Raw genomic sequence first — 41,679 nt, 5'->3', positions numbered from 1 at the left:
ATCGGCAGTGCATTACAATATCGAATTAAAATTCCGGATAAGAAGAAGTTCGGTTTCGTGTTCTTTGTCTATCAAACATATTCCGCGATGGATATGTGTTTGCTCTGGCTTCCTTATCCTTTGATGCTTTTAAACAGAGGAATTTGCGGCTTTCTCGGGAGTAACAGCGCCATCATAAGAGATGCAGCAGTACAGAGGTATATTCCGGAGAGACTCCGGTCTCGGGTCAATGCTTTCCAGGGGGTTCTGGTTACAGCCGGCTGCAGTGCATTTTCTTTGGTGATGGGCTTTCTCGGAGAGATTCTGGATTATCGGTGGTGTATTACGATTGGCGGAACGTTCACCTTACTGGCCGGTTTTGTTCTGATTTTAGTCAGGCAAAAAGAGGTTCGCAGGCTCTATGAGTCGGATATCAGTGAGGGGACTGGAAATTAGGGACGTTTTAAATTCGGCCCAAAGCTATTTCCAATAAGGCTACAAATTGTATTTTCAAGTGCTATTCTTGGAGAATTTAGGTAAAGAATCTGATATATTGTCAGGTTCTTTTTTATATGGAAAATCTAACTCTTTTTTGAGTCCGTTCAATTGGACAATAAAGCAATTATATTGAAAGAAATATAGAAGCTTTCCAAGAGAGGGGGCAAAGAAATGTTTGTTGCATGCAAAAAAGGCAGTTCAAAGATACTGCATAATCAGCAGTGCTTCTATGGAAAACGAATTCGACCGGAAGACCAACAGCTGTTTTATACTGTGGAAGAAGGAGAAAAAGCGGGATATCGCAGCTGTAAGTATTGTTCTGCTATAGGCCGGCATTATCGAAAAGAGGCGACAAAGATAAAGCAATTTTGCGAAGAGAATAAGATGCTTTTGCAACATGACAGTAAAGAAATTCATGTACAGATGCCGCTAAGTCATTGGAAGATTGTGTGGAATGGAAAGAAGGGTCGCATTTTTCTGTATCATAAGAATGTATTTCGTCGATTTATGGAGGAAAAGGAAGAAGTACCGGGCTATCATAGGCAGCCTGTTACAAAGGGGAGCATTTATGGCTACTTAAAGTACATTGTTATGCATGATCAGTGGATTTTTCATCATGGATATGAGGAGAAGCCTCGTCCTGAGGAAAAACACTACCCAAAGAGAGGCAAAAAGTATCGTAATCATGCTCGGATGATGAAAAAGAAGGAAAGAAGAAGCAGTATCAGGCGAGTCTATAATCTTCTGGAACAGTTGGAAAATTATCGTAAGATGAAAGGAGAGAAGATTAAGCAGTAGCTTGTAAGCCGGTAATAAATAACAGGCAAATCATGGTTTAATCATAGAGAAATCATAAAGAAAGAGGATGCCCTTTGTTTTTCCCAAAATGAAGGAAGCGGTCCTCTTTTGCTTTTTTCTTCTTTTTCAGCTTCATTTCAGTTTTTTCTCCTATACTCCAGCCATGAAAGGAATTGAAGCAAGTGCTTCCAACTTTCCTTTTAGGAAACGAAAGCAGACAAGGAGGGATAAGCATGAAAAAGAGGATTGCCTTAATACCGGCTTATAAACCAAATATACAGTTATTGGAATTTGTAAAAGGGATTGAAGAACATGGAATGGATTGCCTGATTGTAAATGACGGTTCGGGAGAGGAGTATTTGTCTCTCTTCCATAAGATAGAAAGGGAGACGGAGGCCAGAGTGCTGTCCTTCCCGGAAAATAGAGGAAAGGGTGCCGCTTTAAAGGCGGGGCTGGAATATTTGCAGAAGGAAAATGCGGGGCTGCAAAGGGATTTCACTATTATTACTTTAGATGCGGACGGACAGCATTTGCTGAAGGACGCTCTCAACTTACTTTCTGTAGCAGAGGAGAAAAAAGATACTCTGATTCTTGGTAGCAGAACCCAGTCCAAGGATTCTCCTCTTCGCTCCAGAATCGGAAACGGCATTACCAAGGAGGTGTTTAATCTTTGCACCGGCGTGGAAGTGAAGGATACCCAGACAGGGATGAGGGCATTTTCCGGAAAGATGATTCCGAAAATGCTGACGATTCCGGGAGAGCGTTACGAATACGAAATGAATGTGCTTTTGTTTTTGGCAAAGGAAGGAGTGCCTATGGAAGAGGTGCCTATTGAAACGGTATATATCAATGACAATGCGGAAAGCCATTTTGATACGGTGAAGGATTCTTATCGGATTTACAAGCAGATTTTGAAGTTCTCTGCCAGCTCCTTATTATCCTTCCTGGCGGATTTTCTGCTTTACAGTTTCTTCTTCCTGATTACAGGAGGGCTGTTTGTATCGAATTTCCTGGCAAGAGTGATTTCTTTACACCTGAATTTCTTCTTAAACAAGACTATGGTGTTCTCCGGAGAGGAAAGAAAGGAAGATATTGAAGAACCCAATAAGAGAATAGAAAACGATAAAGTACAGAAGGGAACTAAGTGGAATCTATCCGCACTAAAGAGCTTTAAGAAGGAAGAGTACTTCTCTTATCTTGGATTGGCGGCATTTATCTTCTTAATTAACAGCTTTCTCTTATCGGGAATTGTAGGAAGCTTGGGAATGAATCCCTACCTGGCGAAGATTTTAACGGAAGGCTTGTTGTTCTGCCTGTCCTACTTCGTGCAAAAGAAATGGATTTTTGAAAAGAATAGCAGCAAGAAAGTAGCAGCTAAGCAGGAAGAGCTTAGGAAGCCCTATGGCGCAACAAAGATAGAAGCATCTAAGGCATTTTCCGGAAAAAAGGATGAAGAGTTAGCGACGTTTGAAGAGGCCTTACAAGAGAAAAAAAGCCGGATGATACAGGCGCAAGTATAAGGAAAGGATAGAATTATGAGAAAGTTTAATGGAAAGAAAGCAGGAATTATTTGTGGTGTGGCATTGGCGTCATTTACCTCCTATGCGCTTTTGGATACCTTCGTTATCCCCCACCCCATGCAGACGGTGTCGGGACAGAACTTAGATTCCAACGGGCTGTCTATAAATGAAGAGGAGAGTTCTGAGGTGGAAAATGCCTATGGGGATAATGAGGGCTTTGGCGGAAATGGTGGATTCTATAATGGACAGGGCTTCGGCGGCCCCGGCAATGGCGGTCCGGGAGGACATGGTCAAGGTGGTCCGGGACGGGGAGGACAGGGTAGACCCGGTGGCGGAAACAAAAAATCCGGCAATAGCTCAAATTCCGCTTCTACCGGCAATTCCGGCACAAAATCCGGGACAACAAACTCCGGCAGTACCGGTTCCAACAGCACCGGATCCGAAACGAAATCCACTACGAAATCCACTACGAATTCCTCCGGTAGCTCCGGTAGTACAAGCAGCACAAGTTCCGGAACGGTAATCGGCACGTACTCTGATAGTAAGAGCAAAATTACCGTAACCCAGTACAGAGCTTACGACAGTAATATCTATGTGGCGGATGTGGAGGTCACAGACGGAACAAGCATTCTTTCCGCATTTGCAAAGAATACCTATGGAAGAAACATTACCGACACTACTTCCGATATGGCGGAGGAAAACAATGCGGTTTTAGCGATTAACGGAGATTATTACGGGGCAAGACAAAGTGGCTATGTCATTCGAAACGGTGTGGTATACAGAAACCAGGGAAGTAACGGAGAAGATATGGTGATTTCTAAGGATGGAACCCTTTCCTTCATTTCCGAATCTGACACCACTACAGACTCTCTGCTTCAGAAGCAGGCTTGGCAGGTTCTTTCCTTTGGACCGGTTTTGGTAGAGAACGGACAGGTAGCCGTTTCGGAAAATGATGAGGTAGGTATGGCGATGGCCAGCAACCCAAGAACAGCCATCGGCACTGTAGCAAAGAATCATTATCTCTTTGTGGTGTCTGATGGAAGAACTTCTGAAAGTGCGGGATTAAGCCTTTACGAGTTGGCAAACTTTATGAAGTCTTTAGGGGCGACCAATGTTTATAACCTGGATGGCGGCGGATCCTCCACCATGGTGTTCCAGGGAGAGGTGGTCAATAATCCCACCACCAACGGAAATAAGATTTCCGAGAGAGCAGTCAGCGATATCTTATATATCGGAAAGAGCTTGTAAGATAGGGAATTCTACGAAAATCAATTTAAAGAGATAAAAATCAATTTAAAGTTATAAAAGCGATCAAGATACGAAATGGAGTATAAAATACGAAAATCAGTAAAAATACGAAATGTAATCTAAAGATATGGAAATCAGTATAAAGATATGAAATTTAGTATAGAGGAGGCATCAAATGGAAAAGAATCAAGTTATTTATTATCATTCGGCGAGCTGTCAGGACAATGCTGAAGAAAGGATGGAGAATATGCAGGGCAGGCAGAATATTTCTGATAATAAAACGAGTCAGTTATCTTGGAAATCGCTTCTTCCCATTACTTTAACCACGGTTTTTGTCTTTGTCTTCGCAAAGATTTATGGGATTTTCTCCCATGGAGTCAGCTCGGTTTTTATGAGCTATGCCTTTTTACTGCCCTTAAGTCTCATTTTCCTTCCAAAGCTCTTGAATCTTTGTACAGGGAATCGTCTTTGGAATGGTTCTTTGGATACAGAGGAGGAAGAAGGAAAAAAGCTATTCCTCTCTTCCCTGGCTTCCTTCCTTTGGAAAAGCGGTGTGGCCGTTCTTACGGTAGGTTCCCTTTATAAAGGGGTATTGGACATATATGGAACCAGCGGAAGCTTTGAATGGGTTTATCTGGTAGTAGGAGTTTTGACATTAGTATCCGGAGGGATCAGTGCTTTACTGGCGAAGAAAGCATGGTGATTCTATTTATAAGCTTACGTAATAAAGCTAAGAATTTATTGCAAAATTCAATTTCTCTCCCGTAACCCTCTGGCGTATACTCTTCCTCGTTACAGTTTAAAAGAGTGGCTTAAGGAGGAAAAAATGAAAAAAAGCTTAAAGGTCATGTTACTCTTGGGAACAGTAGGAATGCTTATGGCTGCCTGCGGAAATAAGGCGGTAAGCAATGTAGAAACAAGTGCAAAGGGCACAGAGAAGAGCACAGAATCTGTTGCTGCAACGGAGAAGAGCTCTGAGAAAGAGACGGAAAAGGCAGAAGCTTCCGAAAAGAAGGTAGTCGAGGGGGCGGTGAACAATACCGTTGACTTATCCAAGTATGAAAAAGGAAAGAAGGTTCGCCTTTGGATTCCTGTTCCTCAAAGCAGTGAGTATCAGACTGTTGAGGATGTAAAGTATGATGCCGGAAATGCTAAGGCGGAAATGAACACGGACGACTGGGGCAATAAGATGCTCTATGTGGAATGGGATGAAAATGCCGAGCCTGCCGACAGAGTGGTAAAGCTGGATTTACAGGTAAAGAGAGAAGAAATCGTCAGTCCTGAGTTAAAGGAGGATGATAAGGCGGAGATTCCTGCAGATGTGAAGAAGTATCTGGAGCCTTCCAAGAACCTTCCCTTAAATGATCAGGTGAAGAATAAGGCCGCAGAAGTAACCGAAGGAAAGACCACAGATTTAGAGAAGGCAAGAGCAATCTATGACTGGGTTATTGCCAATATGAATCGTGATGAAAGTGTAAAAGGCTGCGGTGAGGGAGATGTTTGTGCTCTTTTAGATACCACCATGACCGGAAAATGTACCGACATTAACTCTATGTTTGTGGCTCTTTGTCGTGCATCCGGAATTCCTGCCAGAGAGCATTTCGGAATCCGTATCAATGCAGAGGATATCACCAAGAATCAGCACTGCTGGGCAGAGTTTTATTTAAAGGGAACCGGTTGGGTTTCCGCAGATCCCGCCGATGTGTTAAAGGCTGTTTTAAAGAATAATTGGACAAAGGACCAGACAGAAACCAAGGAAAAGCAGGAATACTACTTTGGTAATTGCGATGCAGAGCGTATGATTTTATCTGATGGAAGAGACCTTACCTTGAATCCTGCACAGGATGGAGAGGCTTTAAATGATTTCGGTTATCCTTACGCAGAGGTTGACGGAGTAAAGCTTGATAACTACACTCCGGATCAATTCGTTTATACCTACAGCTTTGCAAAGAAGGCTTAATGTAGTAAAGAAGAGCGTACAAATCTGAATGCTTCTATTAAAGAGCTTCTACTGAAAAGCTTCTATCGAAACGCGCTACTGAAAAGTACTAAAAATATGTAAAAAAAGCATTTCCATTTTCTCTCCGTACAGAGATTTTGGAAGTGCTTTTTTCTTTTTCCCAAAAGCTTTGAAAGAGATGCCATTCATTTGAAAAGTGAATATTTCTAGGTCTTTTTTCCTCTACGATAGAGTGTTATACTAATGTCAATATTCCAAAGGGGGACGACAAAATGAATACAGCGCTTTCTGCAAAGGTGAAGGATATTATCATGGTAAATGTGGGCATAGTGATTGTGGCTGCTGCCGTTTTTTTCTTTCAGGTGCCCAGTCATGTGGCGGTATCTTCGATTTCCGGTCTGGCCATTGTGTTGCATCATTTTCTGCCCTTTTCCGTGGCTACTTTAGTAATGGCTTTAAATATCATCCTGTTGATCATGTCTTATTTTTTTGTGAGTCACGCATTTGCCTATAAAACTGCCTATGGCACCATTATGCTACCGGCGGTATTGCTTTTATTTGAAAAGCTTTTTCCCAATAATCAATCCTTAACCGGGGACGCCTTCTTAGACGTGGTAGCGTATATTTTCTTCGTCAGCATCGGCCTTTCTATTTTGTTTAATCGAAATACCTGTTCAGGAGGCTTGGATGTTGTGGCTAAAATGATGCAGAAGTATCTCCATATGGAGCTGGGGCAAGCCCTGGCTCTTTCCGGACTTTGCATTTCCGCCCTATCTATTTTTGCCTTTGATGCTAAAACGGTGATTTTATCGGTGCTGGGAACCTATTTTAATGGCATTATTTTGGATCATTTTATCTTCGGACAGACCATTAAAAAGAGAGTTTGTGTGATTACCACCGAGGAAAAGGCAGCTATTCTTACGGAGTTTATTTTGAACCGCATCCATAGCGGTATGAGCATCTATGACATTATGGGGGCTTACAGCCATGAGATGAAGAAGGAAATCGTGGCGGTGGTGGATCGGCAGGAATATCAGAAGCTGATGGCCTTTTTGGAGAAGGAAGATCCCAAGGCGTTTATTACCGTTTATAATGTGGCGGAGATTCATTATACGCCGAAGAAGTGGTAGGAGAAAAAGCCAATGCTTAAAATCTGTTTCGTCTGCCATGGCAGGACATCCTAAGAAGATTTATACTATTGCTGAACTTGGCCGGATAAGGCCAAAATTTTGTGGGTGTGAAAGAAAAGAACTACTGTTTTACTACGAATCAGAAAAGAGAGAAGTGTGTTCTAGGGTTTGATTTATTTACCTTGACTTATCAGGTACAAATCCTAAGACTTTACAATATTTCATTAGGTATTCTGATATAGCGGTAACATTCAATGTTTATACGTACATCGGATTGGGTGATGCAACGGAAGAAAGAAAACTGGAAGAAGTGGAAAATGCCTGTAGGAAACAGGAATAGCGGTAGGAGAAATCAGTAAGCCAGAAGATGTTCAAAGCGATTCGGAAAATATCAAATGTAGCCTAAGTCAGAAATTGCTTTAGCGTGTTTGAGGTTATATAAAAAATGAGGTGAAATAATGTCGGATAAAATCAATTCAGTTAAAGAAAAATTGATTAATGATTATATAAGGAAAATTGATACAGCAGTTGAAAATTACAATTCGGCAATAGAAACAGATGGGGAAATATTTGAGCTTGTTTTCGAAATAGCAAATGTTTTTGAAAACGATGTTCCAAACTTATCAGGAAGTTTACTATTAAGGACAGGATCTGAATTAAGAGATGCCAGTACCACAAGAGCTATGTTGATCATGCATTTGGCTAATAGTGGTATAGAATATAAAGGAAAACGTGTCGAAGAAAATGTAAATGAAAAAAGATTTTGGAATTCATTTATTCATTGGTTTGAAACAGAGTTACCAAGTATGGAGTTGTTGAACACGAGATATTTACACTGGGATCATTGGGATGGGGGAACGTGGATTTTAGGATTGGATTATGATCATGAGTTTACCTTGTATAGAGGTACAGCTTATCCGGATTCATTGAGAAATAATACAGGTGATTTTTCGGAGATAAAGGCATTTATAGAAATGGCATATAAGTATTGGGTTATTAACTCCGGAGAGTGTCATTACAAATTCACCATAGAGGTTAATGATAGATTTAAAATATTCAAATTGCCATACCGATTACAAAGTGGAATTGTAATAAAGCAAGGGTATAAAACAACCTTCCCTATTGATAAAATTATCAATTATAGGATGTTCGAACGGAAGATACAGTTTTCGGAGGATATGATTAGTAGTAAAGATTTGATGGAAAAGAAAAGTGCGCTAGATTTTATTATAGATGCACTTCAATATCTTATATCTACTCAAGGTGATAGCAGAAATGAACAGTATAGAATGCTGTCGTTGAGTGTAAACGATAATATGGAAGGAAAAGTTTATGCTGTTGTAAAAAAGGAATTAGATGAGTTAATGAAATTTTCCAATGAATATTTTGATATCAGGCATAATGATTATCTGAATGGTGCTAAGGAAAAAAGGGAGGCATTGAATGATTCGCAGTTTATAGAGTATTTATATAATCGTGCGTATGCAATGTTGTATTTACTTAGATTAAAACATAAAGATATAAAAGAGCGTGAATAGTATTTACAAATAATTGGAGATGAAGTATAGATGTAAAAGTACAATGAGCCGCAAATTTATGTCATCAATAATGAAGAAATAACGGAAAAATGAGCAAGAGTTCTGATGTAGCAATTGGTGATTTAGGTGTGACCAAAATTGTAGAATATGAAGAATATGTGAATAAAAAACATGTTGACTTGGAATATAGTATGATAAGCAATTTGTACGGATATAGTGTGGTTATAATTGATTTGCAAAATCCAAATGAAACAAGACATTATATAGAAAATGATGAGCCGGATGATATATCGTATTTATTTGAATTGAATTTTCCTCAAAAAGAATTTTACCTATCTCACTGATATTGAGTATGATGATAAGTAGTTAAGAACACAAGTCATAAAAACATTTTTGCAGGAAAAAGTTATTCGGAAAAATATAATATAACCAAGGTGCTTCTACAAAATAAATATTGCTATTCAGATGAAAAAGTACACAGTATATATGATATAATTCATGCTAATTCAACATCGGAGTTTGGAAAGAAAATTGTGACAGAGAATAATTTTGCAAACACAATAGGAAAGTATGTAATAGGGTACAGTACTGTTTTTGAGTTACCCCCAAAATGGGATAAAGATTCTCAAATTTCACCCAGGACTTCGTATTTCAGAGTTTTGCAGGTTAATATTAAAGGATATTGACCTTGAGCGTAATACTTTGAAAATAGACCATCAGTTATAGAGAACCGTGGACATGAGGTATATTATAGAAACTTATAAAGTACAGATGCCAAATAGCGCACCTCATGTATGCGGGCATAGGTTGAAAAGAAGAATGAAAAACTGATGCCGTAGAAAATGTTTAAGGCAATATAACATAGAAGATTTGTGACGCTCTGGATTTTGTTGGACGTTATTTTTGTGGAAACAACACGAATCTACGGATACATTATATCGTAGGAAAGTGAAGCACTGGAGGTGTGTAAAATGAATAATGAATATCAATTATTATTAGATGAAGTACGACAAAATTATTCAAGTGTTGTATGGACTCACAAAATACAAGAAAAACAAGCTGATATATACCATGAAAAATATGCGAAGTTAGAAGCGGCAAATATACTGGTTGCTTCTGCGACTTCTTGTGGAATTGTAAGTACTATATTTTGTGATAACATATGGGCAAAAATAATAGCAGCAGCTCTTTCGTTTGTCACAATAACGATTACAGCATATTTTAAGAGTTTTGACATAAAAGAAATGGAAAAGCAAAACAAAAAGTATGCTAATAAGTTTTTGGTTATAAGAAACCGTTTGTTACATATTATATGTGATATTCATATGAAGAAAAGAAATGTAGATGAGATTAATTTAGAGTACATTTCAATTATGGATGATTTGAACGAATTGTATACTGATGCTCCATCCACAACTCAAGATGCAGTTGATAGAGCTTTTGAAGCATTGAAGGTTAATAAAGAATATACGATTTCGGATGAAGAAATAGACAATTTCTTACCGCCGACACTTAGAGGAAAGGTTGAGTAGTGAGTGGGATTACTAAATGATTTTGATACTTTTTGTAGCAATATAAAGCTAGATAATCTAGCTGATATGAAAAAGACTACAGAAGAGATTGCGAAAAAGCTTAATACGAGTTATTACGATTTGGATAATGAAACTGAATTACACATGTACATAGTGGGGTCGGTTGGTCGAAATACTGCGATTAGTGGAAGTAGCGACTTAGATATTTTATTTGATTTACCAGTAAACGTTTACAGGCAATATAATGCGTTTTCTTATAATGGACAATCTGCATTGGTACAAGCTGTAAAGAAAGTACTTAAAGAGAAATATACAAGTACAAATATTCGTGGTGATGGGCAGGTGGTGGTAATCGCTTTTGATAAGTATACTATTGAGCTTGTTCCTGGATTCAAACAAGTGGATAATAGATTTAAGTATCCAGATACACATGATGGTGGTTCATGGAAATACACAGATCCATTAAGTGAGCAAAGTGCATGTGCTGATTGTGAAACAAAGTCAGAAGGCAAGTACTTTGATTTCTGCCACATTATCAGAAGTTGGAAAAACAATATTGGCTTTAAGATGGGTGGATTGTTGATAGATACCTTAGTATATGATTTTTTTGATATAAATGAATGTTTTGCTGGTTCTCCTCAAAAAAATTACTTGGAAATATTACAAGCGTTGTTTGAGTATCTAAAAAATCAAGATAAAGACAGAAGCCACTGGTATGCTATGGGTAGTCACCAACGAGTGTATAATTCTGAAAAAGGCAAATATATTGGAAAGGCAAAGGAAGCATATGATAAGATTAAGGATTTAACAATCGGATCAGATAATGCCAATAAGATACTTCGACAAGTATTAGGAAATTCATTTCCTAAAGTGCAAGGAAAAACAGAGAGGTCTGCGCAGTATGTTCATATTAAAGAATGTTATGATTGTGATTCAGCGTCTGAAGAATTTATTGAAGAAAAGTTTTTTGTTGATATAAGGTATGATGTTGATATTGACTGTAATGTTACTCAGGCTGGTTGGAGACCGTTTTTATTAAGAAAATTTCTGGGAGAAGGTTCGACTTATTTGAGAAAGAATAAAAAACTAGCTTTCTTTATAGAAGGTACGGATTGTCCAAAACCTTATGATGTATATTGGAAGGTTAGAAATGTCGGTGCGGAAGCAATTAGGCGTGATATGGTAAGAGGAAATATTGTTAAAGAAAGCGGATTGCACCATATAGAAAATACTGTATTTGAGGGAGAACACTATGTGGAGTGTTTTTTAGTTAAAAACAATGTTTGTGTGGCAAGGGATAGAATTGAAGTGCCGATAGGTACATTATAATGTTAGTAGTTATATTTTTCGTTTTACTACTAACAGGTAGAATAACTTGCTAAATTACACTCTGATTTGCCACATTCCGTCATTTCAGAGTATCTCAAAATAACACCGAAACCCCTTGTAAAACATGGTAATCCACGGCATTTTAGGAGGAAAAACACTATGCAAAAAATCTGTTTCGTCTGCCACGGTAACATCTGCCGCAGTCCTATGGCGGAATTTCTGTTTAAAAAAATCCTGGAGGAAAATGGAAGGGTAGAAGACTTTGAGGTATCTTCCAAAGCTACCTCCACAGAAGAAATCTATCGTGGGCAGGGGAATCCGGTCTATCCTCCGGTACGGGAAATTTTGGAAGGGCTGGGAATTGATTGCAGTAAAAAAAGAGCCTGCCAATTGCAAAAAGAAGACTATGAAAGTTACGATTATTTCATCGGGATGGATGAAAGAAATCGGGAGAATATGAGGCGGATTTTAGGCGCAGACCCCAAAAGCAAGGTTTCCCTCCTTGGAGATTATACCGACCATCCTCATCCCATTGCCGACCCTTGGTATAGCGGGGAATTTCAAGCCTGTTATGAAGATATCCTAGAGGGATGTAGGGGACTATGGGAACAGATTAAAGAGAAGTAAAAGAAGCCGGTGCTGTAGAAATACAGTACCGACTTTTTTTATATTTTGTTTAAACCTGTGCGGAATGTGTTTGTTTGTGTGTTTTGCCTAAAATACATGGCAATATTTTGTGTTTTTGCTTATTGATAACTTACATAAGTAGGGTATAATGCAGATAGTTATTTGTTCAGAATATACAAGAAAGATGGGAGGAAAGCTATGAAAAAAAGAATTTTATCCGCAGTATTGGCCCTTTCTTTAGGGGCATCTTTACTGGCTTGCGGAGCAAAGAGCGAAGGAAATGCAGGTGGAGATGCTTCTGCTAAGGCAGAGGAAGGAAAGTCCGATGGGGCTTCCGGGGACAAGGCAAAGGGTAATGGAGAAACCTTGACTGTCCTTTATATGTCCGGCGTTTATGCGGATGCTGCAAAGTCCATGGTGGATGAGTTTGAAGAGAAAACCGGCGCCAAGGTAGAGGTCATTGATATGCCATACACCGAGCTTCACCAGAAAATGCTTTTGGACTTCACCAGTGGAGCAGGAACCTATGATGTGATTGATGTAGCCAGCCAGTGGGATGGAGAATTTGCTCCTTACCTTACGGACTTACAGCCTTATATGGAGAAGGACGATGTAAAGGCGGAGGACTTCATTGACAATGTTATTGCAAACTCCGGAAAGTGGCAGGATAAGTACATCGGAATCCCCAATGCTTCCACACCACAGCTTTTTGCTTACCGTACCGACATTTTCCCGAACGGACTTCCGGATACTTGGGAAGAGTACAGAGAAGAGTTAAAGAAGGTAACCAAAAAGGATGAAGGCTTCTATGGTGCTTCCATTTCCGGTATCACCGGACAGCTGGGCGGCGTGTTTGACTATGTACTTTGGTCTAACGGTGGTGCATGGGCGGATGAGGATTGGAAGGTTACCATTGATTCTCCCGAAACCAGAAAGTCCTTAGAGCATTTGAATGCTTTACAGGAGTCCCTGGATCCTAACTGGCTAAACTGGGGAACCGATCAGTCTATTCAGGCTTTCTTAAACGGAGATGCAGCGGTTTGTGAGACCTGGCCTACATTGGGCTTGGTACAGGATGCTGACAACCCTGAAAAGTCTAAAGTAGTTGGAAAATGGGCATTGTCCGTAATTCCAAAGGAGAAGACCGGAATCACTCTGCTTTCCGCATGGGACTGCGCAATTCCGGAAGGCTCCAAGAACAAGGATCTGGCTTGGGAGTGGATCAAGATGTATACCAGCCTGGATAAGCAGAAGGAATTCTATGACAACCATGGCATTCTCTCTCCGAGAAAGGCTTTCTGGGAAGAGGATGGCATTAAGGGTACATACATGGATACCGTTCGTGAGGCACTGGACACCGCAAATATGTGGTGGAGAGTAGCAGCTTCCACACAGGTAGACACCAGCTTTAACACCTTGATTTCCGCATATCTTTCCGGACAAAGTGACTTGGATACTACCGTGAAGGAAATGCAGGCAGCAGTGGAAGAAGCCTTGCAGCAGGCTCCTCCTGAAGAGGGAACCAAGAACTATAATCATTAATCTATTTTGTAGAGAAGTATCTTTTGCTTGTCTCAAAAAAACAGTTTTAAAAAGAATATGCTAGAAAGTTAGAGGAATACAGTATGAATGGCACAGAAATAAGAAAAGGAAATAGGGGTAAAGGAGAAAGGCTGTGGTCTTGGCTTTTCCTGCTTCCTACCATTTTATTCTTAGGCTTTACGGCCTTGTTACCCCTACTGTATTCCCTCTATCTCAGTTTATTTCAATACAAAATTAATCTTCCCAATGCCGTTCCCAAGTTCATCGGCATTGGGAATTATCTTCGGATGCTTCAAGACAAAAACTTGGGGGTAAGTGTGGGGAACACCGTCCTTTTTGCAGTGGTTTCCGTATCTTTAGAGTTGGTTTTAGGGCTTTTGGCGGCTATGATGCTTTGCGGCACCAAAAGAATTTACCGCATTTTTACTTCTTTGCTTTTGATTCCTATGATAATGGCTCCGGTGGCCATTGGTACGCTGTTTCGTATGATGTTGGACGGCAGTACGGGAATCATCAATTACCTCTTGCATTTTGTGGGTGTACCCCAAATGAACTGGCTGAGCAATCCCAAAACGGCTATGCCGGCAGTGATTTTTGTCAATGTCTGGCAATTAATTCCCTGGGTATGCATCATTACCATGGCAGGGCTTAAGTCCCTTCCGCAGGATGCGCTGGAAGCGGCCCGGGTGGATGGGGCGAAGAATCGCCACATCTTTTTCCAAATCGTGCTTCCTATGATTAGTCCTTTACTGATTATTGTTCTAATGCTTCGCTTCGTAGATGCCTTTAAGGTGTTTGACACCATCTATACTATGACCAATGGCGGTCCGGGAAATGCCACGGAAATGCTGCCGAACTACATTTACAAGCAAGGCTTAAAGTTCTTTGATGCCGGCTATACGGCGGCTCTGGCTATGGCCTTCGTTTTCTCTATGACCATTATCAGTTTCCTTTTCCTTCGTTGGAGAAGACATGTGGAAGAGAAAGTTTTGTAATCTGAGAAGTAGAAAGGAAGAAGATTATGGCTAGAAAGCAAAGAATGGATGCAAATGATTCTATGGTGCATGAAATATTGGGAAATGTGTGGGGAAGGCCTTTTCGTATAGTGTTTACCGCTGTGCTGATGTTGCTGGTTTTGTTTCCCTTATACTGGCTTTTTTCCAGTGCTTTTAAGATTCGGGCAGAGTATTTGGCGAATCCTCCTCTTTTGATTCCCCATGTTTTCACCATGGAAAATATCAAAACGGTGTTGTCCATGAACGGTCTTGGACGGCAGTTTATGAATTCCATGATTGTAAGTCTTAGTTCCACCGCCATTTCCCTGCTTTTTGGCTCCATGGCGGCATACAGTTTGGTGCGAGGAAAATTTTCCAACCTTACCAGACAGATTTTCGGTCTATGGTTTATGATTCAGAAAATGTATCCGGCTATTGCTACAGCAATTCCCATCTACCTTGTGATGCGAAAGCTACAGCTTATTGATACCCTGCCGGCTTTGATTATTATGAATACCAGCTTTAACCTGCCATTGGTTATCTGGCTGATGATGGGCTTCTTCGCCCAGGTTCCGATTGAAATGGAGGAATCTGCCAGAATTGACGGATGCCATTTCCTAAGTCGTTTCTTCTATGTGGTTTTTCCGGTAACAAAGTCCGGCATTGTGGCGGCAGGAATCCTGGCCTTTGTGGGAGCGTGGAATGAATTCCTCTTTGCGGTTATTTTAAGTATCAATAAGTCTAAGACATTGCCCGTAGTTATCGCCGGCTTCATCACCGATAAGGGACTGGATTGGGGACCTATGGCGGCGACTTCTTTGATTAGTTTGTTACCGGTTTTGGTACTGGTATACCTTTGCCAGAAGCAGTTCGTGGAAGGATTGGCAATGGGAGCGGTGAAGGGGTAGAAGAAGGCGCATAATAATACGACTGGGCAATAAGGTGGATATTCTTTATGAGAACTAATAGTCGAAAAGTTATGATCAAATATTTGTGTGCATTAATGATCTTGACTATTTTATTTCTTTATCTTATTTGCCACCGATTTTCTGTACAAATGCCTTACTCACAAAAAGTCATTGTCCTCCTCTCCGGTTCTGAGGAGGATATGAGCTGGAACAAGGCAAATATTGATGGCATTAAATCCTATAATGCAAAAAATGATCAGCGAATAGAATATATCGAGAACATAGCAGAGAAAGATTTTGAGCGTAAGGTTTTACAATATGCTGATCAGGGATATGGGCTTATTATCGGGGCTGGTGCACAATTTAATGACGTTATAGAAGCTACAGCGCCTCAATATAAAAACACCTTGTTTTGTATTATCAATGGTTCGACTTTCAATCAAAAGAATATAATCTCGGTTCAAATTAAAGAGGAGGAAGCAGCCTATATTGCTTCCTGTATAGCCGGGAAACTAACGAAAACAGGAGTGTTTGCAGATATTGCAGGATTTCCGAATGAGCCAATGAAGAAAATGTTGGACATTTATGAGAAAAATGCAGTTCGCATTGCCCGGGAAAGAGGGCTTAATCAGGCTCACTGTCTAAGGGCATATACCAACAGTTGGGATGACCTTGACTTAGGATATAAAATTACAGAACAAGTGTTAGAAGAAAATGCAGACATTGTTCTGGTATATGCTAATAAGGTTTGGCAAGGAAGCCTTAAGGCACTTCAAGCAGAACCGAACAAAGCGAGTATGATTGGAATTGCTACGAATCAGTGTTCTATAGATGAGAACATTGTTTTGGCATCTGTTATATTTGATTTTGACAAAGTTTACGCATGGATTATGGGTGAATATAAAAAGGGACATCTTGGCAAGCAAAGGGTATATCCACTGGGAATGAGCCAAGATCTTTTTCATGTACAATATAGTAAGAAAATACAAGGCCAAGTAATAGAGGAAATCAATGATGTACAAAAAGACTTGAAGGCAGGACGGATTAATTTGGGCAAGGAGTAACAAATGAGTCTTTGGAAAAAAATGTCATTCACAATTATTGCGGTTATTGTACTTATTACCGGGCTTTGTGGAGTGATTTCTTACAGAACGGTACAAAGTGTAATTATTCAAAATAAAAAAGAAGAAATGGGAAATATGCTGAACCTTATTGATATGAATATCACGCAGCATATAGGAACTTTAGATAGGTTGATTGACGTTATTAGTGACTTAGTGTTTGCCCCGAATAAAATTATGAATGAGGTAGGAGCCAAGAGATTTGAAGAAACGGAGCTTTCTATTTTAGAACAGGAAATTAACGTTTTTCCTTCGGTTAAAAATTTATATGTTTTGAATCAACAAGATGAAATTTTTTACCAATATAAAAGTAGTCAAATTTCTTTAGAGGAACTTTTCTTTCAATCGGATGCGGATAAAGGAAAGAAAAATAAAAATATATGGATAAGCTTAGAGGACGGATCCATCTTTTTACTTAGAACTATATGGATGGAAGGGGTAAAGAAGGGATCAATTGTTCTGGAGTTCAACCCTGAAATATTTATGCAATTACTGATTAATAATTTAAGTACTTTCCATCATCAAATTACTCTTATTACGGATAAGAATGGTAAGGTAATTTGCTCGAATACCGGTGTGCCGGTAGAGTATCTGAACATAGTAAAAGATCGATATGATACCGGAGAACATACCTTTCAATTTAACTGGAGCAACGTTAACTATTTTGCCTGCGGCCAATATAATGGTATTACCGGATGGAGATTATTTTCTATTGTTGCAGCGAAAGATATTTTTCCGCAATTACAACTGTTAAAAAATAGAGTAATCACAATTACTGTCATATCCGTGCTTATGGGATTTCTAATCAGTTTTCTTCTTGCATGGACTATAACTAAACCACTGAAAGAGCTTTCCAAGGCTATGGAGAAAGCACAAAGTGGTAATTTTGACATTCAGGTTTATACGAAGCAAAAGGATGAGATTGGAAGTTTAATTCAATCCTACAATTTTATGCTGGGTGAAATTAAAAGGCTTATTCATGTGGTTACGGAAGAAAAGATGGCGCAAAAGACAGCAGAATTAAATGCTTTGCAAGCGCAAATCAATCCTCATTTTTTATATAATACTTTGGATACTATCAATTGGATGCTTTTGGCAAGGGGAGAAGATGATATTAGCGATTTGATTGTACGCCTGGGAGAATTGTTAAAGTACTCTATATCAGGTGCAAATACATTAGTACCTTTGCAAGAAGAAGTAAGATATATTAGAAATTATTTAGAGATTCAGAAGTGTAGGATGGAGGAACGTTTGGAATATGCTATTTCCATAGAGGAAGCATGCAATGCTTATCCTTGTCCTAAACTTCTTTTGCAGCCTCTTGTGGAAAATGCAATAAAACATGGTTTAGAACCTTTGGTGCGGGGAGGTAAAGTTTGCATTATTGCCGTAATAGATCAAGGAGAGTTGAAAATTAATGTTATTGACGATGGGCAAGGAATGGAAGCAGAAAAGATACAAGATATACTTTTGGATAAGCGTGTTGGCCTTAATAATGTGGAGAAACGAATCAAATTAATATACGGACAGAGTTATGGTTTGAGAATTCATTCTCAAAAGAATAATGGGACCACAGTGGAAATTCATCTTCCGCTAATAGTAGAGGGAGTTTTTCATGAGGATTATGATTGTAGATGATGAACCTAAAATTAGGCAAGGACTTAGGGCTTTGCTTTCCGGTCAAGAAGGAATGGAAGTAGTGGGGGCTTATGAAAGTGCTATTTCTGCGTTGCTCTCCATTTCGGAGAAAAACCCTGATGTTCTCATAACAGATATAAGAATGCCTGCGTGTAATGGCTTGGATTTTATAGAAAAAATAAGAGAGAAAGATGAACGCATAAAGATCATTATCCTTAGCGGCTATAGTGAGTTTTCTTATGCACAGCGGGCTATTAAATATGGGGTATATAGATATCTGACAAAACCGACTAATCCAAGAGAACTTCTTATGGCTTTAAGAGATCTTGGTTTTAATGCACGAAAGAATGATTGCGAAGCAGTTGAAAAAAATATATTCTCAGAAAATTTTGAGGTGGGAAATTATTTAGTTAGAGAAGCAATGAATTATATTGAAGTGCATTATGCAGAAAAAATAGGACTCAAGAGTATAGCAGATGTTTTACATATTTCTCCAAACTATTTATCGGACTTGTTTCGATTACATTTGAAAGATAATTTTTCGGATTATCTTTTAGCTTTTCGATTGAAAAAAGCATGTTTGTTTTTGGAGCTGCCACAATATAAAGTATCAGATGTTTCTCAAATGGTTGGGTTTAAAGATGCGACTTATTTTAGTACAGTATTTAAAAAAGCATATAATGCCACTCCTTTAGAATACAAAAATACTGCAAAAAAAACTATATAAATAATATTCTTTTGCAAAACTGTATACATAATATACGCAAAATAAACAAAAACAATAAAATATATGTAGAAAACAAATAAAATCAGTAACTTATCATGTATTCAATAAAAAACAAAGAAGATATACTGTTCATAAATACAAGTACAGAAAAACAGGAGGTCTAATTATGAAAAGGAATCGTTTGTTTTTTTCTGCAAGCTTAGCGTTATTGGCGTCTATGATGGTTGCTTGCGGCGGTGGTGGAGCAAAATCTGAATCGAAATCAGAGAACAGTGAACAACAGAATGCCGAGAAGACAGATTCAGAATACTCCGGTATGAAGATTGTTTTAATTCTTCCCGGTAGTGTTGATGACCAGAGCTGGAATGCCAGCAATAATGCCGGAGCAAAGCAGTGCGATAAGGAACTGGGAACCAAGATTGAGGTGGTTGAGTCTGTACCCGTAGAGGAATTTGAACAGACCTTCACAGAGTACGGTGAGAAGGGATATGACCTGGTAATGGCTGCCGGAAGTCAGTTTGATGAAGCTTGTGCGGCAGTAGCGCCTCAATATGAAAAGACAGTTTACACTATTATCAATGGAACCAAGAGTGATTCGGATAATATGGTTCCGGTATTCCCGAAAGAATATGAAGGTTCCTATATTGCAGGAGTTATAGCCGGATATACTACGGAGAACGGCAATTTTGCCACAATGGGCGGAGAGTCTAATCTGGCCATGGTACACCTTTTGGATACCTATGAAGGGATAGCTGTAGCAACCGCAAAAGAAAGGGGAATAGCTAATGCAAAGGCGAATCGTTCTTTCTTAAATACCTGGACCGATGTATCTATCGGAAAGGCAATGGCATCACAAATGATTGATAATGGTGCTGATACAACGTTCTGTTACTCCAACGAGGCAACTTCAGGTGCCATTCAGGCAACAGCTGAAAAAAAGGCAAAATTTGTAGGATTTGCAGCGAATAAGAATGAGGAAAGTGATTGTGTAGTGGCATCCGTAAGTATGAACTGGGCCAATGTATATCCTTGGATTATTAAGGGCATCAAAAGCGGTGAATTAAAAGGTGCTCAAGAAGTAGGTGTAAAAGAGGGTGTATTTGAAACCATATTTACAGACCAGTGTTCAGAGGAATGTAAGCAGGCAGTTGAGAAGGCTACGGAAGAAATTACAAATGGAAAAATAGACTTTAAGCAGTATTTTTCTGAATAGATTTATAAAAAGGCAGTGTTAATCCAACGCTGCCTTTTTCATAAAAAGCCTTAGGAGATGCATTATATGGGAAAAAATATTATTGTTGAATTAAAACATATCAGCAAACGTTTTGCCAAGGTTTTGGCAAATGATGATGTATCTATGGTGATTAAAGAGGGAGAAGTAGTTGCTCTCTTAGGGGAGAACGGTGCCGGAAAAAGTACCATAATGAAAATCTTATATGGACTTTACCACGCTACAGAAGGAGAGATTTTTATTCATCAGAAAAAGGCGGAAATTCGCTCTCCTAAAGAAGCTATGGCTTGTGGAATTGCTATGATTCAACAGCACTTTTCCTTAGTGGAGGCACATACAGTTACCGAGAATATCATATTGGGACATTGCAAAGGAAAGATTGATTTTAAGGAAAAAGAAAAAGAGATTCAAGCTCTTGCTGATCAATATCACTTTGACGTTCCTGCAGGGGAATTGGTAAAGAATCTGACGGTTGGCGCACAGCAAAAAGTTGAAATTTTAAAGGCACTATATCTAAATGCAAAAATTATTATTATGGATGAACCCACAGCAGTACTTACTCCCCAGGAAGCGGATGTGTTAATGAGCTTTGTCCGAGACTATGTAGCTAAGGGAAATTCGATTGTCTTTATCACCCATAAGATGAAAGAGGTTTTAGAAGTATCGGACCGTATCATTGTACTGCGAAATGGAAAAATAAGTGGAACGATAGAAGAAGGGGAGATTCGGACTGTTAAAGAGTCAGAGTTAGTCAATCTGATGATTGGACATGACTTGGAAATTATAAAAGCGCCAACAATGACGGGGACAGATAATCGGAAAAATAGATTAGAGGTAGAACATGTATCTTTAAAATCTAAAGATAATATTCCATTACTGGATAATGTTTCATTTTCGATTAAAGAAGGAGAAATTCTTGGTTTTGCAGGTGTTTCCGGAAATGGACAGCAGGAACTTTGCGAAGCGATTTATGGTGCAAGAAAACTTCATGCAGGAAAGGTGATTCTTGACGGAGAAGAGATTAGCCAATTAGCGGTAAAAGAAAGAATCGAAAAGGGAATAGGATACTTAGCGTCGGATCGTTACAGGTATGGAATGATTTCCGGAATGACACTCTCTGAGAATATTCTTTTAAAAGCCAGTTATCTTAAAAACTGGGTTAAAAATGGAATCATAAAATGGAAAGAATTGAACAATTATACGGAGAATATTATTCAGGAATATAAGGTTAAGGCTCCTGACCATGAAGTTGTGATTGGTAGCTTGTCTGGGGGGAATCAACAAAAAGTTGTCGTGGCCAGAGAAGTGGATAGAGGAGAAAAGTTGATTATATTTGATCAACCTACAAGAGGCTTAGACCTTGGGGCGATTAACTATGTACACAAAACCATTATGAGAGAAAAGAGTAAGGGAAAGAGCATTTTACTGGTATCTACAGAGCTATCGGAAATCTTTGCTCTTTCCGATAGGATTGCTATTTTATACAAAGGGAAAATCATGGGGATTTTTCAAAATGGAGAGCTTAGCACAGAGCAGATAGGATTGTTAATGGCAGGCTATGAATTGAAGGAGGCGTAAATGAAAAAGAAAGAGATTCTTTGTGATTTTTTACTTTGGATTCTTTTCGCAATCCTTTTAGGTCTGACAATCAGCTTTAGTTTTTTACCTTTATTATCAGTGAATCCTTTTCAGGCTCTTACGGTAATGTTTTCAGAAACATTTTCCAGCACATATAATATGGGAAATATTCTGATTAAAACGGCTCCTCTTATTTTAACCGGTTTGGCTTTTACGTTCACCTATAAAGCGAATCTGTATAATATTGGAGCGCAGGGGCAGTTCTATTCCGGCTGCATTTGTGCATCGGCAGTATCTTTAGCACTGGGAGGGAAACTTCCAGGACCAATTGTAATTCTTTTGGCAGGAATGGCTGCTATTTTGGGCGGTGCTGTTGTTGGATTTATAATTGGATTTTTAAAGGCAAAATTCAATGCTAATGAATTTTTGATTAGTATGATGTCCACCTATGTTATCCAATATGTTATGCAGTTATTGCTCAGAACCAGTTTACAGGAATCAAAACATGAGTATTTGAAAACAGACTATTTGGATAAAAGCACCTGGCTGCCAAAAATCATTCCGGGCACCTCTGTTTCCTTGGGAATTGTGATTTCTTTGCTGGTTGCGGTATTGGTTTGGTATGTACTTTATAAGACTTCTTTAGGATTTAGAATTCGGGCAACCGGTTTAAATCAGGATGCTGCCAGAATGTCCGGAATCAGTCCTCAACATCAATATATGCTTGCCTTCGCCATTAGTGGTGCTATTGCAGGACTTGCAGGACTGGTGGAAATCAATGGAATGCAGCATATGCTTCTTACCGGTTTTGATACGCAGATAGGATCTTACGGAATCGGAATTGCCATTTTAGCCAATGCTCACCCGCTTGCGGTTGTGCCGGCTTCTCTACTATTTGGCTTTTTGCAAGTTGGAGGAACGGCATTGGGACATTCAACGGATGCTCCTGCCAGTGTAATTGATCTGCTACAGGGTTTTGTAATGCTCTTCGTGCTTATGTCTTTCTACTTTAGAAGAAAGGCTGAATTAAATAAGCTTAAGAAAAAGAGAATCGTGACAGAGGAGGCCTAGAATGAACAATATAACAAGCCTTTTGGCAAGAGCATTTTTTATGAGTACCCCTCTTATTCTTGGTGCGCTTGGAGAGGTGATTGCAGAGCGAACAGGAATGATGGTTACTGCTGTAGAGGGAATATTTCTCATCGGGGCATGGGGCGGATTCATAGGCGCATACATTAGTGGGAATATATATCTTGGCTTTTTGCTGGCTATGGTGTGTGGCCTCATGGTTGCACTTCTCTATGCTTTAACCACTGTATATATGAACCAGCATCAAATTGTTATGGGAACCGCAATTTCCATTTTAGTCACAGGGTTTTGTACTTTTTTTTATCGAGTTATTTTTGGCATTCAGACTACGCCTCTGAAGGTCGAGGTACTTTCCACAATACAGATCCCGGTGTTAAGTCAAATCCCATTTATCGGGAAAATTCTATTTTCCCAAAATGTTATTACCTATCTGGCGTATCTATTGATTCCGATTATTTTATTTGTGATGAATCATACAGCATTGGGACTTACCCTTAGATCCTGTGGAGAGAACCCGGAAGCTGTTGATACCGCAGGAATAGATATATTAAAGATACGTTTTGTGGCAGTAGCGGTCGCCGGTTGTTTAGGAGGGATTGCAGGCGCGTACTACTCTTTATGTAATGTGGGGATGTATACATCTGAAATTATCAGTGGTCGCGGTTGGATTGCTTTTGGAATTTGCTTTTTAGGAAATTGGAATCCGGTAGGGGCATTGATTTTCGGCACTGTATTTGGCGTATCAGAGGCGATTGGAGTTTATGTAAAAGCTTTAGGTATGAGTACCATACCCAGTGAACTCTTTAGTGCACTGCCTTATGTTTTAGTGATTGTTCTAACGGTTTGTAGGAAGGATCTCAGAGCGCCAAATAAGCTGGGACAGAATTATGTGAAAGAGAATTAATGTATAGAGTTTTGGTATCTGTATCTATACCAAAGCATTTGCTTGGTACAACAATATTTTCATAACAAAGGAGGATATGGTATGAAAAGAAAAGAACGTCTATTTCTAAGTCTTTCACTTGTGGCAGGAATGGCATTGTCCGCATGTGGCGGAGCTGCACAGGAGGCTAAGGATTCTGCTTCACAAGCTCAGACGGAGACAAAAGCAGAAGAAGCAGGGAAAACAGAAGAGACAACAAATGGAACCGGAACAGTGGATAATCCTGAAGAGATTACTGTTCCTGCGGGTACTTTAAGCTTTTGGTCCTTATTTACCGGAGGAGATGGAGATTGGTTTAAACAAATAAAAGACCAATATAATCAAACCAATCCTAAAAATCCGGTGGAGATTATTACGCTTGTCTGGGATGATTATTATACGAAATTACAGACTGCTGTAGCTGCGGGAAAAGGCCCGGATATTGGCATCTCTCATGTTTCTAAACTATATGAGCTTTCCCAGAGTGGTGTTGCGGAGCCATTAGATGATTATTTGAAGAAATTGAATATTGATTTATCAAAGGACTATCAGAAATCCAGTCTTGATTCTGTAAGCATTGATGGGAAAATCTATTCCATTCCCTTGGATACCCATGCTGAGGTAATGTATTACAACACCAGCCTTCTGGAAGAAGTTGGAGTTACGGAAGAGGAACTTCTTAATGTGAAGGATATGGAAGGATTTAAAGATATCTTAAAGAGATGCAAAGAAAAATTACCTGCTGAAATATCTCCATTGGGATTAACACAGTCCGGAGATGATCCCTTTAGAACTTGGTATGCAATTTATTTCCAAATGGGTGGAACGGATTTCATCAATGCAGAGGGGAAAAACACCTTAGATGTAGAGATTGGTAAAAAAGCACTGGAGGAACTGGAAGCACTTTATAAAGAAGGCTATATTCTTCCCGGTATCGATGATAGCCAGGCTTTATTCCAATCCGGTAAAGCGGCTATACTTTTTGGCGGCACTTGGTTAACCGGCGCGTACGAGCAGACTGAAAACCTTAAGTTCAATAACACAACTTTTCCACAATTATTTGGCGATAAGCCATATTGTTGGGCAGATTCCCATACTTTGATTCTTCCCAAAAAAGAAAAAAGAACAGAAGAAGAGACTTTGTCTGCAGTTCAATTTATGGTATATGCGTCAAAAGACGGAGGTATCGTTTGGGCAGGATCCGGACAAATTCCTTCTGCAAATGAAGCTAACCATAGTGAAGAGTATAAAAAACTCAAAGGATATAATGTGATTTCTGAGTTAGAGTATGCAAAATATGCACCACAGAGTGAACATTATTATGGAGGAATGAAAAAAGATTTGATGGATGCAGTAGGCGCATATTTAACAGGCAATAGTTCCTTGGATGAAGCCGGAACTGCTCTTAAAGAGGCTGTGGAAAATAATTTAGATTAAAAAATCATCAAAGAATAGTAGGTAAACTATGAATAGATTGCTATCTGCTCCATATAACAAACATAAAATAGGGAAAAAGCAAGCTGTGGCAATATTATTTATTATGCCTTTCTTCGTGCTCTATTCTATCTTTACAATCTTCCCTGTTTTTCAAGGGATATATGTCAGTTTATGCAATTGGAATTTGATGGGAAAGGCCAGTTTTGTTGGTATAGAAAATTATAAAAAGATGATGCAGGATAAGAATTTCTACTTATCCTGCATCCACACTGTAAAATTTGTGATTTTTTCTGTACCATTCTTGGTTATTTTATCATTTATCCTTGCATTATTGGCAAACAGAGCCGTTTGCTTCCGACGCTTTTTAAGGACGGCATATTACTTACCCGGAGTGCTATCAGTTTCTGTTGCCTCTTATTTGGCCAGTTTTGTTTTTGCACCTTACCGTGGCTTACTAAATGGCCTTTTGCGGTCTTTTCATTTCTTGAATGGTCAGAAGGAGATTTTATGGTTACAAGATTCTAATAAAGTGTGGTTTAGCCTAGTAGCTATGACTTTATGGTGGACTATAGGTTTTTCTATGTTGCTATACTTAGCTGCTTTACAGGATATACCGGAGGTTTTGTACGATGCTGCAAAAGTAGACGGTGCAGCACCGCTCCAAATATTTTGGAAGATTACTGTACCGTTATTAAAACCGACAATTTTCCTTGTGATGATGCTCCAAATTATTGCCAGTTTTAAAGTTTTTGGACAAATTCATTTAATGACAGGTGGAGGACCGGCTAATACTACCCGCTCTTTAATACAATACATATATCAACAAGCATTTGAAAAGAATAAATTAGGCTATGCTTCTGCAATGTCGTATTTCTTATTTGTTGTTTTATGTCTATTGGTATTTATTCAAAGACGTTTTGGAAGACAAGAGGAAGGTTAAGTATGAGAAATAGAACGAAAACAATACAAAGCAATCTTATTTCTGCACTTTCCTTACTTATCGCTTTAATTATGCTTTCTCCGATTATTTGGGGGCTGTTTTGTTCCATTCAATACGAAGGAAAGCAATTTCATAATGTGTTTTCTTGGTTTACACCACCCTATACATTACAAAATTATCCTCAGGTTTTATTGAAAACAGGAGTGTTTCGATGGTTCTGTAATAGCCTGATTGTCGCTGTGGTGACTACTGCATTGTCTGTTCTTGTGTCTACATTAGCGGCGTATAGCATAGCTCATATTTCCTTTAAAGGAAGTGGCTTTTTCTATTTTTATTTCCTTATTGGAATTCTGGTTCCCAGTGAGGCAACGATTATTCCTTTATTTGTATTAATGAGCAAATTAAAGCTAATTGATAGCTATAGCGGTTTGATTTTGCCATCTGTGGCCAGTTCTATGAATTTTGTAATCACTTATAGCTTTTTTAGGTCACTACCAAGAGAACTTTTTGAGGCAGTACGAATCGATGGAGGTGGGGAATGGATAATTTACACTAAAGTCGTCCTTCCGCTTTCAAGACCAATCATTGCGACAATTGCTATCATGAGTTTCATCGCAAGTTGGAATAATTATATTTGGCCACTACTTTGTGTATTTAGCGAAAAACTATATACGCTACCTATCGGGATTCCGACGTTGATTAAGATAGAGAGGCCCGATTTTGTCATTCCAATGTGTATAAACATGGTGGCTTCTTTGCCGATGATTATTTTATATCTAATATTTGAAAAGCAAATTGTTCAAGGAATTAGTACAGGTGGTATCAAAGGATAAAGGAAAAGGAGAATAGCATGAAACATATTGAAAATTATCCCAGACCACAATTAGTAAGAGACTCGTGGATAGAACTAAATGGGGAATGGGACTTTGCTTTTGACAATGAAAAAACCGGAGAAAAAAGCCATTGGGAGATGGGGATACCGCTAGCGGAAAAGAGAAAAATTTTAGTTCCCTTTAGTCCGGAAACAAAAGAAAGTGGAGTACATATTCAGAACCATTCCGGATATTTATGGTATCAGAGAATGCTGCCTGTTAATAAGAAGGAGCTGGAGGGAAAACGATTTATTCTGCATTTCGAGGGCGTAGATTATTTGAGTAAGGTTTATATTAATGGAAAGCAAGTTGGGCAGCATTGCGGTGGCTATTCTCGCTTTTCTGTTGATGTGACAGAGTACATTGAAGATAAAGAGAATATATTGACTGTTTTTGCTATTGACTCTTCGAATATGGAGCAACCTAGGGGAAAGCAAAGATGGGAACAGTATAGTTATGCTTGTTGGTATGTACAAACTTCCGGAATTTGGAAAAGTGTTTGGGGAGAAGTTGTTAATCAAAGATACATTAAAGATGTTAAAATTACCCCCCACTTATATGAACATACAGTAGAAATAGAAGGGCTTGTTGAAGATGTTTGCTTGCTTTCTGTTGAAACAAAGCAATCTAAATGCCCATTGTTTGCCAATGTGAAAGTGAAGTATCAGAATATAGATGTGACAGAGGCTCAAGCGATAGTTCAAGAAGGAAGATTTAAGTTAAAAGTCTATTTGGATAATCCTGCTATAGATCCATTTTTGGTGAAGAGATGGAGTCCTCAGGAGCCTAATCTGTACGATTTGGAGATTAAAATCAAGGAAGAAGATGGAGTGTTAGACTCCGTTTTCAGCTATTTTGGGCTCCGAGAAATAAGGATAGAAGAGGGGAAGTTCCTACTAAATGGCTGTCCATTATACCAAAGGCTGATATTGGATCAGGGGTATTGGAAGGATACAGGATTAACGCCAAAGGACGAAGAAACTTTACTACATGACTTGCAAAAGATTAAAGAAATGGGCTTTAATGGAGTAAGAAAACATCAGAAGATAGAGGACGAGAGATTCCTTTACTTATGCGATACTATGGGTATATTGGTATGGAGTGAATTCCCATCAAATTATCGCTTCAATCAAGAAAGCATTATGGCTTTTACTAAAGAATGGATGGAGGCAGTAAAACAAAATTATAATCATCCCTCTATCATTGCTTGGACGCCTTTCAACGAATCATGGGGAGTATTTGAAATTGAAAAGGAAAAAGCGGAACAGTATTTGACAGAAGGGATATACTATTTGACAAAATCTTTGGATCCATATAGGCCTGTAATCTCTAATGATGGTTGGGAGCACACCAAAACGGATTTGTTGACACTTCATGACTATACGGAAAGAGGTGAGGATTTCTATAAGAGATACAGTGCTTTTATAGAGCAAATGAAGACTACGGAAGAATATCATTGTGGATTTAAATCAGCATTTTCCAATGGATATCAATATGATAAGCAACCAATATTGCTCACTGAGTATGGTGGAATAGCATTTTCCACAAAGGAAAAAGAACAGTGGGGATATGGCAATACTGTAGAAACAGAAGAAGCATTTTTGGAAAGATATGAATCCATAACAAAGGCCATAATAGAACTTCCGTTCTTCCAAGGTTTTTGTTATACACAGTTAACGGATGTGGAGCAGGAAGTAAATGGACTGTTGGATGAAAATCATGAATATAAAGTGTCCCCTGAGGCGATTAGAAAAATTAATCTTACCAGGCCATCTGACGGAAGGTTAATTCATTTATTCGACTAAGATATAAGAATGTTGGAGGCTAAAAAAGCACATTTACCAAGAGGTAAGTGTGCTTTTTATTATAACGAGTATCGCTCGCAAAGTGTTTGTAGATAGTCTTGTGATTGAGGTATTGATTATTTTAAAATCTCTGGCTCTTCCGTTGCGATATAAGCTTCCAAACTATTCTTATCCACTAGGGAGGGAGCGGCTCCTTCTCTTGTGACACTTAGTGCTGCTGCGTAAGTTGCAATACGGATAGCTTGATCCATAGGATAGTCTAGAAGAAGATAAGAAGCTAGGGCACTGATAAAGGCATCGGCGGCTCCTGTGGTATCGATTGCTTTAACTTCTTTGGCGGTATACAGCCCTAATATTCCTTTTCCTTTTGCGAAAAGTCCTTGTTTTCCCAGTGTTATAATCACCATATTTGTCCCTTTTTTTAGAAAGTAATCGGCACACTGTTCTAAGAGGGATTTGTCGCAAGCTTCTTTTGCATGCATCCTCTGTAGTTTTTTGGAAAGCTGAGATTCTTCCGTAGATAAAAGAATCTGTGCCTCCTCTAAATTGGGGAGGAAGATATCTGTTAAGGCAAGGATTTCCGAGTCTATTTGCCTTATGGAGGAAGGCTTCAATAGGACAGGGAGCTTGTAGCTTTTTGCTAAACGGCAAGCGGTCAAGATCGTATCCTGAGGAACTTCGGTATTTAGAAGACATAGATGACTGTCTTTGAAGGCGGAAAGTGCCTCTTCAACATTTTTCTTACTGACAAATTCATTGGCACCGGAAAGGATGGAGATGATAGAATCTCCGTTGTTATTTAGGAAAATATATCCCTTGCCGGTTGATTCTCCGTGGATACGCTTCAAATAGGCGGTATTAACTCCTGCTTGCTTCGCGCTTTCGTAAATGGTATCTGCTTCCAAATCATCTCCAACAAGTCCTATAATGCTGGCGTGATGTCCTAGTTTGCTTACCCCGATGGCTTGGTTCATCCCTTTTCCTCCTAAATAGTTGGAAGAATGACTGGTTTTGGCTGCCATTCCCGGGCTTGGAAGTTCTCGGAAAAATAGATAGGAATCAATATTAACACTTCCCAGCACAAGAACTTTTTTTCTTTGAGCCATAGCGGGGACGGAAATAGATTTAGTGTGGTTTAAATGAAAACTCGGCTGAAAATGCTTTCGCTCCTGTTCTGTATTTTCAGAATGCTCAAGATGCTGAATTAGACAGGAACCAAGGTATTCTCCAAACTCTTCAAAGGGGATCAGTAGGGCTGAGATTTCGGAGAAGTTATGAATATTGCTTTGGTGTTTACATAAGGTAAGCAAGGAAAAGTCATTGGGAATATGCAGATGACGGCTTAGTAATCTTTGATAGATTTGAAAGCTACTTTGGAAGTGCAGAGTTAGTACAGCACTAATACTCCCGCAGGAAATATGGCGGTAAAATTTTTCATTATCTTTACTGAAAATGAATTCTTCCGTAAAAGGAATGGCATTTTGATACAGACAGCTTTTAAAACCTTCAATAAATTCATTTCGAATAGGACTTTCCTTTTCTGCCACAAGGGCGATTTTGGAATGTCCTGCTTGAACCAGATTTTGGGTCAAGAATTCCGCCATACTTTTATAGGAAATGGTAGGCAGAAAATCCGGACCGGGAATATCTTCTTCTGTACTGAAAAGAAAATAGGGCTTTTTACTCTGCTTCAGCTGTGCATAGACTTCGGAAGATGGCTTGGAACTGATAGGATTAAACAGAATGCCGTCAACATTGCTGGAAGCAAGCAATGATAGGTTTTTTAATTCCTGCGTTTTGTTTAAATGGCTTTCCAGCACCGTTATGCCATAACCGTAGGAGCGAGCGACATTCATTAAACCTTTCAGGAGTCGCTCATCGGGAATACAGTCTCGAAAGATAACTCCGAAAATACTGGTTTTTTCGGGATATTGTGTTCGCACAAAAGAGTAAGGTTTGTAATTATGAATTTTTGCAAGGGAAAGGACATGCTCTCTTGTTTGGGGGCTGATATTTGCGTCTTTATGATTCAAAATTTTGGAAACGGTAGATACAGACACACCGGCTAATTGAGCAAATTCTTTAATGGTCATACTTTTTTCTCCTACTGTCAAACTTTTGCTTATCATATAATAAACTTAAGGAATTTAGAACCTTTGATTTTGTTTTCAGGGGGATCTCAATATCTTGAAACTTATTATAATTGTAAGAAACAGACAAAAAAATAAGAGCGAATTGGAAGAAAGCAAAAAAGAATCTTTAAACGTGGAAAACAAGAAGTGCCAAGTATGTGCAAATCGCATATAAATAAGAGAAAAATTAGTTAAAATCAGATAAAATTATTGGCAAAAACATATTGATATTGACACAATTATACCGATTGATATATCTTATGAATAAGAAAATAAGTATAGGAAAATAGTTTCCTATACAAATATTCTAGACTGTGTATAAAAGTGTATATTTTATGAAGGAGGAAAAAAGAGAATGAAAAAGTGTCTGAGTTTGATTCTGGCAAGCTTGCTAAGCTGTTCCTTATTGCTGGGATGCGGAAAGTCTGCAAATGAGGTGGCAGAGTCTAATGCGAACAAGACCGAGGCTACACAGGCTGATGCTAAGGAGGAAAAGTCTTCTGAAAAGTCTGATTCCAAAGAGAAGAAGGGCATTCGTGTTTGTATCGTTTATACAGGTAACTTGGGAGATAAGTCCTACAATGATTCTTGTAATGCCGGTGCGAAGAAGGCAGTTGAGGATTTCGGCATTGAATTAAAGTCTCTTGAAGGAACTACAGCACAGGAATGGGAAGCGAATTTGGTAGCTGCCTGCGAAGAAGGCTATGATCTTATCATAGGCGCTTCTTCCAATATCGCTGATTACATTACAGAACATGCTCCTAACTATCCGGATGTTAAGTTTGCGGTAATTGATACAACCGTTAATCTTGATAATGTAGAATCTATCAGCTTTGCTCAGAATCAGGGTTCCTTCCTTGCCGGTGCTGCAGCAGCCATGTTTACACAGAAAACGGATATTCCTAATGTAAATGATGCTCATGTTATCGGATGGGTTGGCGGAATGGATATTCCGGTACTCCATGATTTCTACACAGGATATGAGCAGGGGGCAAAGTACATCGATCCGGATGTTACTATTTTGCAGGCTTTCGCAGGTTCTTGGACAGACCCCTTAAAGGGAAAAGAATTAACGCTTGCACAATATGAGCAGGGTGCTGATATTGTTATGAATGTGGCTTCCGGAACAGGAACAGGAATTTTGGAAGCTGCAAAGGAAGCTGATAAGTATGCTATCGGAGTAGACTTGAATCAGGACGCTGACCAACCCGGACATGTGGTAACTTCCATGGTGAAGAGAGTAGATAATGCGTGCTACCTTGTTATTCAGTCTGTTGTTGAGGGAACATTTAAGGGTGGATCTACACAGTATCTGTCTTTGGCAGAGGGCGGTGTGAGCTTAACTGATTTCGCAGAGATCAAGAAGTCCTTGGGAGAGAAGTTCCCACAGGATATCGTAGACAAGTGCGAAGAACTGTCCAAGAAGATTATCTCCGGTGAGATTGTAGTGGAAAATTATGAAGGTTTCGGTCCGAAAGCATAAAGCCTGAAACTTTGTGTCGGGCATGGGACTCATTAGGGCTCCCATGCCCTTTCTTTATCAGTTAAATGAGGGAGAGTAATGAGTGAATTTGTTGTAGAAATGAAAAACATCGTAAAATCCTTTGGAGAAGTGCATGCCGTAAAAGATGGACAATTCAACCTGATTAAGGGAGAAATTCATTCATTAATCGGAGAAAACGGAGCAGGAAAGTCTACTATGATGAAACTGCTTTACGGTATGTACCCCATAGATTCCGGTGAGATTATTGTTAAGGGACAGTCCATGGGCAAGTTAGATCCCAAGTTGGCCATTCAACATGGGATTGGAATGGTTCATCAGGAATTTATGCTCGTCAATGATTTGACTGTGTTGGAAAATGTTATTTTGGGCTTTGAACCTAAAAAGGGACTACAGATTGACTTCGATAAGGCAAGAAAAGAGATTCAACACTTTATTGACCAATACAACATGGAGATTCAGCTGGATAAAAAGGTTAGCCAGATTTCCGTGGGAGAAGCACAGCGTGTAGAAATCATCAAAACCCTGATGAGAGGGGCGGACATTATCATCTTGGATGAGCCTACTGCTGTTTTGACTCCTCAAGAAACCAAAAAGCTTTTTGAGATATTAAATAATTTAAAGAAAGAGCAAAAATCTCTGGTGTTTATTTCTCATAAGCTAAACGAAGTTATGGAAATTTCGGATCGTATTTCTGTTATGCGGCAGGGGTTGCATATGGGAATTGTGTCTAAAGAAGAAACTTCTCCACTGGATTTAACCAAGAAAATGATTGGTCGAGAGGTGTTCTTGCATATTGATAAGACTTACGAAAAAGCAGGAAAGAAAATTTTGGATGTACAAGATGTTTGGATTCCAAGCCAAAAGGAAAGCTCCAAAATTCGAGGCCTGTCCTTACATGTGAATGAGGGAGAAATTGTGGGCATTGCCGGTATAGACGGAAATGGGCAATCAGAACTAATTGAGGCAATCACCGGTCTACGTCCTGTGGAGAGGGGGCATATCTTCCTGGACGGAAAGGAAATCACTAACCTTTCTCCAAAAAAAGTACGAGAAGTGGGATTGGCACATATTCCGGAGGATAGAAATACCCGGGGACTGAATAGAACCATGAGTATTGAAGAAAATCTAGTTGCGGTGGAAGTGGACAAAGCACCCTTCAGCAGGGGGATAGTCATGAATACGGCTGCTATGGATCGGCATTCAGAAGAAATGGTGAAGCGTTTTGATATTCGCCCCACGGACTATAAGCTACCGACTTCCTCTCTTTCAGGAGGAAATGCGCAGAAGGTGGTAGTGGCAAGAGAAGTTTCCATGAATAAGAAACTATTGGTGGCGGCTCAGCCTACAAGAGGAGTGGATATCGGTGCCATTGAGTCTATTCAAAAGACTTTGGAGGAGGCGAAGAAGAACGGTGCAGGAGTATTGCTGGTTTCTACGGAGTTGGAAGAAATCACATCCCTTTCCGATCGCATCATTGTTATTCACGAAGGAACGATTACCGGAGAGCTTAGTGCCGGAGAAGCCAATGAAAACAACCTGGGACTTCTGATGATGGGAGGTACGGTGGACCATCAGGTAAAAGAAGACATGACAAAGCAAAAGCCTAAAGTTGATGTAGAAGACCATCAGGCAAAAGAAGGCGTGACGGAACATCAGTTACAGGAAGGAGGAAAGGGAGATGAATAAGTCTTTGAACAGCTTTTTGAAAATATTGTTTACCTTTTTCCTGGCGATTTTGGTGGGAGCTGTCTTTATTCTGGCCATTGGGGAAAATCCTATTGATGCTTATCTGGCATTGTTAAAAGGCGCTTTGGGAACAAAACTGGGAAGAGGAAATGTCATTGCGGGCTTTACTCCTTTACTGCTGACGGCAACAGCATTTGCAGTGGCAGCTAAGGCGGGAGCATTTAATGTCGGAGTAGAGGGGGAAGTAATTCTGGGAGGCATTACTGCTGCTTATATCGGTATCAATTGGGGATTTTTATCTGTACCTCTTTTATATCTTGCCTGCTTTACCGGTGCCATTGTAGTAGCCATGCTATGGGGCTTGATTCCGGCGATTTTGAAGGCTTATTTTAATGTATCGGAAGTCTGTGTAACGATTTTGATGAATACGGTAGCGCTGTATATTGGTTCATATCTGGTTAGTGGACCCATGAGCGCAGGAGTGGCGACTCCTCAGTCCAAGCCTGTGCTGGTAACGATTCCGAAAATCATGAAGCCTTCTTCGGCAAATATGGGGGTTTTTATTGCTATCCTTGTGGTACTGGCAGTCATTTGGATGACTTATAAGACGAAGTGGGGATATAAGATTAGAACGGTGGGAACCAATCCTGCCCATGCGGATTATGCCGGTATTAATTCTAAAAAAGTCTTTATTGGTGCGATGTTACTTTCTGCAGCCCTTGGTGGAGTTGCAGGATGCATAGAGGTTCTTGGTGTACATGGATACTATCTGGACGGTTTTGCAAGGGATTTAGGAACGAATGGTATGTTGGCAGCATTAATTGTGAAGTCAAACATGCTCTTTACTCCGTTTGTGGCTTTTTTCTTGGCGGTACTAAAGGCAGGGGCTATGGCTATGCAGCAGGCTACCAGTGTGCCGAAATCCATTGTAGATACAATTTCAGCGGTATTTATCATTATTGCAACCATGGATTTTGTCATTAGCCTTCGGCAGCGGAGAAAGCTGGAAAAGGAATTAAAAACAGAGATAGCTTCGAATCAGAAAGAGAAAGGAGGGGATAAATAATGTCAGAGAATTTAGGAAAGATCTTTAATCTATCACTGATTTATGCAACCTTCCGTGCATCTACTCCCATTATCTATGCTGCTCTGTGTGCAGCGATAACGCAGCAGGCAAATATTTTAAATATCGGTACTGAGGGAATTATGCTGGTGGGAGCATTTACGGCAGTGGCTGTGAGCTATTTTACCGGTAGCTGGATGCTGGGGATTCTGGCGGCTATGCTTGGTGGAGCTCTCATTGCTATGATTATGGCTGTCAGTCATATTAAGTATAATTCTGAAATTTGTGCCATCGGTATGGGCATAAATCTTTTGGCTATTGCATTAACCAAGTTTATGCTTCAGGTGTTTTTCCATACCAGCGGAAGCTTTTCCAATCCCTCAATCGTTCCCATTCCCAAATTGCATATGACATTTTTGGAAAATATTCCGGTTTTAAATGGCTTGTTTAATGACTGGCGCTTTACGGAATGGTTTGTGATTATCTTTATAATTCTTTTACAGTTTATTTTCTATAAGACGGTATGGGGGTTACGCCTCCGTGCAGTAGGACAATTCCCTATGGCTGCTGAAACTGCGGGAATTCAAGCGAATGCAGTTAAGTATCAAGCTATGCTGATTTCCGGTTTAATCGGTGGATTGGCGGGAGCCCATTTATCTTTGGGTTATAGTACACAGTTTGTGGAAAATATGACCAACAGCCGAGGTTTTATGGGTGTTGCGGCAATGTACTTCGGCGGTGCAAATCCGGTGCTGACAGCGATGGGATGCTTGCTTTTCGGATTTTCCGATTCTGTAGGAGCCAGATTACAGGCCTACGGTATTCCTGCTCAATTTATTTTGATGATGCCCTATATTGTAACCATTGTAGTACTGGCTATTTCCATGGCGGTAAAGATTCAGGCTACCAAGAAAAAGCAATCTTCATTAATTACGAATTAGAGAATGTTATTTGAAATTGAGTTTAGGATTAAGAAAATGGAAGGAATGTTAAAAGAATGAATAAAAGAAAAATTATATTAGATTGTGATCCGGGACATGATGATGCAGTGGCGATAATTCTTGCGGCAAAGAATCCTAATTTGGAACTTTTGGGGATTACTGTTGTTGCAGGAAATCAGACTTTGGAAAATACTCAGAGAAATGCTTTACATTTAGTACAGCATTTAGATCTGAATCTTCCGGTTTATGCAGGTTGCGGTCGACCTATGGTGAGAGATAAGGTGATTGCCGGAGACATCCACGGGGAAACCGGTTTAGATGGTCCTGTATTCGAGGAATTAAATCGGGAAATTGAGGCAGATCATGCTGTTAACTACATCATTAAGACTTTGATGAATTCTCCGGAAAAAATCACTGTGGTTACTACCGGCCCTATGACGAATTTGGGTATGGCTCTTCGTATGGAGCCGAAAATTGTGGATAAGATTCAAGAAATTGTTTTTATGGGTGGTTCCTACGCCAATGGAAATGTAACTCCTGCTGCGGAGTTTAATATATTGGCGGATGCAGAAGCGGCTCATGTGTGCATCTCCTCCGGACTTCCTATCACCATGGTGGGACTGGATGTAACCAGAAAGGCTCTTTGTTATCCGGAAATTGTGGAGCGGATGCGTAAGGTTGGCAACAAGGCTTCGGACTTATTTACGGATCTAATGGCATTTTTCTGTAAAACGCAAAAAGAGGTATATGGTTGGGAGGGTGGCCCTTTGCACGATCCCATTACCATTGCTTACCTGATTGACCCTACGGTTCTGACTACAAAGCCCATGAATGTGACAGTGGACACATCCAGTTCTCAGTCCTATGGCAGAACCAACTGTGATTTCTTTGGCTATATGAAGAAGGAGCCAAATGTCAATGTAGGTATTGATATTGATGTGGAAAAGTTTTGGGACATTGTAGAAGATGGCTTAAAACTATACGACTAATGTGGACAAGATAGTCGGCAATGGGTATCTCCGGGAGGAATACAGTGGAAGCTTTAAAAAAGGTTTTAGAAAAAAACAAACAGAAATATATTGATCGCCTATCGGAGCTCGTGGCGATAGATACTCATGATTTGGGGCATGGGATTGATGGCGGCCTGGAAAAGCAAGGACAGGATTATATGGCGGAGCTCTTTAGGAAGATGGGAGCGGAAGTCACCTTGGATTCCATGAAGGAAGAGGATATTGAAAAATGCTTCTCCCTTTATCTAGAGGGAAACCTGGGGCATCAGCAGACGGACCGATACAATGTTTACGCTCAATTTAACGGAGAAAAGCCCGGTAAAACCCTGATGTTTAACGGCCATATAGATGTAATGCCCGCGGATGAAGTGGAGGAATGGACCACGCCTCCCTTTAGCCCTACGATAAGGGACGGAAAGCTTTACGGAAGAGGTACTGCAGATATGAAGGGGGGGCTGATGGCTGCAACTATGGCGGTAAAGCTTTTGCAGGATGCAGGAATTCCCTTCTTCGGTTCTGTGAAAATCACTTCAGTCTGTGATGAAGAAGGCGGCGGAAACGGCTCCATGCAGGCGATTATGAGCGGGCAGAGGGCGGATGGCGTTGTGGTATGTGAGGGCACCAGCGATGAGCTAATTTTGGCGCATATGGGTTTTGTCTTTTTCAGGGTAAAATTTGCCGGGAAAGCATGTCATTCCGGCGCCAAGCAGAATGGTGTCAGCGCCATAGAAAAAGCAATTAAGGTGATTCAGGCTTTAAATGAGAAGGAGCATGAGTGGCTTTTACACTACAAACATCCTCTATTACCGGCTCCAAACTTAAACGTAGGCCTTATCCATGGAGGAACTGCCGGTTCCACTGTGGCGGAGGATTGTATGTTTGAGGTTTGCGTACATTATCTTCCTAATCAGATGAGTCATAATCAGGTAGTAAAAGAATTCCAAGAAGTAGTGGAAAGAGTGGCTAAATCGGATGCCTGGTTGGAAGAGCATTTACCGGAAGTACAGATTACTCAATTTGGCGGCGGTTTTGAGATGGAGGAGCATTCTTTCTTTGTGGATAGCTTTAAACGAGCTTATTCCGAGGCTAGAGGAAAGGCTGTTAAGGTTGTAGGATCTCCTGCAGGCTGTGATTCTCGCTTATGGAGAAATATTGCCGACTGTCCTACGATACAGTTTGGACCGGGAAATCTAGCCCAGTGTCATGCTGTGGATGAATGGCTGGATTTAGAGGCTTACTTGCAGTCTATCTTGATTTATGCGGAGCTTATTTTGGACTTTTGTCAGGCTTAATACAGTGCTTAATATCTATTAAACAGTGCTATTAAAAGGAATGTGAAAGTTTTAAGAACAAATAGTGAATGAAAAGGAGAGTAAGAACATGGCAAAAAAAGTTTTATTGGCAGGTGAATCATGGATGAGTTATACCACTCATGTGAAAGGCTTTGACAGCTTTTATACTTCCGTTTACGAGACAGGAGAGAAGTATATTAAGAGAGCTTTTGAAGAGGGGGGATATGAGTTTACATTTCTTCCAAATCATTTGGCAACAGAAGAATTTCCTTTCAGCTTGGAAGAATTAAAGCAGTATGATTTGATTATTTTATCGGATATCGGAGCCAATACCCTGCTTTTGCCCGGAGCAACCTTTACCCGCAGTGAAATCATGCCAAATCGCTGTAACTTACTTCGAGACTATGTCTTGGATGGAGGTGCTCTCCTGATGGTAGGAGGATATTTGACTTTCTCCGGTGTGGATGCAAAGGGAAAGTGGCAGGACACTGCCGTACAGGAGGTTTTACCGGTACAGGTACTTGCTACAGATGACCGTATGGAGCATTGTGAAGGGGTTCGTCCTGTTTCTGTGAAGGAACATGCTATCTTTGAGGGATTAGAAAAGACCTGGCCAAGAGTTTTAGGTTACAACAAGACTATCTTAAAACCCGAGGCAGAACTTTTAGCAACAGTATGTGATGATCCCTTTATCGCTTTGGGAGAATACGGTAAGGGAAGATCCGCTGTGTTTACCACGGACTGTGCTCCCCACTGGGCACCACCTGAATTCTGTGAGTGGAAGGATTACAACCGCTTGTTCCAAAATCTTGCACGTTGGCTGACAAAGGAAGCATAACGGGAGAAGCTATGAAGGTTTTAAATTTTGGTTCTTTAAACATAGACTATGTTTACAGTCTGGACCATTTTGTTCAAAAAGGAGAAACGATTTCCTCTGATGCCTTAAACATTTTCCCGGGAGGCAAAGGCTTAAATCAGTCTCTGGCTTTGGGAAGAGCCGGTGTTGCTACTATTCATGCCGGAGCTGTAGGAAAGGACGGAGAATTTCTCCTAAAACTGCTTCAGGAATCAGGAGTGAATATAGACTATGTGCAGTCTTTGGATAGCGTACAAACAGGAACGGCGATTATTCAAAAGGATAAAGAGGGTGATAATTGTATTATTCTCTATAGCGGTGCAAATCATAAAATCACTAAGGAGCAGGTGGAGGATACTATTCGTCATTTTTCTACAGGAGATTTCTTGCTGTTGCAAAATGAAATTAACGAGTTGGAGAGCATTATGAAGCTGGCCCATGAAAAAGGCTTAAAGATTGTGCTGAATCCTTCTCCTATGAATGAAGCAATCTTAGCTTTACCTTTGGAATATGTGGATTATTTTCTTTTAAATGAGGTGGAAGCGGAACAGATTTTAGGCTTGCAGAGTAGCACGAAGGATAGTGAAGAGGTAATTCGGGCCTTACATCGGCAATATCCTACTGCAAAAATTATTTTAACCCTTGGAGGAGAAGGCTCTCTGTATTTTGATGGGGAAAGTATTTATCGTCAAAGAGCTTATAAATCCGAGGTTGTAGATACCACAGCGGCAGGAGATACATTTACCGGATATTTTATCGCAGGCATCTTAAATGGAGAAACGGTTCCGAAAGCAATGGATCTGGCAGCCAGAGCTGCAGGCATAGCAATTTCCAGATTCGGCGCGGCTCCATCCATTCCATTGAAGGAAGAAGTGCTTTCTTTTTCCTTTTCCTAAGTGAACTTAAAGTATAGTAAAAAACCGTACAGATTGTACGGTTTTTTGTGTGAAAAAAATTCATTGAAGGAAGTTCTCTAATCTATAGTTTTGTAAATTAATCCTCTATATAAGGATAGGATTTTCAACAAAACCTCCGATTTCTTTTATTCTAATTCTACAAAATTGTTTATTTCTCTGTGCATTTCATTGACTATAAAGTGAAGTGTGTTTATATTGTATCTAGAATAAACAAAATAGAACATGTAATAAACGTGTATTAACAACAATTAGCACATACTAACACATTTAAATAGATCAACAATCGGAGGAGAAGAATGCCAAAGTGTATTGTCATCGCGGATGATTTAACCGGAGCAAATGCCACGGGAGTTTTACTGAAAAAGATGAATTACAGCGCCTATACGGTTTTGAATGCTGAGCGTTTAGAGCTGTCTATGCTGGAGCAGTGTGACTGCGTTTTATATCCTACGGACAGTAGAGGGATTGATCAGGATCTGGCGTATAGAAGAGTTTCCAATGTTTGTAATCTATTGAAGAACGAAGATACCAAGGTTTACGGCAAACGAATTGACAGTACTTTGCGAGGAAACCTGGGGGCGGAAGTGGATGCCATGCTGGAATCCCTTGGAGAAGATTATGTGGCTATTGTGGTGGCTTGCTTCCCCACCTCCTCCCGTATTGTTCTCGGAGGCTATATGTTGGTGGAGGGGCTTCCGCTTCATAAGACGGACATTGCCATTGATCCGAAAACGCCGGTGAATAATCCTGAGGTGGCTGAGCTGTTCCGAAAGCAGAGCAAATACCCCATTGCCTCTATTTTGATGAAGGATTTACTGCACGGAAAGCATTATCTTGCGGATTGCATGAAGAAGCTGGCGGATGAGGGCAATCGTATTATTGTGGTGGACTGTGTAAGCCAGGAAGACATTGATTTGATTGCAGATGCGGTGGAAACCTCCAAGCTAAAGGTCTTGGCAGTGGATCCCGGTGTATTTACCGCAAGTCTTGTGAGAAAGAGAATTCCTCCCACAGAAAAGAAGGAGAAAAACAAGGTTTTGGCTGTGGTAGGTAGTGTAAATCCTCACACACGACTTCAGCTGGAAGAGCTGTGGCTTTCTCAAAGATGCAAGAACGTTTTTGTGGAAACCAAGGCGCTTTTGGAAGGGGAAGAGCAGTGGGAGCAGGAGGTTCAGAGAGTGGTGGATGCCATTCTACAGGATGTAGATAAGGACAGAGTCTTCACGGTGACAGGGGACGGTATCTATCCGGAAAACCGTGTGGATCTTGGAAAGCTTGCGGAAAGCAGATCCTGCCAAATCGAAGAAATCAGCA

Annotated in this window: 36 protein-coding genes; 35 read left to right on the top strand and 1 reads right to left on the bottom strand. The window is 39.9% G+C overall.

Annotation, left to right across the window (positions count from 1 at the left end; translation table 11 throughout):
* The 26 genes from RYL27_RS02275 to RYL27_RS02150 all read left to right on the top strand — a co-directional run.
* Positions 1-435, top strand: a 435-nt coding sequence (locus RYL27_RS02275; protein WP_314964960.1) for an MFS transporter, incomplete at its 5' end; no start/stop codon positions are given.
* 213 nt (positions 436-648) lie between these two features.
* Positions 649-1,275 carry a hypothetical protein gene (locus RYL27_RS02270; protein ID WP_314964959.1) on the top strand — a complete coding sequence of 209 codons (627 nt, stop codon included), beginning with the start codon at positions 649-651 and terminating at the stop codon, positions 1,273-1,275.
* Between the two features lie 233 nt (positions 1,276-1,508).
* Entirely contained in the window at positions 1,509-2,795 is a 1,287-nt protein-coding gene (locus RYL27_RS02265; protein WP_314964958.1) for a bifunctional glycosyltransferase family 2/GtrA family protein, read from the top strand.
* A gap of 15 nt (positions 2,796-2,810) precedes the next feature.
* Positions 2,811-4,043 (top strand): phosphodiester glycosidase family protein, encoded by a 1,233-nt coding sequence (locus RYL27_RS02260; RefSeq protein WP_314964956.1) that lies wholly within the window; start codon positions 2,811-2,813, stop codon positions 4,041-4,043.
* Between the two features lie 175 nt (positions 4,044-4,218).
* A complete protein-coding gene (locus RYL27_RS02255; protein ID WP_314964955.1) occupies positions 4,219-4,746 on the top strand; it encodes a hypothetical protein in 528 nt (175 codons plus the stop codon).
* 123 nt (positions 4,747-4,869) lie between these two features.
* On the top strand, positions 4,870-6,003 hold the full coding sequence (locus tag RYL27_RS02250) for a transglutaminase-like domain-containing protein (RefSeq protein WP_314964953.1): 1,134 nt from the start codon (positions 4,870-4,872) through the stop codon (positions 6,001-6,003).
* Positions 6,004-6,275: 272 nt separating this feature from the next.
* A complete protein-coding gene (locus RYL27_RS02245) occupies positions 6,276-7,133 on the top strand; it encodes a YitT family protein (protein WP_314964951.1) in 858 nt (285 codons plus the stop codon).
* A 458-nt stretch (positions 7,134-7,591) separates the two neighbouring features.
* Positions 7,592-8,671 carry a hypothetical protein gene (locus RYL27_RS02240; RefSeq protein ID WP_314964949.1) on the top strand — a complete coding sequence of 360 codons (1,080 nt, stop codon included), beginning with the start codon at positions 7,592-7,594 and terminating at the stop codon, positions 8,669-8,671.
* 89 nt (positions 8,672-8,760) lie between these two features.
* On the top strand, positions 8,761-9,015 hold the full coding sequence (locus RYL27_RS02235; protein ID WP_314964948.1) for a hypothetical protein: 255 nt from the start codon (positions 8,761-8,763) through the stop codon (positions 9,013-9,015).
* 627 nt (positions 9,016-9,642) lie between these two features.
* Positions 9,643-10,203: an SLATT domain-containing protein gene (locus tag RYL27_RS02230; protein WP_314964946.1), complete on the top strand. Its 561-nt coding sequence runs from the start codon at positions 9,643-9,645 to the stop codon at positions 10,201-10,203.
* Positions 10,204-10,206: 3 nt separating this feature from the next.
* On the top strand, positions 10,207-11,532 hold the full coding sequence (locus tag RYL27_RS02225) for a nucleotide-binding domain-containing protein (RefSeq protein ID WP_314964945.1): 1,326 nt from the start codon (positions 10,207-10,209) through the stop codon (positions 11,530-11,532).
* A gap of 159 nt (positions 11,533-11,691) precedes the next feature.
* Entirely contained in the window at positions 11,692-12,159 is a 468-nt protein-coding gene (locus RYL27_RS02220) for a low molecular weight protein-tyrosine-phosphatase (protein ID WP_314964943.1), read from the top strand.
* Between the two features lie 198 nt (positions 12,160-12,357).
* Positions 12,358-13,701 (top strand): ABC transporter substrate-binding protein, encoded by a 1,344-nt coding sequence (locus tag RYL27_RS02215; protein ID WP_314964941.1) that lies wholly within the window; start codon positions 12,358-12,360, stop codon positions 13,699-13,701.
* Positions 13,702-13,784: 83 nt separating this feature from the next.
* Positions 13,785-14,696 carry a carbohydrate ABC transporter permease gene (locus RYL27_RS02210; RefSeq protein WP_314964940.1) on the top strand — a complete coding sequence of 304 codons (912 nt, stop codon included), beginning with the start codon at positions 13,785-13,787 and terminating at the stop codon, positions 14,694-14,696.
* Positions 14,697-14,722: 26 nt separating this feature from the next.
* Complete coding sequence (locus RYL27_RS02205; protein ID WP_304073429.1) at positions 14,723-15,604, top strand: carbohydrate ABC transporter permease; 882 nt, start codon at positions 14,723-14,725, stop codon at positions 15,602-15,604.
* A gap of 47 nt (positions 15,605-15,651) precedes the next feature.
* Positions 15,652-16,668, top strand: a complete 1,017-nt coding sequence (locus RYL27_RS02200) for a BMP family protein (protein WP_314964938.1) — start codon at positions 15,652-15,654, stop codon at positions 16,666-16,668.
* Positions 16,669-16,671: 3 nt separating this feature from the next.
* Positions 16,672-18,363 (top strand): sensor histidine kinase, encoded by a 1,692-nt coding sequence (locus RYL27_RS02195; protein WP_314964936.1) that lies wholly within the window; start codon positions 16,672-16,674, stop codon positions 18,361-18,363.
* A complete protein-coding gene (locus tag RYL27_RS02190; RefSeq protein ID WP_314964934.1) occupies positions 18,341-19,090 on the top strand; it encodes a response regulator transcription factor in 750 nt (249 codons plus the stop codon). Before RYL27_RS02195 ends, RYL27_RS02190 begins: the two co-directional genes overlap by 23 nt.
* A 166-nt stretch (positions 19,091-19,256) precedes the next feature.
* Positions 19,257-20,303: a BMP family protein gene (locus tag RYL27_RS02185; RefSeq protein ID WP_314964932.1), complete on the top strand. Its 1,047-nt coding sequence runs from the start codon at positions 19,257-19,259 to the stop codon at positions 20,301-20,303.
* Positions 20,304-20,369: 66 nt separating this feature from the next.
* On the top strand, positions 20,370-21,899 hold the full coding sequence (locus tag RYL27_RS02180; protein ID WP_314964929.1) for an ABC transporter ATP-binding protein: 1,530 nt from the start codon (positions 20,370-20,372) through the stop codon (positions 21,897-21,899).
* Positions 21,900-22,970 (top strand): ABC transporter permease, encoded by a 1,071-nt coding sequence (locus tag RYL27_RS02175; protein WP_007157136.1) that lies wholly within the window; start codon positions 21,900-21,902, stop codon positions 22,968-22,970.
* Position 22,971: 1 nt separating this feature from the next.
* Positions 22,972-23,892 (top strand): ABC transporter permease, encoded by a 921-nt coding sequence (locus RYL27_RS02170; protein ID WP_314964927.1) that lies wholly within the window; start codon positions 22,972-22,974, stop codon positions 23,890-23,892.
* An 81-nt stretch (positions 23,893-23,973) separates the two neighbouring features.
* Positions 23,974-25,347: an extracellular solute-binding protein gene (locus RYL27_RS02165; RefSeq protein ID WP_314964925.1), complete on the top strand. Its 1,374-nt coding sequence runs from the start codon at positions 23,974-23,976 to the stop codon at positions 25,345-25,347.
* Between the two features lie 28 nt (positions 25,348-25,375).
* Positions 25,376-26,287, top strand: coding sequence for a carbohydrate ABC transporter permease (locus tag RYL27_RS02160; protein ID WP_183682342.1), 912 nt, complete (start codon positions 25,376-25,378; stop codon positions 26,285-26,287).
* A gap of 2 nt (positions 26,288-26,289) precedes the next feature.
* On the top strand, positions 26,290-27,120 hold the full coding sequence (locus tag RYL27_RS02155) for a carbohydrate ABC transporter permease (protein ID WP_007157132.1): 831 nt from the start codon (positions 26,290-26,292) through the stop codon (positions 27,118-27,120).
* A gap of 17 nt (positions 27,121-27,137) precedes the next feature.
* Positions 27,138-28,964, top strand: coding sequence for a glycoside hydrolase family 2 protein (locus RYL27_RS02150; protein ID WP_314964923.1), 1,827 nt, complete (start codon positions 27,138-27,140; stop codon positions 28,962-28,964).
* A gap of 116 nt (positions 28,965-29,080) precedes the next feature.
* Here RYL27_RS02150 and RYL27_RS02145 read toward each other — a convergent pair whose 3' ends face one another.
* Positions 29,081-31,057, bottom strand: a complete 1,977-nt coding sequence (locus RYL27_RS02145) for a PfkB family carbohydrate kinase (RefSeq protein ID WP_314964922.1) — start codon at positions 31,055-31,057, stop codon at positions 29,081-29,083.
* A 394-nt stretch (positions 31,058-31,451) separates the two neighbouring features.
* Between RYL27_RS02145 and RYL27_RS02140 the strand changes: the two genes are divergently transcribed.
* From RYL27_RS02140 to RYL27_RS02100, 9 genes are all read left to right on the top strand, one after another.
* Entirely contained in the window at positions 31,452-32,579 is a 1,128-nt protein-coding gene (locus RYL27_RS02140) for a BMP family lipoprotein (protein WP_314964921.1), read from the top strand.
* 78 nt (positions 32,580-32,657) lie between these two features.
* A complete protein-coding gene (locus RYL27_RS02135; protein WP_314964919.1) occupies positions 32,658-34,286 on the top strand; it encodes an ABC transporter ATP-binding protein in 1,629 nt (542 codons plus the stop codon).
* A complete protein-coding gene (locus RYL27_RS02130) occupies positions 34,279-35,352 on the top strand; it encodes an ABC transporter permease (protein WP_314964916.1) in 1,074 nt (357 codons plus the stop codon). The genes RYL27_RS02135 and RYL27_RS02130 overlap by 8 nt, the downstream gene beginning before the upstream one ends.
* Complete coding sequence (locus RYL27_RS02125; RefSeq protein WP_314964915.1) at positions 35,352-36,290, top strand: ABC transporter permease; 939 nt, start codon at positions 35,352-35,354, stop codon at positions 36,288-36,290. The genes RYL27_RS02130 and RYL27_RS02125 overlap by 1 nt, the downstream gene beginning before the upstream one ends.
* Positions 36,291-36,346: 56 nt before the next feature.
* Positions 36,347-37,279 carry a nucleoside hydrolase gene (locus RYL27_RS02120; RefSeq protein ID WP_314964913.1) on the top strand — a complete coding sequence of 311 codons (933 nt, stop codon included), beginning with the start codon at positions 36,347-36,349 and terminating at the stop codon, positions 37,277-37,279.
* 20 nt (positions 37,280-37,299) lie between these two features.
* Positions 37,300-38,592, top strand: coding sequence for a M20 family metallopeptidase (locus RYL27_RS02115; protein ID WP_314964911.1), 1,293 nt, complete (start codon positions 37,300-37,302; stop codon positions 38,590-38,592).
* 88 nt (positions 38,593-38,680) lie between these two features.
* On the top strand, positions 38,681-39,430 hold the full coding sequence (locus RYL27_RS02110) for a glutamine amidotransferase (RefSeq protein WP_040648785.1): 750 nt from the start codon (positions 38,681-38,683) through the stop codon (positions 39,428-39,430).
* 11 nt (positions 39,431-39,441) lie between these two features.
* Positions 39,442-40,344, top strand: coding sequence for a ribokinase (locus RYL27_RS02105; protein WP_040648783.1), 903 nt, complete (start codon positions 39,442-39,444; stop codon positions 40,342-40,344).
* Positions 40,345-40,661: 317 nt separating this feature from the next.
* On the top strand, positions 40,662-41,679 hold a 1,018-nt coding region (locus tag RYL27_RS02100; RefSeq protein WP_314964908.1), incomplete at its 3' end, for a four-carbon acid sugar kinase family protein.

This window comes from Oribacterium sinus (assembly GCF_963537195.1).
GTDB classification, from domain to species: domain Bacteria; phylum Bacillota; class Clostridia; order Lachnospirales; family Lachnospiraceae; genus Oribacterium; species Oribacterium sinus_A.
This window is presented reverse-complemented; position numbering and strand designations above follow the sequence as displayed.

What these genes read in the sequence shown, in the direction of transcription:
- RYL27_RS02270 (WP_314964959.1), top strand. Translation starts at nt 649, where the DNA reads ATGTTTGTTGCATGCAAAAAAGGCAGTTCAAAGATACTGCATAATCAG.
- RYL27_RS02265 (WP_314964958.1), top strand. Translation starts at nt 1,509, where the DNA reads ATGAAAAAGAGGATTGCCTTAATACCGGCTTATAAACCAAATATACAG.
- RYL27_RS02260 (WP_314964956.1), top strand. Translation starts at nt 2,811, where the DNA reads ATGAGAAAGTTTAATGGAAAGAAAGCAGGAATTATTTGTGGTGTGGCA.
- RYL27_RS02255 (WP_314964955.1), top strand. Translation starts at nt 4,219, where the DNA reads ATGGAAAAGAATCAAGTTATTTATTATCATTCGGCGAGCTGTCAGGAC.
- RYL27_RS02250 (WP_314964953.1), top strand. Translation starts at nt 4,870, where the DNA reads ATGAAAAAAAGCTTAAAGGTCATGTTACTCTTGGGAACAGTAGGAATG.
- RYL27_RS02245 (WP_314964951.1), top strand. Translation starts at nt 6,276, where the DNA reads ATGAATACAGCGCTTTCTGCAAAGGTGAAGGATATTATCATGGTAAAT.
- RYL27_RS02240 (WP_314964949.1), top strand. Translation starts at nt 7,592, where the DNA reads ATGTCGGATAAAATCAATTCAGTTAAAGAAAAATTGATTAATGATTAT.
- RYL27_RS02235 (WP_314964948.1), top strand. Translation starts at nt 8,761, where the DNA reads ATGAGCAAGAGTTCTGATGTAGCAATTGGTGATTTAGGTGTGACCAAA.
- RYL27_RS02230 (WP_314964946.1), top strand. Translation starts at nt 9,643, where the DNA reads ATGAATAATGAATATCAATTATTATTAGATGAAGTACGACAAAATTAT.
- RYL27_RS02220 (WP_314964943.1), top strand. Translation starts at nt 11,692, where the DNA reads ATGCAAAAAATCTGTTTCGTCTGCCACGGTAACATCTGCCGCAGTCCT.
- RYL27_RS02215 (WP_314964941.1), top strand. Translation starts at nt 12,358, where the DNA reads ATGAAAAAAAGAATTTTATCCGCAGTATTGGCCCTTTCTTTAGGGGCA.
- RYL27_RS02210 (WP_314964940.1), top strand. Translation starts at nt 13,785, where the DNA reads ATGAATGGCACAGAAATAAGAAAAGGAAATAGGGGTAAAGGAGAAAGG.
- RYL27_RS02205 (WP_304073429.1), top strand. Translation starts at nt 14,723, where the DNA reads ATGGCTAGAAAGCAAAGAATGGATGCAAATGATTCTATGGTGCATGAA.
- RYL27_RS02200 (WP_314964938.1), top strand. Translation starts at nt 15,652, where the DNA reads ATGAGAACTAATAGTCGAAAAGTTATGATCAAATATTTGTGTGCATTA.
- RYL27_RS02195 (WP_314964936.1), top strand. Translation starts at nt 16,672, where the DNA reads ATGAGTCTTTGGAAAAAAATGTCATTCACAATTATTGCGGTTATTGTA.
- RYL27_RS02190 (WP_314964934.1), top strand. Translation starts at nt 18,341, where the DNA reads ATGAGGATTATGATTGTAGATGATGAACCTAAAATTAGGCAAGGACTT.
- RYL27_RS02185 (WP_314964932.1), top strand. Translation starts at nt 19,257, where the DNA reads ATGAAAAGGAATCGTTTGTTTTTTTCTGCAAGCTTAGCGTTATTGGCG.
- RYL27_RS02180 (WP_314964929.1), top strand. Translation starts at nt 20,370, where the DNA reads ATGGGAAAAAATATTATTGTTGAATTAAAACATATCAGCAAACGTTTT.
- RYL27_RS02175 (WP_007157136.1), top strand. Translation starts at nt 21,900, where the DNA reads ATGAAAAAGAAAGAGATTCTTTGTGATTTTTTACTTTGGATTCTTTTC.
- RYL27_RS02170 (WP_314964927.1), top strand. Translation starts at nt 22,972, where the DNA reads ATGAACAATATAACAAGCCTTTTGGCAAGAGCATTTTTTATGAGTACC.
- RYL27_RS02165 (WP_314964925.1), top strand. Translation starts at nt 23,974, where the DNA reads ATGAAAAGAAAAGAACGTCTATTTCTAAGTCTTTCACTTGTGGCAGGA.
- RYL27_RS02160 (WP_183682342.1), top strand. Translation starts at nt 25,376, where the DNA reads ATGAATAGATTGCTATCTGCTCCATATAACAAACATAAAATAGGGAAA.
- RYL27_RS02155 (WP_007157132.1), top strand. Translation starts at nt 26,290, where the DNA reads ATGAGAAATAGAACGAAAACAATACAAAGCAATCTTATTTCTGCACTT.
- RYL27_RS02150 (WP_314964923.1), top strand. Translation starts at nt 27,138, where the DNA reads ATGAAACATATTGAAAATTATCCCAGACCACAATTAGTAAGAGACTCG.
- RYL27_RS02145 (WP_314964922.1), bottom strand. Translation starts at nt 31,057, where the DNA reads ATGACCATTAAAGAATTTGCTCAATTAGCCGGTGTGTCTGTATCTACC.
- RYL27_RS02140 (WP_314964921.1), top strand. Translation starts at nt 31,452, where the DNA reads ATGAAAAAGTGTCTGAGTTTGATTCTGGCAAGCTTGCTAAGCTGTTCC.
- RYL27_RS02135 (WP_314964919.1), top strand. Translation starts at nt 32,658, where the DNA reads ATGAGTGAATTTGTTGTAGAAATGAAAAACATCGTAAAATCCTTTGGA.
- RYL27_RS02130 (WP_314964916.1), top strand. Translation starts at nt 34,279, where the DNA reads ATGAATAAGTCTTTGAACAGCTTTTTGAAAATATTGTTTACCTTTTTC.
- RYL27_RS02125 (WP_314964915.1), top strand. Translation starts at nt 35,352, where the DNA reads ATGTCAGAGAATTTAGGAAAGATCTTTAATCTATCACTGATTTATGCA.
- RYL27_RS02120 (WP_314964913.1), top strand. Translation starts at nt 36,347, where the DNA reads ATGAATAAAAGAAAAATTATATTAGATTGTGATCCGGGACATGATGAT.
- RYL27_RS02115 (WP_314964911.1), top strand. Translation starts at nt 37,300, where the DNA reads ATGGGTATCTCCGGGAGGAATACAGTGGAAGCTTTAAAAAAGGTTTTA.
- RYL27_RS02110 (WP_040648785.1), top strand. Translation starts at nt 38,681, where the DNA reads ATGGCAAAAAAAGTTTTATTGGCAGGTGAATCATGGATGAGTTATACC.
- RYL27_RS02105 (WP_040648783.1), top strand. Translation starts at nt 39,442, where the DNA reads ATGAAGGTTTTAAATTTTGGTTCTTTAAACATAGACTATGTTTACAGT.